The sequence below is a fragment of the Cellulomonas wangsupingiae genome, from assembly GCF_024508275.1.
Classification (GTDB): Bacteria; Actinomycetota; Actinomycetes; order Actinomycetales; family Cellulomonadaceae; genus Cellulomonas; species Cellulomonas wangsupingiae.
The window spans coordinates 2065641-2122676 of the sequence record NZ_CP101989.1 but is presented as its reverse complement, the minus strand read 5'-3'; the positions used below and the strand labels follow the sequence as shown (position 1 = coordinate 2122676).

Here is a 57036-nt window from a genome sequence, read left to right as displayed (position 1 = left end):
AGGACCTCCGGTCGCCGGAGCCCGCCGAGGTGCTGCAGGGTGCCCCGGTGCCCGAGGCCGCCGACACGCCGGAAGGTCCGGCGGCCACGGTGGTGCGCCCCCCGCGTTCAGGCTGGGCGCGCCTGGGCCACGCGATGCGACCCCGGAGCACGCAGGGTCAGCTGATCACCGCCGGGCTGTGCGCGCTGCTCGGCTTCGCGCTCGTCGTGCAGGTCCGCCAGACCACCGAGACGCAGCTCGGTGCGCTGCGCCAGAACGACCTCGTCCGGCTCCTGGACGAGACGACGACGCGCACCGACGAGCTCGAGCAGGAGGCGCTCGACCTGCAGCGCGAGCGCGACGAGCTGCTGTCGGGCTCGGACCGGCAGCAGGCCGCGCTCGACGCGGCACGCCGCACGGCCGCGATGCAGGGCATCCTCACGGGCCGGCTGCCGGCCACGGGCCCCGGCGTCCGCATCACCCTGACCGAACCGGACGGCGAGATCCGCCCGGCGACCCTGCTCCACGTGCTCGAGGAGCTGCGGAACGCGGGGGCGGAGGCCATGGAGCTGAACGGCCGGCGCATCACCGCCAGCAGCTCGTTCACCGGCACCCGCGGCGCCGTCGTGCTCGACGGCGCCCCCGTCGTCTCGCCCTTCCGCTGGACGGTCATCGGCGACCCCGACACCATCGCGCCCGCGCTCGAGATCCCTGGCGGCGCGCTGGTGCGGGTGCGTGCCGACGGCGGCCGCGGCACCGTCGAGAAGTCGGACCGGGTCGACGTGACGGCGGTCCGGTCGCCGCAGGAGCCGGTGCACGCGACGCCCGTCGCCGACGAGGAGAAGTGACCTCGCGTGGCGCCCGACCGCGCTCCGCGGGTGGGTGTCACCCGACCAGCCGCCCGCGCGTGCTGCGCAGGCGCGCCGACACCGCATAGGGTGAGTCCCGCAATGCTGGGTCGACGGCGAGCACGCTCGCGCACGTGCCCGCGACCGACACGGAGGTGCGTATGAGCGACGACCGACGACCCGCCAGCGGTGGGTCGCCCGCCTACCGCGGTGACGGTCCGGACACGACGGTCAGCTTCGGGTCGCTGGACCCGGCCGAGCTCGAGGTCGCGCCCGTCGGGCTCACGGCGGACGAGGCCGCAGCCGTGCACGCGCTGCCGCCGACGTCCGCGCTGCTGATCATGCAGCGCGGGCCGAGCGCCGGCGCGCGGTTCCTGCTCGACGCGGAGCGGACCACGGCCGGCCGCAGCACGAGCGCCGACATCTTCCTCGACGACGTGACCGTCTCGCGCAAGCACGCGGAGTTCGTGCGCGACGGGCAGCAGGTCGTCGTGCGTGACATCGGGTCCCTGAACGGCACGTACGTGAACCGCGCGCGCATCGACGCGGCCGTGCTGCGCCCCGGGGACGAGGTGCAGATCGGCAAGTACCGGATGACGTTCCACCCCAGCCCCCACCGTGTCGCCTCCTGAGCGCGCGGTGACGGGTGCGGTCGAGCAGACCGCCGAGCCTCTCGCACCCGAGCCGTGGCCTCGCGGCATCTCGCGGCGCGCGTCCATGCGGATCTCGGACGTGCTGGCGGCGCTGCGCCTGGAGTTCCCTGCGGTGACGACGTCGAAGCTGCGCTTCCTGGAGGAGCAGGGCCTCGTCGCGCCGGTCCGGACGCCGGCGGGGTACCGCCAGTACTCGCCGGCCGACGTCGAGCGCCTGCGCTTCGTGCTGCGCCAGCAGCGCGACAAGTACATGCCCCTGAAGGTCATCGGTGAACGCCTCGCGGCGCTGGACGCGGGGGAGGACGAGCAGACCCCGGTCCGCGCGCGTCTCGCCACGAGCAACGGCGTGACGCCCGCTCCGGACCGGCTGACCGCCGAGCGGCTCGCGCAGGAGGTGGGCACCACGGTGGAGCTCGTGGCGGAGCTGGTCGCGCAAGGCGTCCTGCGGCCCGGTCCGCGCGGGGTCTTCGACCCGTGGGCGCGGGAGGTCGTCGCGGTCGCGGCGTCCCTCGCGGACCACGGCATCGACCCCCGGCACCTGCGCACGTTCCGCGCGGCGGCGGACCGTCAGGCGGACCTCGTGGACCAGGTCGTGGCGCCGTGGCGCGGGCAGCGCAGCGTGTCCGCCCGGGCGCGTGCGGGCACCCTGGCGGCCGAGGTGGGGGAGCTGTGCGCCCGCATGCACACCGCGCTCGTCCGTTCCGCGGTCCACGACCTGGCGCCCTGACCCACCCGTGCGGGTGCCCGGGCGTCTCCCGGCAGACGGCGCGCGCTTCGCGACGTAGCGTGGGTGCGTGGGCGGCGTCGAACCCGAGATGGTTCCGGTGGAGGTCGTCGGCGTGCGTACGCACCTGGCCGACGACGAGATCGTCGTGCTGCTGCTCGACCCGGACGCGGCCCTGCTCGTGCCCATCCTCATCGGACCGTCCGAGGCCTCGGCGATCGCGTCGGCCCAGGCGGGGATCGTGCCGCCACGGCCGATGACGCACGACCTGCTGCGCGACGCGCTGCTCGCCGCGGGTGCGTCGGTCCACCACGTCGAGATCAACCGGCTGGAGGACGGCGTGTTCCACGCCGCGCTCGTGCTGGCCACGGGGCGGCACGTGGACGCGCGGGCGTCCGACGCGATCGCCGTGGCCCTGCGGTTCGGGTGCCAGGTGCTGTGCTCGGCGGAGGTCGTCGCCCTCGCCGGGGTCGAGGTGCGGCCGGCCGCCAGCGAGGAGGACATGGCGCAGTTCCGCGAGTTCCTCGACCAGGTGTCGGCCGAGGACTTCGAGACGGGGACCGACCCGGGAGCAGGCGGTGGCGGGCGCGACGGCTGAGCCGTCCGGGTGAAGACTCTCGACATCCACCTGAAGGTGAGACGTGTCCCTCACGACACGCCGGGCACGGTTCGTTGCACCCCCGACCGTGCGGGCCTAGCGTGACGGACGTACCAGTACAGCGCGGCCGCCTCGCGGCGCCGCCGAGGGAGGGCCCCGTGATCAGCAACGAGAGTGCCGACGACTCCGGCACGATCCCGCAGCACGCGCAGGGCCTGCTGTTCGACGACGACCTGCCGGACCGCGACATGACGACCGGCTACCGCGGCCCGACCGCCTGCCGCGCCGCCGGCATCACGTACCGGCAGCTCGACTACTGGGCGCGCACCGGACTGGTGGAGCCGTCGGTGCGTCCCGCCACCGGCTCCGGGACGCAGCGGCTCTACTCGTTCCGCGACATCCTCGTCCTCAAGGTCGTCAAGCGACTCCTCGACACCGGCGTCTCGCTGCAGCAGATCCGCGCGGCGGTCGGCCACCTGCGCGAGCGCGGCGTGGACGACCTCGCCCAGATCACCCTGATGTCCGATGGTGCGAGCGTCTACGAGTGCACGTCCGCGGACGAGGTCATCGACCTGGTCCAGGGCGGGCAGGGCGTGTTCGGGATCGCCGTCGGCCGCGTCTGGCGCGAGGTGGAGGGCACGCTCGCGGAGCTGCCCACCGAGCGTGCGGACGACGACGCGTCGCCCGCCGGGCCGCCTGCGCACGACGAGCTCGCCCTACGTCGCCAGGCACGTACAGCCGGCTGACCCGCGCACCTGACGTCAGGCCCGTCCCGTGGGGGGCGGGCCTGACGTCGTCCTCGACGTGGGTGGCGCCGGCAGCGGGGGAGGAACGCCCGCTCAGCGACGAGCGGTGCGCGGCGCGCGCAGGGCGCGCTCGAGCAGCTGGTCGAACACGTCGGCCAGCTCGGCCGCGGCCGCACCCGGCCAGACGTGCACGGGCTGCGCGGCGCCCTGCGCCTGCTGGAGCGCGGCGCGCTCGGGGACGTGCGGGGTGAGGACCAGCGGTCCGTAGAGCGTCTGCAGCTCCTGCAGACGGTAGGCCTGCTCCACCGAGCGGGCCCGGACCCGGTTGACGGCGATCCCGAGCGGCTGCAGCGCCGGTGCGGGCCCGCGGCGCAGCTCGTCGATGGTCCGCATCGCCCGGCCGACCGCCATGACGGCGAACAGGCCCGGCTCGGTGACGACGATGGCGCGGTCGCACGCCGTCAGGCCGGTGCGCGTCAGCCCGCCGAGCGACGGCGGGCAGTCGACCAGCACGAGGTCGTAGCCGGTGACCCACGACAGCGCGTACCGCAGACGGTCGGCGTCGGAGTCGTCGACGCGGTCGTGCAGCACGGACCGCTCGGAGCCCGTAAGCACGTCCAGGCCGTCGTCGGCCCAGGGCGAGCGGGCGGTGGCTGCGGCCACGGACTGCGCGGACGGGTCGTCGAGGACGGCGGCGACGTCGCCCTGTCCGGCGACCGTCCCGAGGGCCATGGTGGAGTCGCCCTGGGGGTCGAGGTCGACGACGAGGGTGCGCAGACCGCGCTCGAGGGCCGCCGAGGCGAGCCCGAGCGTCACGGAGGTCTTGCCCACGCCGCCCTTGAGGCTGCACACACCGAGGACCAGCACGCGGCCACCGTAGCCGGGAGAGGCGCTGGTCACGAAACCCCGCAGCGACACGCGCGCCGCGCCGTGCCGACACGGCGCCCGGAAGCGGTGCCGACGTCCTGATCTGCGCCAGGATGGGCGTTATGGCGCTCACCCTCACCCGCCTCGGCCACTCGTGCGTCCGCGTCACGACCACCGACGGATCCTTCAGCATCGACCCCGGTGGCTTCAGCGACGTCGCCGCGGCCCTCGACGGCGTCGCGGTGGTCCTCGTGACCCACGTGCACCCCGACCACGTCGACCTGGCGGCCCTCGCGGCGGCCGACGGCGTCGACGTGCACGCGCCGGCGGAGGTCGTGGACGCGCTCGTCGACGCCGGTGCGCGGCGCGACCGGCTGCACCCGGTGCGCGCGGGTGACGTCCTCGACGTCGCGGGCGCGCGCGTCGAGGTGCTCGGGGAGCTGCACGAGGTCATCCACGCCGACCTCCCGCGGCCGGCGAACGTCGCCTACCTCGTCGACGGTGCGCTGCTGCACCCGGGGGACTCCTACACGCAGCCCCCGCCGGGCACGCAGGTCGACGTGCTCCTGGAGCCCGTCGGAGCCCCGTGGCTGCGGCTGGGTGACGTCGTGGACCACGTCCGGGCCGTGCGGCCCCGTCGCGTGGTGCCCGTGCACGACGCCCTGCTCAGCGACGCGGGCCGCGCGAGCGCCCAGCGGCTGCTCGGCCAGCTCACGACGGGGCGGATCGTCCCGCTGGCGACGGGGGAGGAGCTCGCCGTCGAGTGACGGCACACTGCGTCGCCGCAGGTCGCGGGCCCACGACGGCGCGGCTACCGTGGACGCCGGCGGAGAGGAGCCGGACATGACGGAGTCGTTCGAGGACGCGCAGGTGCCCGAGCTGGAGTACGACGAGACGATCCCCCCGAGGCCGGAGGAGGAGATCGCCGACGCGGCCCGCACCGCCCCGGACCCCGCCGGGCACGGGGGAGACGACGTGACCGCGCGCGTCGATGCGCGGCAGGCGGACCCGCAGGCGCGCGAGACGCCCTGACGCGCGCCTCGACCGCCTCGCGGCACCGGTACGGCATGCTGAGCGGGTGCTGATCCGACGCGTCGACGAGGACGACTGGCAGACCGTGCGGGACGTCCGGCTGCGCGCCCTGCGCGAGTCGCCGGACGTGTTCGGCTCCTCGCTGACCCGCGAGGAGCGCTTCGCCGAGTCCCACTGGCGGATGCGGCTGCGGACCAGCGTGACGTGGGTCGCGCTGGACGACGCGCAGGTGCCGCGTGGGCTCGTCTCCCTCATCCAGGAGCCGGGGTCGCCGGAGGACGACCGGCACGTCGTGTCCCTGTGGGTGGCACCCGAGGTACGGCGCACCGGCACCGGGTGGGAGCTGCTCGACTCGGTGGTCCGCGGTGCGGCGACGCAGGGCGCGGCGACGGTGTCGCTGTGGGTCGTCGAGGACAACGCCTCGGCCGTGGACCTGTACGTCCGCGCCGGCTTCACGCGCACCGGTGAGCGCCAGGCGCTGCCTCGCGACCCGGACCGTACCGAGGAGCGCTACGTGCGGCACACCGATCAACGAGGGCTCGCGGCCGGCTGACCCGGGCGGGGGAGAGCCCTGTCCGTTCTCCAGCAAGTTGTCCTGGTGGCGGGGCTTTGACCTGCGGTGGGGCAGTGCGGACAGGCCCGTTGCTGGTGGCGGGAGCGCCGCGTCAGAGTGCGGTCTTGACGCTGCTGCGAGGGTCGTCCACCAGGTACCTCCGGTAGAAGCTGCCGTCGTGAGCACTGCCTCGCCAGGGGCGAGCCAGGTCCAAGGCGATGTGGAACTGCGGGTCGTCGCGGTTCAGGTCGGCGAGGACGATCGCCTCGTCGCCGGCAGCCGCAGTCAGGGACGTGCCGTCGGGGCCGAACACCTCCGCGGGGACGAGCTGGCGCCTCTGTGCGACGGAGGAGACGGCGACCCAGTAGGTGTTGATGGCGGCCATTGCCTGCGCCTTGGTCCGGAAGATCGCATCGATCGGGTAGGCGGGGAGGAGCAGGCAGTCCACCCCGAGCGCGGCGTACTCGGTGAACACGTTCAGGAAGTTGATCTCCACGCACACCGCGATGCCGAAGCGGTACCCGTCCACCTCGAACATCGTCGGATCGGTGCCGGGGGTGTAGTGGTGCAGGGTTTCGGCGGCGGAGCAGAAGCGCTTGTCGTAGCGGTCGACCACCCGACCGGTGTCGGAGATGACGTACATGCTGTTGTGGGGTCGGTGCGGTGGCGTCAGCGGGTGGCTCGAGCCGAGGACCACCCACAGGCCGAGCTCGCCGGCGAGCTCGGCCACGGCCTCTGTCTCCTCGTGAACCACCGACCAGTCCACGTCGGCGAGGTCGCCGACCTGCTCCTTGGCGTAGCCGGAGAGGTGTCCTTCGGGGAAGAGCACCAGGCGCGCTCCCTGGGCGGCCGCGGTGCGCATCAGCTGGCAGGTCACCGCGCCGTTGCGGCGCGGGTCGGGGCTGGCGGTCGGCTGGGTGACAGCGACGCGGACGGTGCTCATGGCGGTCACTCTGTCGCGCGGGTCCGACATCGCCGGGGACCGCACCGGAGCCGCGTGGTGGCGCCAGGTCGCGCCAGCCCGACCGGCACCTCTGCCATCCGGAGAGGAACCGTGACTGCTGCGTTGATGCGGCGGGCTTTGGCGACACGAAGAACGTCCGGGCGCGCGGAACTGCTCCGGCGGTCGCACAGGACGGGGCCCATCTCGGCCGATGTACCGGGAGGGGGTGGTCGGCCCGGTGGTGACATCAGGGGCCACGCAGGGCGATGTTTTGACATAATGCACATTATCGGCGAACGCTGGGCAACTGCGGAGCGGGGTACGTCGTCCGTGATGCCGGCGGTTCGCGCGGCGAGCAGCCATGCTGCGCGAACCGACCACACGTCGGCCCGGTGACGTCGCGTTCCACAGATGCGCCACCCGCGCACCGGTGCGCGGTCGCTGCGCGGAACGCTCGTCCGCATGGACATCCACGACTCCGCAGGCTGGGCCGCACCGGGGCCCGACGACGACCTGCCGGTGCTGCCGGACCACCCGCTGCGTGACGAGGACGACATCCTGGCGGTGATGCTCTCGCTCGTCGGCCCGGAACGTGCCGGACCGCCGGCGCTGTGGCTCGTGCTGCTGGACGCGGAGGGCATGATGCTGCCCGTCGTGCTGCCGCTCGTCGGGATCCCGTTGCAGCCGGACCTCGGTCAGGTGCGCCAGGTGGTCGTCGCGATGGCCGACATCCTGGCGCACGACGCCCCGGGCGGCTCGCTCGCGGCGGCGCTCGTGCGGGCCGCGGGCGGCGACCGCGGCTCGTTCGAGCGCACGTGGGAGCACGTGCTGCGCACCGCCGCCGCCGACCGCGGGGTCCGCGTCAGTGCCGTCGTCGCGGTCGGCGAGCACCGTGCTCGCGTGCTCGGCACCTGACAGGCTGCGGCCGTCAGGCGACGTCCACCGGCCCAGGTGGAGAGACGCGCAGGCGTCAGGCGGGCCCGGGTGCGGCCTCGTCGATCGCCGCCAGCTGCTCGAGCGTCGGCTCCCACAGCGCCGCCGCGACGTTCGCGTGGACCTGCTCAGGGGTCCGGGCGCCGGAGATGACGGACGCCACGGCGGGCTGCGCGGCCAGCCCTCCGAGCGCGACGGTCGGCAGGTCGACCCCCCAGGCCTCGGCGAGCGTCGAGAGCGCCTCGATGCGGTCGAAGTCCGCCGCGGCCAGCCGCTGCGGCATGCGCGACAGCCGGCTGCCGGCCGGCGCCTCCTGCCCGCGCCGGTACTTGCCGGTCAGCAGCCCCGAGGCGAGCGGGACGTACGGCAGGATGCCGACGCCGACGTGCTCGGCGGCGGGCACGAGGTCGGCCTCGGCACCCCGGTCCAGCAGGTTGTACCGGTTCTGCGCGGACACGAACGGCGTGGTCCCCGCCGTGCGAGCCACCCAGTCGGCGTCGACGACCTGCCACGCGCTGAGGTTCGACGAGCCCAGGTACCGGACCTTGCCCTCCAGCACCAGCTCATGGAGCGCCGCGAGCGTCTCCTCGACGGGGGTCGCGGGGTCCGGCGCGTGCAGCTGGTAGAGGTCGACGTAGTCGGTGCCCAGGCGGCGCAGCGAGCCCTCGACGGCGCGTCGCACGTACCGGCGGGACCCCCGGGCGCCCCAGTCCGCGCCGTGGAGACCACGCACGTCCATGCCGAACTTCGTCGCCACGACCACGTCGTCACGCCGGCCGCGCAGCGCAGCGCCCAGGAGCTCCTCGCTCTGGCCCGGCACTCCCCCGTACACGTCCGCGGTGTCGAAGAACGTGACCCCGGCGTCGATCGCGGCGTCCACGACCTCCGCGACGCCGTCGGGCGCCAGGGTCGCCCCGAAGGTGTTGCACCCGAGGCCCGCCGTCGAGACGGTCAGGCCGCTGTCGCCGAGCCGGCGGTAGGTCATGGTCATGGGCACCACCCTAGGCACCGCCGGCGCGCACCCGAGGCGGCACTCCCCCACCCGGGACGGCGAAACGGGACCATTCGGGTGACACGTTGCTGCCGACACCTCCCGGCGCGCGACGCCACCCGGATCCTGACAGGGTGTGTTCACCAGACCTTCACGGCGGGCCGGAACACCGGGGGCACCGGCCACGTTGACAGTCAGGTAGCAGAACGATTCGACTCACGATTCGGCGGGGCTCGGCACGCCCGGGCGGCCGGAACGACACGGCACGGAGGTCCACCATGGCCAACAGGTCCCTGCGCGGCATGCGCATCGGGTCCCACAGCATGGAGACCGAGGAGGGCGTCGACTTCGCCCCGCGGCTCCAGGCTCACTACGACTGCCCCAACGGGCACACCATCATCCTGCCGTTCTCCGTCGAGGCGGACGTGCCGGTCGTCTGGGAGTGCCGCTGCGGCACCGAGGCCCTGCTGCGTGACGCGTCGCAGCCCGAGGCGAAGGCGGGCAAGCCGCCGCGCACGCACTGGGACATGCTGCTCGAGCGCCGCACGGTGAACGAGCTGCAGGAGCTGCTCGACGAGCGCCTCGACCTCCTGCGCGCGGGCAAGCTGCGCCGCAGCGCCTGAGCGCACGCCCGCGAGACCTCCACGACGCCCCGGTGAGCTGATCACCGGGGCGTCGTGCTGTGCGCACCGGTCCCGGAGCCGCGCCTGGGCGCACCGCCCGGCACGTCGTCGTCAGGCAGGCCCGTCCGGGCGCTCTGCGCGGGGCAGTCGAGCGGCGCCGACCATGCCCGCCAGGACGATCCAGACCGCCAGCACGTCGACCACCAGCGCCGGCCGGTCCCCCGCGCGCGTGGCGGGTGTCAGCGACTGCCGCAGCGGCAGGGAGGCGACCATCTCGTCGGCCGTGAACAGCTCGGTGCGCTGGGTGACGGCACCGTTCGGCTCGATGACCGCGCTGACGCCCACCGTCGAGATCTGGACCGTGGCCCGGCCGTGCTCGATGGCACGCAGCCGTGACATCGCCAGCTGCTGCGTCGACTCGTCCGTCCACCCGAAGGACGCGTTGTTGGTCTGGACGACGAGGATCTCGCCGCCCTCGGCGACCGCGTCGCGCACGATCGCGTCGTACGCCACCTCGAAGCAGATGACGTCGCCGATCACGACCGTCCGACCCAGGCGCGGGACCTCCACCGGGATGATCCCCGGCTCGGTCCCGGGCAGCATGTCGCGCGTCACCAGGTCGACGGCGTCGGAGAAGTGCCGCACGAACGACCGCATCGGGATGTACTCGGCGAACGGCGCGGGGCGCTGCTTGGAGTACGTGGCGACGGGGCCCTCCCCCGGCTGCCACAGCACGGCGGTGTTGTAGCGGCCGCCGGACTCGGGGTACTGCACGGTGCCGACGAGCATCGGGGCGCCGACCTCGCGGGCGACCCCGTCGATGAGGCCGGCGGCCTCGTCGTCGACCTGCGGGTCGATGTCCGTCCCGTTCTCCGGCCACAGCACGACGTCGAGATCGCCCGGGGCGACCTGCTCCAGCAGCGCCCGGGTGCCGGCGACGTGGTTGTCGAGCACCTGCCGGCGCTCCCCGAAGGCGTCGAGCCGGCCCGGCTCGGGCACGTTGCCCTGCACGGCACCCACCAGGAGGCGGCCGGACTCGGCGACGGTGTCCAGCGGGATCAGCAGGGACGCGGCGACGACCGCCCCACCGGCGGCGAGGGCGCCGAGCGTCCGGCCGAGGGCCACCTGCTGCGCGGCCAGGACCGCGCGCGCCAGCAGGACGCCCAGGGCGGCCACCACACCGCTGAGCAGCGGCGTCCCCCCGAGCCACATGTACGCGGCGAGCGGTGAGTCCGCCTGGGAGAACGCGAGGCGTCCCCAGGGGAAGCCGCCGAACGGCCACGCCGAGCGCAGCTCCTCCGCGGCCACCCAGAGCAGCACGAACGCGAGGAGCTGCCACGCCCCGCTGCGCCACACGGCGTGGCCGCGCCGCGCCCACGCCCACGCGGCCCCGAACAGCGCGACGTAGCCCGCCTCGAGCACGGTGAGCGCCGCCCACGGCACGGGGCCGACGGCTTCGTCCGCCCAGGTGATCATCGGCCCGAAGCAGGTCAGGCCCCACACGAGACCCACGAGGGCGTTCCAGCGCGCGGAGTCGCGGCGCAGTGCCAGGTAGAGCAGCGCCATCCCGACCGGGGCGAGCGGAACGAGGCCGGGGTCGGGGAACGCGAGCCGGGTGAACCAGCCGCCGGCCGCGGCGAGCAGGAGCGTCAGCCAGCGGGCGGACGGCGGGACGGGCACCGCAGCAGGGTACGTCAGCGCCCTGGGACCGCCGGACCACCGGCCATCCGGAGCGCACGGCGGGCCCGACCAACCGGCCCGCGCGCCCTTCGTACCGGCGAGGACGAGTCCTGCCGTTTTCTGTTGAGCGCGCGGGCCAGGTCGGAGCTCGGACCGTGCGACACCGGTCAGTGGTCTGTGGTTCCCCCCGGTGCCCGCAACGACGGGCCACTGCGAAACTACCCGCCTCGCCTCGCCTGTCAAGGGGACGTCGGTCCAGGTCAGCGGGATCGGCGCAGGCCAGCGGACCGCCCCCGGCGGGCACCCCGTCGCGGGCCCCGGCGTGTCGCCCGCGTGTCGCGGCGGCGCGTGTGCCGGACGCCACTCGACCGTCGCCGCGTGCCCGAACTTTTCACCCGCCGGACGTGGACGCCGGGCCGGTCAGCCCAGCGCGTCGTGCAGGACGACGCCGGCGCGCACGGTCCGCAGGCACTGCGGCGAGGGCTGATCGGGCCCCAGGTCGGGCAGCAGCGGGCTGCCGGCGCGCGCGTCGGCGCTCCACGACGAGGTGCGCGACGCCTGGACCACCAGGTGCTCGGCACGCCACACCGCGAGGTGCGCCGGTGCCCCGACGCGCAGCTCACCGATGCCGGCGTGGTCGAGGCCCGCGAGGCGCCAGCCACCGCGGGTGGCCGCACGGAACGCGGCGCGCACGGAGATCCGCTGGTCCGGCTCGTGGTGGCCGGCGGCGGCGCGCACACCGGCCCACGGGTCCAGAGGCGTGACCGGAGCGTCCGAGCCCAGGGCGAGCGGGACACCGGCAGCAGCGAGGTCGGCCAGGGGGTTCAGCGCCGCGGCGCGCCCCGGGCCCAGGCGTGCGGCGTACATGCCGTCCGGCCCGCCCCAGGCAGCGTCGAACGCCGGTTGGACGGACAGCCGCAGACCGAGCAGCACGATCTGCGCCAGCGAGTGGGCGTCGACCATCTCGGCGTGCTCGAGCCGGTGGCCCGCCGCGGCGATCGCTGCCGTGCCCTCGACGTCGGCGGCGGTCCGCAGGCCCAGCAGCAGCTCGTCGAGCGCGCGGTCCCCGATGACGTGGAACGCGGCGTGCGAGCCGGCACGGGTCACGGCGGTCACGTGGTTGGCGATCTGCTCGGCCGTGAGCTGCAGGGCGCCCGACGTCGGGGCGTCGGCGTACGGGTGGCGCAGCGCCGCGGTGCGCGATCCCAGCGACCCGTCGACGTTCAGGTCGCCGCCGATGCCCGTCAGGCCGGGCAGGTCGGCCAGCAGCGCCCGTGCGTCGTCGACCGTCACGCAGGGCTCGGCCCGGTAGCCCACGACCAGGGGCAGCCCGGACACGGGGTCGGCCGTCATGGCCATCAGCTCACGCAGTCCGTCGCGGGTGTCGACGTGCGGAGCGGACTGCTCGTGCACGGCGACGATCCCGGCGGCCGCCGCCCGGGCGAGGACGTCCCGGTACAGCGTCGTGCGCTCGCCGGCGTCCACGGCACGGGCGACCGCCCGCGCCGCGTGGTGGGCGGCACCGGTGACGCGGCCGTCCTCCGACCACCCCGGCAGGCCCCGCAGGCCGGCCAGGTCGGCCAGCGCGCTCGAGACGATAGCGGAGTGCACGTCGACGCGTGCCAGGTACACCGGCAGCCCCTGGCCGGCCACGTCGAGCTCGTCGCGCGTCGGCGGGCGCCGCTCCGGCCACGCGCCGTCGTCCCACCCCGTGCCCAGCACGACGCGGCGGTCGCCTGCTGCCCGTTCGGCCGCGACCCGCGCCACGGCGTCGAGCGCGGCAGGCAGGCTCCGCACTCCCCCGGCCGCGCTCAGGTCGAGACCGGCGGCGGCCAGGCCCGTCTCCAGGAGGTGCACGTGCGCATCGACGAACGCCGGGGCGACGAGCGCCCCGTCGAGCTCGACGACCTCGTCGACGCCGGCGACGAGGCCGTCGGCGGTGTCGTCCGACCCCATCCAGGCGATGACGCCGTCCTCGACGAGCACCGCCTCGGCGAAGGGGTCCGCGGGAGAGTGCACGACACCGTGCCGGTAGAGGGTCGCGCTCACATCAGCCCACGATAGGCCCACCCGGGGCGGACGCGGAACGCGGAGGAGGACGGGCGTCCTGCTCGCCGTCGGCTCAGACGGCCGAGTACGCCACGACGCCGCGCCGCAGCGCGGTCACCGCGCGGTCGGCCGTGGTGCGCAGCCGGGCGGTCGGTGCGGCGCCGGCGATCTGGTCGAGCACGTCGACGACCTGCTTGCACCACCGCACGAAGTCCCCGGCGGCGAGGTCCGACCCGCGCAGCACCGCGTCCAGGCTGCGCCCGGCCGCCCACCGGTGGATCGGCTCCACCAGCCCCAGGTCGAGCGGCTGGATGGTGTCGAGCCGCGCCTCGTGCTCGAGGTCCTCGAGCTGGGACCACGCCCGCACGGCCGCGTCGAGCGCGCGGCCCAGCCGGCTGTCCGGCCCCCCGGGGACGCGCGCCTCCGCGTCGTCGTCGCGCCTCGAGCGGTACACGATGGTCGAGACGGCCGCCGCCAGGCCCGGCGGGTCGAGCTCGTCCCACACGCCCCGTCGCAGGCACTCCGCGAGCACGAGGTCGTTCTCGGCGTACAGCCGGCGCAGCCAGCGGCCGTCGTCGGTGACCCGCAGCGCTCCGTCCTCGTCGGTCGTCAGGTACCCGAGCGTGCCGAGCACGTCGCACGTCCGGTCGAAGACCGCCGCGATCGACCCGGTCCGCCCGGAGATCCGGCGCACCAGCGCCGCGTGCTCGTCACGCAGCCGCTCCCACCGCTCCGCCCAGCGCGCGTGGTCCTCCCGCTCCGGGCACCGGTGGCACGGATGAGCGCGCAGGGTGCGCCGCAGGGCCTCGAGCTCGGCGTCCTCGGCCGCAGCCGACCGCTGCTGGTCCCGGCGCCCGCCGGCACGCGTCGGCGACGGCACGACGTCCAGCTCGTCGAGCCGTGCCCGCAGACGCGCGGCCAGGTCGCGCCGGGCGGCGGGAACCCGCACCTCGAACCGCCCGGGCACCTTGAGCCGCCCGACGGTCCGGAGCCCCGGCCCGGCGTCGGCCACCGTCAGCCTGCGCACCTGCCGGTCGGTCGTCAGGACGGTGGGACGAGGGCCGTCGAACCCGCCGCCACCGCCGGGGTCCACCACGACCGCGTGCTGCGGACGCCTCCCGGCGGGGATCTCCACGACGTCGCCGACGCGCAGCCCTTCGAGCGTGCGCGCGACGTCCGCGCGCCGCGCCGCGGCGGCGGCCTTGGCCAGACCCCGCTCGCGGTCCGTGAGGGCGCGACGCAGCGCCATGTACTCACCGAAGTCGCCCAGATGGCACGACATCGCCTCGGCGTAGCCCTCGAGCGCCTCGGCGTGCGTCTGGGCCTGACGGGCGAGGCCGACCACACCGCGATCGGCCTGGAACTGCGCGAACGACGTCTCGAGGACCTCGCGGGCACGCTCGCGGCCCACCTGCGCGACCAGGTTGACCGCCATGTTGTACGTCGGCCGGAACGACGAGCGCAGCGGGTACAGCCGCCGGGATGCCAGACCGGCGAGCTGCACGGGGTCCAGACCCCCGTGCGCGACCACCACGGCGTGCCCCTCGGTGTCGATGCCGCGCCGGCCGGCGCGTCCCGTGAGCTGGGTGTACTCCCCCGGTGTCACGTCGACGTGCGCGCTGCCGTCCCACTTGACGAGCTTCTCCAGGACGACCGACCGGGCCGGCATGTTGATGCCGAGCGCGAGCGTCTCGGTGGCGAAGACGACCTTGACCCAGCCGCGGGAGAACAGGTCCTCGACGGTCTCCTTGAACAGCGGCAGCATGCCCGCGTGGTGGGCGGCGACGCCGCGGACGAGGGCCTCGACGAACGTGTCGAACCCCAGCACGCCGAGGTCCTCCGGCGGGATGGCCGCGCAGCGCTCCTCCGCGACCCGGCGGATCTCCGCCTGCTCGCGGGGGGTGGTCAGGCCCACGCCCGCCGTCAGGCACTGCTGCACGGCCGCCTCGCACCCGGCACGCGAGAAGATGAACACGATCGCGGGCAGCAGTCCCGCGTCGGCGAGCTCCCCGACGACGACGAACCGCGGAGCCGGCCGCACGCCGACGCCCGGGCGCTGGCCGCCGCGGCCCCGGTACCCGCGGTCCCGCGGCCCGCGGCGCTCGCGACCGTCGGGCTCGTGGCGACGCAGCAGGCGCGTGAGGTCCGGGTTGATGGGCGGGTCCGCGCCCGGTGCCGTCGGGTCGACGTGCCCGGCGTACAGGTCGAGCAGCTGGTCCCCGACGAGCACGTGCTGGCCCAGCGGGACGGGACGGTGCTCGCTCACCACCACGGTCGTGTCGCCACGCACGGTGGCCAGCCAGTCCCCGAACTCCTCGGCGTTCGACACCGTCGCGGACAGCGACACCAGCTGCACGTCGTCGGGCAGGTGGATGATCACCTCCTCCCACACCGGGCCGCGGAACCGGTCGGCCAGGTAGTGGACCTCGTCCATGACGACGTACCCCAGCCCGTCCAGCGCCGCGGAGCCCGCGTACAGCATGTTGCGCAGCACCTCGGTGGTCATGACGACGACGTCGGCGTCCCCGTTGACCGTCGTGTCACCCGTGAGCAGCCCGACGCGCTCGGCGCCGTGCACGCGGGCCAGGTCGGCGTACTTCTGGTTGGACAGCGCCTTGATGGGCGTCGTGTAGAACGCCTTGCGCCCCGAGGCGAGCGCGAGGTGCACGGCGAACTCCCCCACCACCGTCTTGCCCGCGCCGGTCGGCGCCGCGACGAGCACGCCGCTGCCGCGCTCGAGCGCCGCGCACGCCTCGACCTGGAACTCGTCGAGGGGGAAGTCCAGGCCGGCGCGGAAGGTGGCGAGCTCGCCGCGGTCGGCCGCTGCACGGCGGCGCGACGCGGCGTAGCGCTCCGCGGGCGACGGCTCGGCCGGTCCGGGGGCGGTGGAGCCCGGGACGGTGCGGGGGGTGCGGGGACGCGATGGCACGGGCCCACCCTAGGCACGCCGCGGCGGTGCGCTACCCGAGGAGACCGAGCGCCGCGGGCACGACCTCGACCAGCAGGGGCAGCGGCCCGACGCGCTCGCCGTCCGCGAAGACCGTGGGCGGGTGCCCCCCGAGCCCGGGCGCGTGCTCGACGAGGACACGCCGTCCCCGCATCGCCCGCACCCGCGGGTCGCCCAGGTGCCGGCCCCCGTAGATGCGCGGGAAGATCCCGACGGCCCCCCGGCGGGTGAACGGGCCGGCCACGACGACGTCGAGCAGGCCGTCGTCCGGCACGGCGTCCGGGGCGATCGGCAGGCCGCCACCGAACCACGGCGTGTTCGCGACCGCGACGAGCGTCCCGGCCGACTCCCACGTGTCGTCGTCGACGCGCACGCGATACCCGTAGGGCCGGAACGCCGCCAGCTCCGGCACCAGCGCTCGCAGGTAGCGCGCATGACCGTTCGGCCAGGTCAGGGCATTCGCGCGGGCGTTGACCGCCGCGTCGAGGCCGCACGACAGCACTCCGGCGTACCACGTGGCGCCGGTGCCGTCGGGCGGCCCGGCACGCACCGCGTCGACGCGACGCGGGCCCGTCCGCAGCGCGCGGTCGACGACCGCCACGGCCTTGTCGACGTCGCCGCGGGGCAGCCCGTAGGCGCGGGCGATGTCGTTGCCGGTGCCGACGGCGACGATGCCCAGCGGCAGGTCGGTGCCCGCCACCACGTCGACGCCGAGGTGCACCATGCCGTCGCCGCCGACGACGACCAGCGCGTCGAGCCCGGCGGTCGCGGCCTGCCGCGCCCGGTCGGTGGCCTGGACGAGGGTCGGCGCTGACAGGTCGTGCACGTCGTGCCCCGCACGTTCGAGGAGCCGGTGCGCGCGTCTGCCGACGCTGCTGCTCCCCCTGCCCGCGACCGGGTTGACGATCAGCCCGAGGGTGCTCACGCGGTGCCCGTGGCGGTGTCGCCGCCACGTGCGGCGCGGGGCGCGTCGTCGTCGTCGGGCGTGGTCCCGTCGAGACGGGGCAGGCCCTGGGCGACCAGTCGACGGTCGAGTCGACGGTCGTGCAGCACGCACATGCCGAGCGCTGCGAAGAAGAGCAGGCAGATCGGTATCGCCACGGCGAGCATGGTCACGGCGTCCGGGGTCGGGGTCGCGATCGCGGCGAACACGAACGCGACCAGCACTGCCCAGCGCCAGCCGGCGGCCCACGTCCGGGCGCGGACCAGACCCGTGAGGTTCAGGGCGACCATCACCACGGGCAGCAGGAACCCGAGGCCGAAGGCCAGGACGACGCGCATGAAGAAGCCCAGGTAGAGCTGTGCGTCCACCCAGTTCGTCGTGCCGGCGGGTGCGAACTCGGTGAACAGGTGGACCGCGTTCGGCACGGCCCACCAGGCGAGCCCCGCACCGGCGAGGAACAGCGGGACACCGACGGCGAGGAAGCCGACGGCGTAGCGACGTTCCTTGGACGTGAGGCCAGGGGTGACGAACGCCCAGAGCTGGTAGATCCACCACGGGGCGGTGAACAGCACGCCCAGGAAGAGCGAGACCTTGACCCGGACGTCGAACGCCGTCGCGACGCCCTGGAAGTTGAGGGCGACGCGGTCGTCACGGGCGTCGGCGGCGTCGAGGATGGGCGCCTGCAGCAGGTCGAAGACCGGTTCGTAGACCATCCAGCCGACGACTCCGCCGACGACCAGTCCGAGCGCGATGAGCACGACCCTGCGGCGCAGCTCGCGCAGGTGCTCGCGCAGCGGCATGCGACCGGCGTCGTCGGGGTCGCGCCGGGGCTTCCGGCTCACGGGCGGCTCAGGGTCGCGGCGCGGCGGGCGGCGTCGCCGCCGGGGGCGGGGGCGGCACATCGGTGCCGTGGTCGGCCGTGGTGCCCGTCACCGGGTCCGGCACGACGTGGCTGTCGTTGCGCCTGCCGTCGTCGGCGAGGTCCTTGACCTCGTTCTTGAAGATCTTCATCGACTGGCCGATGCTCTTGGCCAGGCCCGGCAGACGGTTCGCCCCGAACAGGAGCAGGATCACCACCAGGACGATGAGCACGTGCCAGGCACTGACGTTCCTGAGCATGACGACCCCTCTGTGTCCGTTGTTCCCGCGCCGCTGAGTCTACGTGGCCGCCGTGGTGTGCCGGAGCCGGTGAGCCGGCCCGGGGCGCCGGGTGGGTCAGCCGAGCCAGCGGCCCGCTGCGTCGGCCACCGTCCGGCGGTGCTGGTCGCGACGGCGCAGCCGGTGCTCCCTGCGCACGGCGCGCAGCTGCTCCACGCGGTCCCGCAGCGCCTGCGCGTCACCGCCCAGCGCGGGACGGACGGCTTCCTGCTCGGCGCGCGCGGCGTCCTCGAGCAAGGCCGCCCGCGTGGCGAGCTGGTCGGCGACCTCACCGGCGCGCGCCAGCTCCTCACCGAGGGCGACGGCCGCGCTCCACAGCCGCCGCACCAGCAGGAACGCACCCGCGAGGGTCGCCAGGACCAGCACGGTCCAGACCGAGAACCACAGCATGTCAGGTCTCCTCCGCGGTGGTCGCGAGCAGCGGACCGTACGCCTCGAGCGCGGCGCGTGCGGCCGCTGCCGTGTCCTGCGCGACGTGCGGCGGCCGCACGTCCAGGACGTCCTCGGCGACCTGCAGGAGCAGGTGCCGCAGCCACGCCGGCTGCACGACGCGCACGTCCACCTCGAAGGCGCCGCCCGCGAGCTCGCGCGTGTGCTCGACCGGCACGGTCTCGGCGACCCAGCGGGCGCGCCCGCTCAGCCGGACGGTCACCAGGTCGCCCGACGACGGGTCGGGCTGGAACACGTCGGAGTCCGCCGCGAGCGGGTGCTCGCCGGCCGCCTCGTCCAGCACCGTGGCCTCGACGACGCGGTCCAGCCGGAACCTGCGCTCGGCGTCCGCGGCCAGCGACCAGGCGATGAGGTACGAGCTCTCGTCCTGGCTGACGAGCCGGATCGGGTCGACGTCGCGCTCGGTGACCGTGTCGGACGCGTCGGCGTACCGCAGGCGCAGCCGGCGACGCCCCGCCAGGGCCTTGCCGACGGCGGCGGCGACGGCGGGCACGGCACCGACCTTCAGCTCGACGTCCAGCGGCACGCCGGCGGCGGCGTCGCCCGTGGCGGCCTGGACCTTGGCGATGACGGAGTCGAGGACCGCGGCCCGCTCGGCGTCGAGCGCCGGCCGCAGCGCGGCGAGCGAGCGCAGCGCGGCGAGCAGCGCGACGCCCTCGCGCGGCCCCAGACGCAGCGGACGGGTCATCCCCCGGCCCTCGGTGAGCCGCACGACGCCCTGCTCGTAGGACGAGGCGTCGAAGTCGATGAGGTCGTCGGGCAGGTACCCGGGCGTGCCGGTGACCCACAGCGTGTCGATGTCCGCCATGACCTGGGCCGGTGTGACGCCGAACTGCGCCGCCACCTGGTCCACGGGGACGTCCTCGTGGCGCTCCAGGTAGGCGATCATCCCCAGCATCCGTACCAGGCGGTCGCTCGCGCGCTCAGGCACCGCGCGCCTCCTCGACGTCGGCCCGTCGGTCACCGGCAGGCGGCCGCCGCCGGTCGAGGGTGGCCGCGACCCGCAGCAGCCCCAGGACCGCGTCGCGCACCTGCGGCGGGTCGAGCACGAGCACTGCGTCCCCGTACCCGACGACCTCCTCGGCGAGCTCCCAGTCGATCCGGTAGGGCACGGCGACCAGGTCACGTCCTCGCAGCACCTGCTCGGCGCCGGCGGGCAGGGCAGCGTCGGGGGGCACCCGGGTCGCGCGGGCACGCAGCGCGCCCGCACGCTCGGGCGTCACCGCGAGGAGCGCCGTGCGCTCGGGACCGTCGCCCATCCACGCGCGTGACGCCTCGGCGAGCTCGGCGGCGGTCGGTGCCGGGAACCCGCCGGGCTCCCCCAGCGGACGGACGGCCCCGCGGATGCGCCGCAGCCGGAACGACCGGCTCGCGCCACGGTCCCGGTCCCGGGCCAGCAGCACCCAGCCGCCACGTCGGGCGAGCAGCTTCCACGGCTCGACGTGCCGCTCGCGGACCTCTCCCGTCGTGGCCGCGTGGTACGTGAACTGCACGGCCTGCCGGTTCTGGACGGCGTCGACCAGCGGGCCGAAGGCGTCACCGCCGGCCCGCACCCGCGGCGCGAGCCCCGCCACCAGGTCGTGCGCCTCGGGGGCGGCGCCCACCGCCCGGAGCTTGGTGAGCGCACGGGTCGAGTCGGCGCGCAGGGACTGGTCCTGCCACACCTGTGCGGCCAGCCCGAGGACCCCGAGCTCGGCTGCCGTCAGCTCGATCGGTGGCAGCGACCAGTGGGCGGTGTCGATGCGGTAGCCGATGTCGTCACCGTGCCCCGCGTGGGTCACGGTCAGCACCGGGACGCCCAGCTCGCGCAGCGTGTCCTTGTCCCGCTCGAACATCCGCTCGAAGGCGTCGTCGGAGGGGGCGTCGCCGTACCCGGCGACGGACGAGCGCACCTGCTCCTTGGTCATCCGGCCCGGGGTGTTCACCAGGGCGATGACGAGGTTGAGCAGGCGCTCGGCGGGCGGGATCGCGGGGGGCATCGGGCTACACGGTAGTCGCCGGAGGCGGGCGCGCGGGCGTCGGAGGCGTCCGGCACGCCGGTAGCGTGGGCGCGTGATCGCATGGCGTGCGGGAGTGGTGACGGAGTGCCGGGCCCGGTGGGACGGTGCGTGCGAGTCGACGGTCGCGCTGGACGGTGAGGACCGCACGGTCCGTGCGCTGTCGTACCCGCACCTCGTGGGTGAGGTCGTGCCGGGCGCCCACGTGCTGCTCAACGCGACGGCCCTGCTGCGCGGCCTGGGCACGGGCGGGTACGCGCTGGTCGTCGCGCGCACCGACGCACTGGTCCCCGACCCGCTGCCGGGCCCGGGGCACCTCGTCAAGGCGCGCTACACCCCGCTCCAGGCGATGGTCCTGGGCGTCGACGACCAGGAGTCGCCCCACCACGACGTGCTGCGCGACGCGGACGACCTGGACGGCCTGCCCGTGGTCGTCGCCGACCTGCACTCGGCCCTCCCGGCGGTCGTGGCCGGTGCGCGTGCCGCCGCCGAGCGGCTCGGGCGGCCCGCCCCGCGCGTGGCCTACGTGATGACCGACGGGGGCGCGCTGCCCGCGTGGTTCTCGCGCGCGGTCGACGGCCTGCGGTCGGCGGGCTGGGTCGAGGCGTGCGTGACGACGGGACAGGCGTTCGGCGGCGACCTCGAGGCCGTCACCGTGCACACGGGCCTGCTCGCCGCGCACCACGTGGTGGGCGCCGACCTCGTCGTGGTGGCGCAGGGACCCGGCAACCTCGGCACCGGCACCCGGTGGGGCTTCTCGGGTGTCGCCGCAGGTGAGGCCCTCAACGCGGCCGGCGTGCTCGGCGGCCGCCCCGTGGCCTCGCTGCGGGTGTCGGGCGCGGACGCGCGCGACCGGCACCTGGGCGTGTCGCACCACTCGTCGACCGCGTACGGCCGGGTCGCCCTGTCCCCCGCCGACGTGGTGGTGCCCCGGTTCGCCGCCGAGCTGCCGGGGACGCCGCAGGACCTGACGGCGGACCCCGACGCCGCCTCGTGGGCAGCCCTGACGGACCGCGTCCGGGACCAGGCGGCCGAGCTGGTGGCGCCGCGCGGCCGGCACACCGCCGTGACGGTCGACGCGGACGACGCCCTGCTCGACGCGCTGCGCACGTCACCGGTGCGGCTGTCGACCATGGGCCGCGGCCTGGACGCCGACCCGGCGGCGTTCCTCGCGGCCGCCGTCGCCGGCGTGCACGCCGTCATGTCGTCCTGAAGGGCCGCCGCCGGACGTCAGTCGTCGGTCGGCGTCGCGCTGCGGCGTGCCACGAGCGTCGCGAGCCGGCGCGCCTCGCGCTCGGCGCGCTCACCGTCGGCGCGCTGCACGCCCATCACGGCGAGGGTGTCGCCGTCGGCGAGGTCGAGCTGCACCCAGGGCCGGCCCTGACCGAACCGCACGGAGACGATCTCGGCCCACGTGACGTGCCGCGTGACGAGGAGGTTGCGCACCCGCAGCCCCGTGGCGTCCGGCACCGCGACGACTGACGCCTGCCGCCAGCAGAACCACACGATCGCGAGGCCGAACAGCGCGAACCCGATCTGGTCGAGCACCGCCAGGCCCGGCATCGTGAGCACGAGCACCACCGTGAGGACCAGCACGGCCACGGCGACCGTCAGCGTCACCGCGCGGGCGAGCCGGGGCCGGAACGGCGCGGCGAGGTCGTCGTGGGCCGGCACGTCAGATCCGGCAGGCGAGGATCGAGGTGACGAGGATCGCGCGGGCGCCGACGTCGTACAGCGCGTCCATGACGCGGTTCGTCTGGCTGCGGGGCACCATCGCGCGCACGGCCGCCCACTGCCCGTTGTGCAACGGCGAGACGGTCGGGGACTCCAGCCCGGGGGTGATCGCGACGGCCTGCTCGACGAGCTCGAGCGGCACGTCGTAGTCCATGAGGACGTACTCGCGCGCCGTCAGGACGCCCTGCAGACGCCGCGTCAGGATGTCCAGGCCCGCGGGCTGGTCGACGTCGGCGCGGCGCACCAGGACGGCCTCGGAGCGCAGGATGGGCTCGCCGAAGACCTCGAGGCCGGCGGCACGCAGCGTGGAGCCGGTCTCGACGACGTCGGCGATGACGTCGGCGACGCCCAGCCGGATCGCGGACTCGACCGCGCCGTCCAGGCGCACGACGGCCTCCGGCTCGATGCCCCGCTCGCGCAGGTAGGCCGAGACGAGCTCGGAGTACGACGTGGCGACGCGCAGCCCCGCGATCTGGCGGGCGTCGGTCAGCCGGCCGGCGGTCCCCGCGAAGCGGAACGTGGAGCGTGCGAAGCCCAGAGGCAGGTGCTCGACCGCCGACGACGCGGAGTCGATGAGCAGGTCGCGACCGGTGATGCCGACGTCGACCGTGCCGGCGCCGACGTAGACCGCGACGTCCCGCGGGCGCAGGAAGAAGAACTCGACGTCGTTGTCCGGGTCGGGCAGGACGAGCTCGCGGGCGTCGCGGCGCTGCCGGTAGCCGGCCTCGCGCAACATGGAGACGGCGGGCTCGGACAGGGAGCCCTTGTTGGGGACGGCGATCCTCAGCACGGTGTCCTCGGTGGTTCGGTGGGGTGTCGGCGGGGGCGGGACGACGGGCGCGGCGGCCCGTGCGTCACAGATGCGTGTACACGTCCTGCAGGGTCAGGCCCTTGGCGAGCATGAGCACCTGCAGGTGGTACAGCAGCTGCGAGATCTCCTCGGCGGCGCGCGCGTCGGACTCGTGCTCGGCCGCCATCCAGACCTCGGCGGCCTCCTCGACGACCTTCTTGCCGATGGCATGCACCCCGGCGTCCAGCTCGGCGACGGTGCCCGACCCCTCGGGGCGCGTGGCGGCCTTCTGCGACAGCTCGGCGAACAGCTCCTCGAACGACTTCACGACACGAGCCTAGACGTCCGTCCGGGTGCCGCCGCACACGTGTCCGTCAGGCGTCGCCGAGCGAGCGCAGGGCCAGGGCGGTGGCGACGGCCGCCTGCGCGGCCTCGGCGCCCTTGTCCTCGTGCGACCCGGGCAGCCCGGCGCGGTCGATCGCCTGCTGCTCGTCGTCGCACGTCAGCACACCGAACCCGACCGGGACGCCGGTGCGCAGACCGACCTCGGTCAGGCCCCACGTGGCGGCCTGGCACACGTAGTCGAAGTGGGGCGTGCCGCCGCGGATCACCACGCCGAGCGCGACGACGGCGTCGGCGCCGCCGGCGGCGCGCTGCGCGGCGACCGGCAGCTCGAACGAGCCCGGGACGCGCACCGTGGTGACGTCCTCGACGCCCGCCTCGGCCAGCGCACGCTGCGCACCGGCGACCAGGCCGTCCATGACGGTCGTGTGCCAGCTCGCCGCGACGACGACGACCCGCAGGCCGCGGCCGTCCAGCTCGAGGGTGGGTGCACCTGCGCCGCTCATGCCAGCTCCTCCAGGGGGTCGAACGTGTGGTCGGTCGTGTCGGTCCCCGCGGGTGCGGGGCCGGCGATGACGGGCGCGACGTGCACGGGGGGCACGAGCGCCGGGGTGCGGGCGTCGCCGTCGACGTCGTCGAGGTGCAGCGCGTGGCCCATGCTCGTGGCCTTGGTGCGCAGGTACGCCTCGTTGTGCGGGGTGCGCCCGACCTCCAGGCCGCGCACCTGCGTGACCTCGATGCCGTGCGCGCGCAGGCCCTCGACCTTCGCGGGGTTGTTGGTCAGGAGCCGCACGCGCCGCACGCCCAGGTCGGCGAGGATCGCCGCGGCGGCGCCGTACTCGCGGCGGTCCGCCGGCCAGCCGAGGTCGACGTTCGCCTCGATGGTGTCGCGGCCCACGTCCTGCAGGGCGTACGCGGCGACCTTCGCCAGCAGCCCGATCCCCCGGCCCTCGTGGCCGCGCATGTACACGACGGCCCCGCCCTCGGCGGCGGCGATCTCGAGGGCCGCGTCGAGCTGCGGGCCGCAGTCGCAGCGGGCGGAGCCGAACGCGTCGCCCGTCAGGCACTCGGAGTGCACCCGCACGGTCGGCTCGTCCGCGAGGCCGGCCGTCGACACCAGGGCGACGTGCTCGTCACCCGTGCGCAGGTCGCGGTACCCGTGGATGCGGAAGTCGCCGTGACGCGTCGGCAGGTACGCGGTGTGCGTCGCGTGGACCCGCGGGGTGGCGTCGGGGTCGACCTGCTCGGTCGGGCCGGTGTCCCCGTGCGCCACGCGCCAGGCCCGCAGGTCCGCGATGGTGAGCAGGACCAGGCCGGCGGCGGCGGCGATCCGCGCCGCCTCGGGCAGCCGGACCATCTGCCCGTCGTCGCGCACGAGCTCGGCGATCGCGCCGACGGGCTCGAGGCCCGCCAGCCGGCACAGGTCGACGGCGGCCTCGGTGTGCCCCGCGCGGTGCAGCACGCCTCCCGGCACCGCCCGCAGGGGCAGGACGTGACCGGGCCGGATCAGGTCGCCGTGCCCCGACGCGGGGTCCGCGAGGACGCGCAGCGTCCGTGCGCGGTCCGCGGCGGAGATGCCCGTGGTCACGCCCGTCGCCGCGTCGACGGTCACGGTGTACGCCGTCCGCCGGGGGTCCTGGCTGTGCGGCACCATCAGCGGCAGGTCGAGCGCGTCGGCACGGGCCGCAGGCATGGGTGCGCACAGGTAGCCCGACGAGTGCCGGATGGTCCAGGCCACCCACTCGGGGGTCGCGGACTGCGCCGCGAGGACCACGTCCGCCTCGTTCTCGCGGTCGAGGGAGTCGGCGACGAGCACCGGGCGTCCCGCGCGCAGCGCCTCGAGCGCCTCCTCGACGGTGCCCAACCGGATGTCGTCGCTCATCGCAGCGCTCCCCCTGTCGCGAGCAGCCGCTCGGTGTACTTCGCCAGGACGTCGACCTCGAGGTTCACGCGCGCGCCGGGCTGCAGCGCCCCCAGCGTGGTGACCTGCAGCGTCGTCGGGATCAGGGAGACCCCGAAGGTGTCGTCGCCCACGTGCGTGACGGTCAGGGACACACCTTGGACCGTGATCGAGCCCTTCTCCGCGACGTACCGCGCGATGGCTGGCTCCAGCCCGATCTCGACGTCGTCCCACCGCGGGCCGGGCCGCCGCGCACGGACGACGCCGACGCCGTCGACGTGCCCCTGCACGACGTGGCCGCCGTACCGGCCACCGACCGCCAGGGCGCGCTCGAGGTTGACCGCGTCGCCCTCGGCCAGGTCGCCCAGCGCCGACCGGCGCAGCGTCTCGGGCATGACGTCGGCGACGAACGTGCCGTCACCGGGCAGCTCGGCCACGGTCAGGCACACGCCGCTGACGGCGATCGAGTCACCCGGCCGCGCGTCGGACGTGACCAGGGGGCCGCGCACGCGCAGCCGCGCGTCCACCCCGTCCCCGTCGCCCGGCGTGAGCGCGACCACGGTGCCCATCTCCTCGACGATGCCGGTGAACATCAGTGCTCCTCCTCGGTGGACGTACGAACGTTCTCGGTGGGGGCGCCGGGCGGTGGCGCGGGCGACGCGACGACGAGCACGTCGGGACCCAGCGGGAGGACCTCGGTCGGCACCAGCCGGATCGCGTCGCGGATCGTGGTGATGCCGAGGTCACCGACCGCCGTGGGGCCCGCACCCAGCAGGACGGGTGCCAGGTACGCGTGCACCTCGTCGACCAGGCCCGCGGCGAGGAACGCCGCCGCGAGCGTGGGTCCGCCCTCGACGAGCACGTGCCGCACCTCGCGGGCCTGCATCACCTGCAGGACGTGCGCCGGGTCGTGCGTGCGGACGTGCACGAGGTCGCCGCCCGGCCCTCGCAGCCGGGAGCCGGCGGGCACGTCACGGTCCCCCACGACGACACGCAGCGGCTGGTGCTCCACCAACGACCCGTCCAGGGTCCGCGCCGTCAGCGACGGGTCGTCCGCCAGGACCGTCCCGGTCCCGACCACGATCGCCCCGACCTCCGCCCGCAGCGTGTGGGCGTGCCGGCGCGCCACGTCCGACGTGATCCACCGGCTCGAGCCGTCGGCCGCCGCGACCCGGCCGTCCAGGGTCGAGGCGATCTTGAGCGTCACGAAGGGCCGGCCGCGCCGCACGGCGGACAGCCAGGGCGCCAGCAGCCGGCTGCCCTCGTCCTGCAGCGCGCCGGTCACGACGTCCACCCCGGCGTCCCGCAGGCGCCGCGCTCCCCCGGCTGCCACCGGGTTCGGGTCCTCCACCGCGACGACCACACGCGCGACGCCCGCGTCGACCAGCGCCACCGAGCACGGACCCGTCCGGCCGGTGTGGTCGCACGGCTCGAGCGTCACGACCGCGGTCGCGCCGCGCACGTCGGCGCCGCGCTCGCGGGCGTCCGCCAGGGCGGCGACCTCGGCGTGCGGGGTGCCGGCGCCGCGGTGCCAGCCCTCGCCCAGCACCGTCCCGGTCGCGGCACGACCGGTCGCGGTCTCCGGGGCCAGCAGGACGCACCCGACGCGCGGGTTGGGGCCCGCGGGGCCCCTCGCGGCGAGCTCGAGCGCGCGGCGCATGGCGGCGACCTCGTGCGGGTGCACGCGGGCCGCGACGTCGGTGACGTCCGCGGGGGTGGGCGCCGTGGCGCCCGTGGTCGTGCTCATCGCCCTGCACCTCCGTCGCCTCGCAGGCTCCGGGGTCGCACGGGCGGCAGGCCGCACCGTCACGGCACGCACAGGGGCGCACCGTGCACGCGTCTCCTCCCATCCGGACTTTCACCGTCGGTCCCGGAGTTCCACCAGGTCAACCGCTCACCCCTCGCGGGGCTCACGGGTCGCGGACTGTCACCGCCGGCTCGGACTTTCACCGACCCCGGAGCACGTGTGTGTTCAGTGAACGATGATGCCACACGCCGCATCGCCTACCGCGCGCCGTCCGGCGGACGACCCGCCGCCTCAGGCGTCGACCGTCGGGTGCTCCGCGAGCGACCGCAGCGCGGCGATCTCCGCGGCGACGTCGGGCGCGCCGTACACCGCCGAGCCCGCGACGAACACGTTGGCGCCGGCCCGCGCGATGCGGCCGATGGTCGCGCGCGACACACCGCCGTCCACCTGCACCCACGTGTCGGCGCCGACCGCGTCCACCGCGGCCCGCGTACGGCGGACCTTCGCCAGCGTGCCCTCGATGAACGACTGCCCGCCGAAGCCGGGCTCGACCGTCATCACCAGCACCATGTCAACCTCCCCCAGGAGGTCGAGGAACGGCTCGACGGGCGTCGCCGGCCGCAGCGCGACCGCCGCGCGGACGCCGCCCGCCCGCAGCTCGCGCGCCAGCCGCACGGGCGCCTGCGCCGCCTCGGCGTGGAACGTCACGGACGCCGCACCCGCCTCCGCGTACTGCAGGGCCCAGCGGTCCGCGTCCTCGACCATCAGGTGGACGTCGAGCGGGACGGGGCTCACCTCGGCGAGGCGACGCACGACCGGCAGCCCGATCGTCAGGTTGGGCACGAAGTGCTGGTCCATCACGTCGACGTGCGCGTGGTCCGCCGACGCGATGGCCTGCAGGTCGCGCTCGAGGTTCGCGAAGTCGGCGGACAGGATGCTCGGGTTGATCAGCACGGGAGCCACACGCCCACGCTACCCACGCCGCGACCGCCGCCGTGCGACCCCGGCCGTCAGAGACGTCGCAGCAGCGTGAGGTGCATCGCGTCGGTGCCGTGCACGTGCGGCCACAGCTGCACGTCGGTCCGTCCCGCCACCGGCTGCCAGGCGGGTGCCACCTGCGCCATGACGGGCGCCGCGTCGACGACCTCCACCGGCGTCCCGGCGCGTCCCGCCGCCCGGACCGCGTCGAGCACGACGAGCTGGGTCTCCGCCAGGTGCGGCGAGCACGTCACGTACCCGACGACACCACCCGGACGCACCGCCGCGACCGCCGACGCGAGCAGCTCGCGCTGCAGGGCGCTGAGCGTCGCCAGGTCCGCCGGCGTCCGGCGCCACCGGGACTCCGGGCGCCGCCGCAGCGCACCCAGCCCCGTGCAGGGCGCGTCGAGCAGCACCCGGTCGTACGACGCGGGCTCCAGCGCGCCGACCGTCCGCCCGTCGCTCGTGCGCACCTCCTCGACCGCGTCGCCCGGCACCGCCCGCAGCGCCTGCTCGACGAGGCGGGTGCGGTGCGGCTGCACCTCGTTCGCGACGATCCGCGCCCCCCGCTGAGCCGCCAGCGCACCCAGCAGCGCGGCCTTGCCCCCCGGTCCCGCGCACAGGTCCAGCCACCGGGCGTCGGGCCCTTCGACGGGCGCCGCGACGAACGCCAGCGTCACGAGCTGCGACCCCTCGTCCTGCACGCCCGCGGCCCCGTCCCGCACCGCCGGCAACGCACCGGGGTCGCCCCCGGACAGGACCAGCGCGGTGGGCGCCAGCCCTGCCGGCGTCACGTCCGCCTCCTGCGCTACCTGCGCCGGGTCGGCCAGCCCCGGGCGCACGACGAGCGTCACCCGAGGCGGCGCGTTGTCCGCGGCCAGCAGGGCGCCCAGCTCGTCGGCGGAACGGCCCGCGCCCACCAGGGACTCGCGCATCGCCCGCACGACCCACGCGGGATGGCTCTCCACCGCGGCGAGCCGGGCGACCGGGTCGTCCCCTCGCGGGTCGGCCGCGTCACCGATCCGCTCCAGCCACGCCTCGAGCGGGTGCTCCGAGACCCTGCGCAGGACCGCGTTGACGAACTGCGCGGCACCGGCACCCACCCGCTCCCGCGCCAGGCCGACGGTCTCGGACACCGCGGCGTGCGGGGCGACGCGCATGCCCAGGAGCTGGTGCGCACCCAGGCGCAGCACGTCGAGGACGTTCGGGTCGACCTGGTGGAGCGGACGCGACGACGCCAGGGCGAGCACCGCGTCGTACCTGCCCCGCAGGCGCAGCGTGCCGTAGGCAAGCTCGGTCGCGAACCCCGCGTCACGGCCCGCGATGCGGCGGTCGCGCAGCAGGGGCGGCAGGACCAGGTTCGCGTACGCGTCGGACTCCGCGACGGCGCGCAGCGTGTCGTACGCCGCGTTCCGCGCGGGGTCGGCCTGTCGCGAGCGCTGCGACGGCGCCGCCGTCGTCCGGGCCGCGCGCCCCTGGACGCGCGCCTCGCCCCGCTGCCGACCGCGCGCGTCGCGCCGTGCGTCGGCCGACCGGTCGTCACGACCGCGCCGCTCCTGGCCGCTCATCGTGCCGCCCCCGTCGGCCCGGCGGTGCCGGGCGCTCCGGCGCCGAGCACGGTCCCGGCGGCGAGTCGCGCGCCGCGCGCCCAGTCGGCCGCCGGCATCGGGCGCTTGCCCGGCGCGGTGACGTCACCGAGGCGCACAGCTCCGGCCGCCGTGCCCACGAGCACCTCGTGCTTCTCGGCGCGCACCTCCCCCGGCCGCAGGTCCGTGACCTCCGGCACCGGACGCACCGGGCCCAGGCCGAGACGCTGCGCGTCCGGCAGCGTGGTCCACGCCCCGGGGGCGGGCGTGCAGCCGCGCACCCGGCGGTCGACCGCGTGCGCCGGGTGCTCCCAGCGGACCCGGGCGTCCTCGACCGTGAGCTTCGGGGCGTGGCTCACGCCGTCACCCGGCTGCGGGACGGGCTCCAGCACGCCGTCCTCGAGGGCGTCGAGGGTCCGCACGAGCAGCTCGGCCCCCGCGACGGACAGCCGGCCCAGCAGGTCGCCGGACGTGTCCGTCGGCCGGATCGTCTCGGTCAGGGTCCCGTACACCGGACCGGTGTCGAGCCCTTCCTCCAGCCGGAACGTCGACGCACCGGTCACCTCGTCGCCCGCCATCACGGCGTGCTGCACGGGCGCCGCACCGCGCCAGGCGGGCAGCAGGGAGAAGTGCAGGTTCACCCACCCGTGGCGCGGGACGTCCAGCAGGTCCGCCGGCACGAGGACCCCGTAGGCCACCACCGGGGCCGCGTCGACCGCGAGGTCGGCGATCTGTGCCACCACCTGCGGGTCCCGCAGCGACCGGGGCGTCAGGACCTGCAGCCCGCGCTCGCGGGCGACGGCCGCGACCGCCGACGGCTGCAGCGCGCGCCCCCGTCCGACGCGTGCGTCGGGACGCGTCAGCACGGCGACCACCTCGTGACGGGACGCCAGCAGGGCCTGCAGGGAGGGGACGGCGGCCGCGGGACTTCCCGCGAAGAGCAGACGCATGGGTTCGATCCTAGGTCGCGCGCGACGCCCGCCGGTGCGTCACAGGAGGTCGGCCGGGTCGACCTGGACGCGCACGGTGCCCCCTTCGCGGCGGGCGCTGCGGATCGCGACCGACGCGCCGACGGCCCGCGCGAGGGCGGCACCGTCGGTCGGGGGGACGCGCAGCAGCGTGCGGACCTCGGGTTCCAGCGCCTGGCGGTCGTCCGCGGGCTGCGGGACGGGTCCGAGCACCTCGAGCGCGGGCACGTCGACCCGGGCGACGACGGCCGCGACGGCGTCGCGCGTGCCCGTCAGGGCGGCGACCCGCACGGCGGGCGGCAGCCGCAGCTCCGCGCGTTCGTCGAGCTCACGCTCCGCGAGGCCCGCGGGGTCCCAGCGCACCAGCGCCTGCGTGGGGCGCGCGGCGCCGTCGCCGACGAGCAGCACCTGGCCGCCCTCACCCGTGGGACGGACCAGCGCCGCTGCCGCCAGCCACCGTCGCAGCGCGTCGACCTCCGCACCCAGCCGCTCCCCGGCGCTGGCCACGGCGGCGTCGAGGAGCACGGCCGCCGCGTAGCCGGACGGTGCGTGCGGCTCGGCGCCGGGCGTCGCGACGACGAGCGCGGGACGGTCGGGGACGTCGGCGAGCACGCCGCCGGCGGCGCGTGCGCCCGAGACCCGCACCGTGACGCCGGGGAAGGCGCGTCCGAGCTCCTCCGCGGTGCGCTCGGAGCCGACCCGCACCGACCGCACGCCCGAGGCGCCGCACTCGGTGCACCGCCACCCCGTGGCCAGGCGCGCGCACCAGCCGCAGGACGGCGGCCCGTCGCCGTGGGTGAGCCCGAGCGGACCGTGGCAGGTGGCGCAGCGCGCAGGTGTCCGGCAGCGCACGCAGGCGACGACCGGCACGTACCCGGCGCGCGGCACCTGGACGAGCACGGGACCGGCCGCGAGGGCGTCGCGCATCGCACGCCAGGCGGGCCCGGGGAGCCGTGCGGCGGCAGCCGGTCCCTCGCGCGCCAGCTCGACGCTCGTCAGCGCGCGGACCCGGGGCGCGCGTGCCCGCACGCCCGCACGGTCCGCCGCTACCTCGCGCGCCCAGCCCGTCGCGACCAGGTGCTGCGCCTCCACGGTGCGGGCGTGGCCCCCGACGAGCAGCGCGGCGCCCTCGAGCTCCGAACGCAGCGCGAGCACCTCGCGCACGTGCGGGTACGGCGCGCGCGGCTCCGCGTGCTGCAGGTCACCGTCGTCCCAGCAGACGGCCAGACCCAGGTCCGCGACCGGTGCGAATGCGGACGCCCGCGTGCCGACGACCACCCGTGCGCGTCCGCGCAGGGCGGCGAGGAACGCGCGGTAGCGCGCCGCCGGCCCGTCGTCGGCGACCAGCCGGGCGACGGGCCCGCCGCGCGTGACGTCGTCGAGGCCGACGGCGCGCAGCGCGGCGCACACGCGGTCGACGTCGCGGCCGTCGGGGACGACCACGAGGGCGCCCCGCCCGCCCAGCAGGCACGTCGACACCGCCTGGGCCACCGCCGCCGCCCAGGTGTGCTCCCCCGTGCCCGGCAGCGCCGTCCACACGGCACGCGGTGCGCCGCCCGCCAGGACGTGCCGCAGGAACGCCGGGCCGCCCCGGTACGCGGACCAGGCGGGTGCGCCCGCCTCCCCAGTGGCCGGGACCTCGGTGGCGACCGTGGGGGCGTCGTCGCCCGCCCCGTCGTCGCGGTCGGGCTGCTCACCCTCGACGCGTGCGTGCCGGGGCGGGACGGCGAGCCGCAGGACGTCCGCGAGGGTCCCGGCCCAGCGGTCGGCGACGGCGCGCGCGAGGCGGGCCACGGCCGGCGTGACGACGGGCTCCAGCGAGACGACCCGCCGCAGCGGCAGCAGCCGTCCCTCGTGCTCGGCGTGGTCGACCCGCTCGAGGAGCCACCCGTCGACGTCCTGACCGGCGAACCGCACCTTCACGCGGACGCCGGGCTGCGCGGCCGCGTCGAGATTCTCGGGGACGACGTACTCGAAAGGACGGTCGAGGTGCGCGGGCGCCAGGTCCACGCAGACCCGAGCCACCGGCAGCTGCGCCGCCGGGCCCGGCGGCGCCGTCGTCCGACGGCGGCGGGTGGTCGGCGCCACCACCTCGAGCCCCGCCAGCGCGGGCTGCTCGGGTGCGTGGTCGCCGGTCACGCCGCCCATCCCACCACGGCCGGGCCCGATCCCCACGACGCAGCAGGATGCGCGTCGTGACGTGCCCGACGGCGTGCCTCCGGGGTCAGCCGACGGCCGACAGCAGGTCGGCCGTGCGATCCGTGCGCTCCCACGTGAACTCGGGGAGGTCGCGCCCGAAGTGCCCGTACGCGGCCGTGCGGCGGTACACCGGGCGCAGCAGGTCGAGGTCGCGGATGATCGCCGCGGGCCGCAGGTCGAACACCTCGCGGATCGCCGCCGTCAGCCGCTCGTCCGGCACGGTGCCGGTGCCGAACGTCTCGACGTACAGCCCGACCGGGTGCGCCTTGCCGATCGCGTACGCGACCTGCACCTCGCAGCGGCGCGCCAGACCGGCCGCCACGACGTTCTTGGCCACCCACCTCATCGCGTACGCCGCGGAGCGGTCGACCTTGGACGGGTCCTTGCCGGAGAAGGCGCCGCCGCCGTGGCGCGCCATGCCGCCGTAGGTGTCGACGATGATCTTGCGTCCCGTGAGCCCGGCGTCACCCTGGGGTCCACCGATGACGAACTGGCCCGTCGGGTTCACGAGCAGACGGTGCTGCGAGGTGTCGATGCCGACCTCCGCCAGCACGGGTGCCACGACGAGCTCGGCGACCTGCGTGGCGAGGCGGGACTCCAGCAGGTCCGGCTCGTGCTGGGTCGAGACGACGACGGTGTCGAGGGAGACGGGGCGGTCACCGTCGTACCCGATGGTCACCTGCGTCTTGCCGTCGGGCCGCAGACCGGCGAGCGTGCCCTCCTTGCGGACCTGCGCGAGCCGCTCGGCGAGACGGTGCGCGAGCCAGATCGGCAGGGGCAGGAGCGACGGGGTCTCGTCGCTCGCGTACCCGAACATCAGGCCCTGGTCGCCGGCGCCCTGCAGGTCCAGGGGGTCGAGGTCGCTGTCGTCCGAGCGGACCTCGATCGCCTTGTCGACGCCCGCGGCGATGTCCGGCGACTGCTGCCCGATCGAGACGGACACGCCGCACGAGTCACCGTCGAACCCGATGTGCGAGGACGTGTAGCCGATCCCCCGCACCACCTCCCGCACGATCTGCGGGATCTCGACGTACGCGCTCGTGGTCACCTCACCGGCGACGTGCACGAGGCCGGTCGTGACCATCGTCTCGACCGCGACCCGGGCCGTCGTGTCCTGCTCGAGGATCGCGTCGAGGATGGCGTCGGAGATCTGGTCGCAGATCTTGTCGGGGTGCCCCTCGGTCACGGACTCCGAGGTGAACAGGCGGAGCGACGCTGAAGTCATGCCGGAAGCGTAGCGGCGCCGCCCGACGCGCCCGTACCGCCGTCCACGAACGTGGCCACCGCGTCCCAGACGGCGTGGGCGACCTCGGCCTTGGTGCCCGCAGCCGTCGCGACCACCTCGCCCGCGCGGTCGAGGACCGTGACGTCGTTGGTCGTCGTGCCGAAGCCACGACCGTCGCTGACCGGGTTCACGACGAGCAGGTCGGCACCCTTGCGGCGTGCCTTGGCACGCGCGTGGTCGAGCACGGAGCCGTCGGCGTCGCCGGTCTCGGCCGCGAACCCGACGACGACCTGGGGCTGCCGCGGCGGGTGGGTGACCAGCTCGCGCAGGATGTCGGTGGTCTCGACCAGCTCGATCCGCGGCGGCTCGCCGGACTTCTTCAGCTTGGCGTCCGCGACCTCGGCCGGCCGGTAGTCGGCGACCGCGGCGGCCATCACGACGACGTCGGCCTGCAGGGCGGCGGACCTGACGGCGTCCCGGAGCTGCTCACCCGTCTCGACGGGGACCACGTCGACGTCACGTCCGACGTCCGCGAGCACCTCGGCGCCGACGTTCGCCACGACGAGCGTCACCGACCCGCCGCGCTCGGCCGCGGCACGCGCCAGCGCGACGCCCTGCCGTCCGGACGACCTGTTGCCGAGGAACCGCACCGGGTCGAGCGGCTCCCGCGTGCCGCCTGCGGAGACCACGACGCGTCGGCCGGCGAGGTCCGTGCGGCGCGGCGCGGCGAGGCCCAGTGCCGCCGCGGCGATCACCTCGGGCTCGGGCAGGCGACCCGCACCCGAGTCGGTGCCGGTCAGGCGACCCACGTCGGGGTCCAGCACGTGCACGCCGCGGTCACGCAGCGTCGCGACGTTCGCCACCGTCGCGGGGTGCTCCCACATCTCGGTGTGCATCGCGGGCGCCAGCAGCACCGGGCAGCGGGCGACCAGGAGCGTCGCCGTCAGCAGGTCGTCGGCCCGGCCGGCGGCGGCCCGCGCGAGCAGGTCCGCGGTGGCCGGCGCGACGACGACCAGCTCGGCGCCCTTGCCGACGGCGACGTGCGCCACCTGGTCGACGTCCTCGAACACCTCGGTCGTCACCGGCTGCCCGGACAGCGCCTCCCACGTCGCGCGGCCCACGAACTGCAGGGACGAGCGCGTCGGGACGACGCGGACCGTGTGGCCCTGCTCGCGCAGCAGGCGCAGCAGCAGGACGGCCTTGTACGCGGCGATGCCGCCCGCGACACCGAGGACGATGCGCATGGCCGGGGGCTCAGGCCTCCGCGATGGGCTCGGACGTGAGCAGGCCGGCGTCGATCTCGCGCATGGCGATCGACAGCGGCTTCTCCTGCGGGCGGGTGTCGACGAGCGGGCCCACGTACTCCAGGAGGCCCTCGTTGAGCTGCGCGTAGTACGCGTTGATCTGGCGCGCGCGCTTGGCGGAGAACAGCACGAGCGCGTACTTGGAGTCGGCGCGCTCGAGCAGACGGTCGATCGGCGGGTCGGTGATGCCCGTGGGGGCGGCAACGGTTCCGGACACGGAGAACTCCCTGGGGATGGCGGTGCGGGTCTGAGGCGCAGCCGCGCGCGGTGCCCGGGTCGTGCGACGGGCGGCGAGCGGCGCAGTCACCTCACATGGTACCCGCTCGAGCGTGCGGCCCTCCGCTGTCAGGCGGTGATGCCCATGAGGCGCACGAGCTCGTCCGTCGCTCGGTGCACGTCGTCGTTGACGACGACGTGGTCGAACTCGGGTTCGGCCGCCAGCTCGACGCGCGCCGTCGCCAGCCGCCGTTCACGCTCCTCCTCGCCCTCCGTGCCGCGTCCCACGAGGCGCCGCACGAGCTCGTCCCAGGAGGGCGGCGCGAGGAAGACGAACCGCGCCTCGGGCATCGACGCCCGGACCTGGCGAGCACCCTGCAGGTCGATCTCCAGCAGCGCGGGCTCGCCGGCGGCCAGTCGCTCGGTGACCGGGCCCCGCGGCGTGCCGTACCGGTTGCGGCCGTGGACGACCGCCCACTCGAGGAGCTCGCCGCCCGCGACCATCTCGTCGAACCGCTCGTTCGAGACGAAGTGGTAGTGCAGGCCGTCGACCTCACCGGGGCGCGGCTCACGGGTCGTCATGGAGACCGACAACCAGACCTGGGGGTAACGGGCACGGATGTCGGCCGAGACCGTCCCCTTGCCGACCGCCGTCGGTCCGGCGAGAACGGTCAGTCGTGCCGGCTGCGTCGTCATGGGTGGTGCACGTCTCCAGGGAAGTCGGGGTGGGATGGCGCAAACGCCCGGACGTGCGGCGGCGCCCCGCCCGAGGACCGGGCGGGGCGCCGTGTGCCGGGACGCTCAGCCGAAGCGGTCGACGAGCGCCTTGACCTGGTGCGGGCCGAGGCCACGCACCCGTCGCGTCTCGGAGATGCCGATCTCGGACATGATCGCGCGGGCCTTGACCTTCCCCACGCCGGGGAGGGACTCCAGCAGCGCGGCGACCTTGAGCTTGCCGATCGTCTCGTCCTGCTGCCCCTGCTCGATCACCTCGGACAGGGAGCCCTGCGAGTACTTGAGGCGGTTCTTCACCTCGGCACGGGCCTGCCGCGCCGCGGCAGCCTTCTCGAGCGCGGCGGCTCGTTGTTCGGGAGTCAGCGGAGGAAGAGCCACGCGCTTCACCTTCTCGTCACTGGGCCGGAGATCCTGGTCGCCGATGCGCGGGACCTGAGACGAAACTAGCGAGGCGGACCCCGCTCGGCAACGCGGACGTGTCGCGTGTCGCGGTGCGACCTGCGCCGACGCCGTGTCGCGCGTCACGTGGCGGCGTCGTGCGCGGGTCCGACCGGGCGCGGACCTGCGGGTTCCCCCGCGCCCGCCGGCCGTCCGGCGAGCTGCCGGACGTGCGCGACCGTGCAGTCGGCGAGGCGGGGATCCTCTCCGGCGAGCCCGGCCACGACGTCGGCGAACGCCTTGCGCAGCCCGCGGGCGGTGATGGGCATCCCGACCGCGGCGACGGCGCCGGTGCGCGGGTGGACGGACGGGTGCGCCCGGACCCACAGCTGCGGTGGCGGGCTGCCCTGCAGGCTCGCGACCAGCTCGGACCGCACCGGGAGCCAGGCCTGGACCGCCAGCCGCGCCGCGTCCCCCAGCGGGTGCCGCACCCCTCCCAGCCGCACGTCCACGGCGCCCGCGCCCAGGTCGGCGACGTGCGCCCTGCCCAGGTCACGCTCGGTCGCCCCGCTCGCCGCCAGCACCGACACGTGCGCGCGGAACCGCACCCAGACGTGCCACGAGACGCCGTGGGGACGCCCCCCGGAGAGCCGGTCGAGCAGCAGCGCCGCGGGCGTCGCGGCCCGCACGACGGGCGGCGTCGCGGGCCGCCGCAGCAGCGCCTGCGCGGCGTCGGCCGTCGCGGCGTCCAGGTGACCGCGTTCGACACCGAAGCGCAGCAGGGCCCGGACCGCGCCGGCCCGCTGCCGTACCGTCGCCGCGGCGGGTTCCCGGCCGTCGGCCGTGGGGGCGGTGATCCAGCGGACGACGTCACCGGTCGTGAGCACCGCGACGACCGGCTCGTCGCCCAGGACGTCCCGGAGCCCGCCGAGGGCCCAGCGGTGCGCCCGCGCGGTGCTCGCAGCGTGCACGGGAGGGTCGGCGAGGTACTGCCCGACGATCCGGGCCACGGTCAGGTCGGCAGGCACGTCCGCACCCTAGTCACGAGGTCCGACGGTCGACGCGTGTGCGCCCCGGGTGCACAGCGCGACCTCCTCCCCCAGCAGGCTCACGGGTCGCCCTTCCCCACGGGCCGCCGGCCGTGAGGTGCACACGTCGTGGCCTCGTCCGTCGTGGCTTTCTGGGCTGGTCTGTGGGGTGCGTGTTCGAGCTGGTCCGGACCCGTCGAGTCGTGTGGGCGCCAGGTTCCGTTATCGTCTTGACCTGCTCCACGTCGAGGGGTCGGCCCTCATGTGGGCGACAGCCCTGGCCGGGGCGCGCGCAGCGCCGTCAGCGGAGGGCGGCAGCCGCCTCCGAGGCCGCGGCACCCGCAGCGGCCCGCAGCGCCGACACGTCCGGGCCCGCGCGCAGCACTCCCCTGCTCGACGACGCCAGCACCTGGCGCCGTGCGCTGCCGAACACCCGAGCGAGCTCGGGCGCACCGGCCCCCTGCGCACCGACACCGGGCGCCAGGAGCGGGCCGTTGACGTGCGCCAGGTCCACCCCGGCGAGCCGCGCGTCGTCGCCGACGGTCGCACCGACGACGAGCCCGACGGAGCCGAGCGGGTCGGCGCCCGCGTTGAGCGCGGCGGCCCGTGCGGCCACCGCGGCGGCGACGCTCACGCCGTCGGAGGTGCGGGCGTGCTGCACCTCGCGGCCCTCCGTGTTGGAGGTGAGGCACAGCACGAAGAGCCCTCGCCCGCTCTCCCGCGCGAGGTCGACCGCCGGGCCCAGCGCTCCGAAGCCGAGGTACGGCGAGACCGTCAGGGCGTCCCCGGCCAGCGGTGAGCCGTCGCGCAGGTACGCCTCCGCGTACGCCCCCATCGTCGACCCGATGTCGCCGCGCTTCGCGTCGACCACCACGAGGGTGCCGGTCTGCAGGCCGACGGCCACGACCTCCTCGAGCGCGGCGACCCCGGCCGAGCCGTGCCGCTCGAAGAACGCCGCCTGCGGCTTCACCGCGGCGACGCGGCCTGCGAGGGCCTCCATCACACGCAGCGCGAACCGGCGCACGCCCTCGGCGTCGTCCGGCAGGCCCCAGTCCGCCAGCAGCGACGCGTGCGGGTCGATGCCGACGCACAGCGGCCCGTGCGCGTCCATGGCCTCGGCCAGCCGCGCACCGAACGGGCGCCGGGCCGTGGCCGTCACGCCCCGGCCCCGGCCCGGGCCGCCCGGCGCAGCGCCGCGGCGGCGTCGTGCTCCTGCAGGCTCGTGACGCTGAACGGACCCGCCTGCCGCGCCTCGATCGCCTGCACGGCCGCACCGAGCTGCTGCACGGTCGTGACGATCGCCTTGTCCGCCGCCGTGGTCGCGGCACGGATCTCGTAGCCGTCCGCACGCGCTCCCTGGCCGGACGGCGTGTTCACGACCATGTCGATCTCGCCGGCCGTGATGAGGTCGACGATCGTCGGCTCCCCACCGGGTCCGCGGCCGGCCGAGTGCTTGCGCACGACCTGCGCGACGATGCCGCTGCGCCGCAGCACCGCCGACGTGCCCTGCGTCGCGAGGATCTCGAAGCCCAGCTCCACGAGCCGCTTCACCGGGAAGACGATCGACCGCTTGTCGCGGTCCGCCACCGAGATGAACACGCGGCCGGAGGTGGGCAGCCCGCCGAAGGCCGCCTCCTGCGACTTGGCGAACGCCGTCGGGAAGTCGACGTCGAACCCCATGACCTCGCCCGTGGACCGCATCTCCGGCCCGAGGACCGTGTCGACCACCGTGCCGTCGGCGGTCCGGAACCGCTTGAACGGCAGCACGGCCTCCTTGACCGCGATCGGCGCGTCGAGGTCGAGCTCGCTCGCGTCGGTCGCGGGCAGCACGCCGTCGGCACGCAGCTGCGCGATCGAGTGGCCCGTCATGACGAGGGCCGCTGCCTTCGCGAGCGACACGCCCGTGGCCTTCGACACGAACGGCGCGGTGCGCGACGCGCGCGGGTTCGCCTCGAGCACGTAGAGCACGTCGGAGACGAGCGCGAACTGGATGTTGAGCAGCCCGCGCACCCCCACGCCCCGCGCGATGGCCTCGGTGGACTCCCGGATGCGCGCGAGCTCGGCGACCGACAGGGTCACGGGCGGAAGCACGCAGGCCGAGTCGCCCGAGTGCACGCCGGCCTCCTCGATGTGCTCCATGACGCCACCGAGGTACAGCTCGGTCCCGTCGTACAGCGCGTCGACGTCGATCTCGATCGCGTCGTCGAGGAAGCGGTCGATGAGCAGCGGCGGCAGGCTGCCCCCGCGGTCGCCGCCCAGCTGCTCGGAGATCGCGCGCTCGACGTACTCCGTCAGCTGTGCCTCGTCGTAGACGATCTCCATGCCGCGTCCACCCAGGACGTACGACGGGCGCACGAGCACGGGGAACCCGATGCGACGCGCCGTCTCGCGCGCCGCCTCGAGGTTGGTCGCGGTGCCGAACGCGGGGGCCGGCAGGCCGGCGGCCGCCAGCACCTCGCCGAACTCCGCGCGGTCCTCGGCGGCGTCGATCGCCTGCGGCTGGGTACCCAGGATCGGCAGGCCCGCGTCCGACAGCCGCTGCGCCAGCGACAGCGGGGTCTGCCCGCCGAGCGTGACGACGAGACCGGCGACCGGGCCCACGGCCAGCTCCGCCTCGTACACCTCGAGGACGTCCTCGAAGGTCAGCGGCTCGAAGTACAGGCGGTCGGCCGTGTCGTAGTCGGTCGACACGGTCTCGGGGTTGCAGTTGACCATGACGGTCTCGTACTCCCCCTTGAGCGCCAGTGCCGCGTGCACGCAGGAGTAGTCGAACTCGATGCCCTGACCGATCCGGTTGGGCCCCGACCCCAGGATGAGCACGGCCGGGCGCTCGCGCGGGGCCACCTCCGTCTCCTCGTCGTACGACGAGTAGTGGTACGGCGTGCGGGCCGCGAACTCCGCCGCGCAGGTGTCGACCGTCTTGTAGACGGGCCGCACGCCCAGGGCCCAGCGGGTGCGCCGCACGGCGTCCTCGCTGGTCCGACGCAGGGACGCGACCTGCACGTCCGACAGCCCGTGCCGCTTGGCGTGCCGGAGCACGTCGTCCGTGAGCGCCGGGGCGTCGGCCGTAGCCTGCGCGACCTCGTTGACCAGCTGCACCTGGTCGAGGAACCACGGGTCGATGCCCGTGCGGGCGTACACGTCGTCGACGGACACCCCCGCGCGCAGGACCTGCTGCACGTCGACGAGGCGACCCTCGGTGGGCCGGGAGATCGACGCGACGAGCGCGTCCAGCGCCTCGCCCGTCGCCGGCTCGCCGTCCCAGTGGAAGGTCGAGCCCGACTTGTCGAGCGAGCGCATGGCCTTGCCGAGCGCCTCGGTGAAGTTGCGTCCCATCGCCATGGCCTCGCCCACCGACTTCATGGTCGTGGTGAGCGTGTCGTCGGCGGCCGGGAACTTCTCGAACGCGAACCGCGGGACCTTCACCACGACGTAGTCGAGGGTCGGCTCGAACGACGCCGGCGTCGAGCCCGTGATGTCGTTGGGGATCTCGTCCAGCGTGTAGCCGACGGCGAGCTTCGCGGCGATCTTCGCGATCGGGAAGCCCGTCGCCTTCGACGCCAGCGCCGACGACCGCGACACGCGCGGGTTCATCTCGATGACGATGATCCGGCCGGTGTCCGGGTGCACCGCGAACTGGATGTTGCAGCCGCCGGTGTCGACGCCGACCTCGCGGATCACCGCGATGCCGATGTCACGCATCCGCTGGTACTCGCGGTCCGTGAGCGTGAGCGCCGGCGCGACGGTCACCGAGTCACCCGTGTGCACGCCGACCGGGTCGACGTTCTCGATCGAGCAGACGACCACGACGTTGTCGTGCTTGTCACGCATGAGCTCGAGCTCGTACTCCTTCCACCCGAGGATCGACTCCTCCAGGAGCACCTCGGTGGTCGGCGAGTAGTGCAGGCCCTGCCCGACGATGCGGCGCAGGTCCGCCTCGTCGTACGCGATGCCCGAGCCCAGCCCGCCCATGGTGAACGACGGCCGCACGACCATCGGGTACCCGAGGTCCTCGGCGGCGACGAGCGCCTCGTCGATCGTGTGGATGATCGCCGAGCGCGCGGACTCCCCGCCGCACACCTCCACGACCTCCTTGAACCGCTCGCGGTCCTCGCCCTTCTGGATCGCGGGGATGTTCGCGCCGATGAGCTCGACGTCGTACTTCTCCAGGACGCCGGCCTCGTCGAGCGCGATGGCCGCGTTGAGGGCGGTCTGCCCGCCGAGCGTCGGCAGGATCGCGTCGGGACGCTCCTTGGCGATGATCGTGGTGAGGACCTCGGTGGTGATCGGCTCGACGTACGTGGCGTCGGCGAACTCCGGGTCGGTCATGATCGTGGCCGGGTTGGAGTTGACGAGGACGACCCGCAGGCCCTCCTCCTTGAGCACGCGGCACGCCTGCGTGCCGGAGTAGTCGAACTCGCAGGCCTGGCCGATGACGATCGGGCCGGAGCCGATGACGAGGACGGACTTCAGGTCGTCGCGACGAGGCATCAGGCGGCGCCCTTCTGGGTGCTGGCGGCGTCCGGCGTCGAGCCGTCGCGGTGCGTGGTCATGAGGTCGAGGAAGCGGTCGAAGAGGTACGCGGCGTCGTGCGGGCCGGCCGCGGCCTCGGGGTGGTACTGCACGGAGAACGCCGGCAGGTCGAGCGCCTCGAGGCCCTCGACGACGTCGTCGTTGAGGTCGACGTGCGACACCCGCACCCGCCCGTAGCGGCCGCCGTCGAACGGGGCGACCGTCTCGGCGTCCAGCGGCGCGTCGACCGCGAAGCCGTGGTTGTGCGCCGTGATCTCCACCTTGCCCGTGGTCCGGTCCATGACCGGCTGGTTGACGCCCCGGTGCCCGTACCGCAGCTTGTACGTGCCGAAGCCGAGGGCCCGGCCGAAGAGCTGGTTGCCGTAGCAGATGCCGAAGAACGGGATCCGCCGGTCCAGCACGCCGCGCAGCACGTCGATCTCGTGGCGCGCGGCCGACGGGTCCCCGGGGCCGTTGGAGAAGAACACCCCGTCCGGCTGCACGGCCAGGACCTCGTCGATCGCGGACGTCGCCGGCAGCACGTGCACCTCGACGCCCCGCTCGGCCAGACGCTGCGGCGTCATCGACTTGATGCCCAGGTCGACCGCGGCGACGCGCGCGACCGGCGCGTCGAGCGGCGTGCCGTCCGGCCCCAGGGCCGGCACGACGTACGCGGTGTCCACGCTGACCTCGCCCGCGAGATCGGCGCCGGCCATGAGCGGCGCCGCCAGCACCTCGTCCACGAGCTCGTCGACAGGGCGGCGCTCCCCCTCGGGGCGCGCGAGCGCCGCACCGGAGAAGATGCCGGCCCGCATCACGCCGCGCTCGCGCAGGTGCCGCGTGAGCGCGCGCGTGTCGACGTCGCTGATCCCGACGACGCCCTGCGCACCGAGCTCGTCGTCGAGCGAACGGCGCGACCGCCAGCTGGACGGGCGACGCGCGGGGTCCCGCACGACGTAGCCGGCCACCCAGATGCGACGGGACTCGGCGTCCTCGTCGTTCACCCCGGTGTTGCCGATGTGCGGCGCCGTCATCACGACGATCTGCCGGTGGTACGACGGGTCCGTCAGGGTCTCCTGGTAGCCCGTCATGCCGGTGTTGAAGACGATCTCGCCGACCGTGCGCCCGGTGGCCCCGTAGGCCCGTCCGGCGAACGTGCGGCCGTCCTCGAGGACGAGGATCGCGTCGCTCATGCCTGCTCCTCCTGCGCCGCGGGCGGCGCCGTGTCGGTGTCGGTGGGCGCCGTCAGGGTGCGCGCGGCGGCGAGGAGCGCGGCGCGCTCGTCGTCGTGGCGCACCTGCAGCGCGGTGTCGAGGGCGGTGCCGGTGGTCGGGTCCGGCACCCAGGTGAGGACGACGAGCTCGGCCCGGCCGACGAACTTGCCGGCCTGCCCGCTGCTCGTCGTCACGGCCGTCAGAGCGGCGGACGGGACCCACACGTCGCGGGCACCGGTGCGGGCGACGTGCACGCCGTCCTCGTGCACCCGCACCCGCGCCGGGGAGCGGACGCCGAGGTCGTGCGCCACGACCCGGTCGAGCCAGTCGCCGGAGCGCGTCGAGGAGACGTAGACCGCCTCGACCGCGTCACCGAGGGGAGCACCGGGGACCGCCGGCGCAGCGGGCAGCGTCGGCACGAGGGCCGCGGTGCGCCGGCCCCGAGCCTGCCAGCCGTGCCACATGCCCCACAGCCCGAGCACCGCGAGCGCGGCGAGGATCGTCACGGAGAGCCAGAGGGGCATCAGACGCGCGCCCCCTGCTCGACGAGGGCGCCGTCGAGCACGGTGGCGCGTCCGCGCAGGAACGTCGCGACGACGCTCCCGGGCAGCTCCTGACCGGCGAACGGGGAGTTGACGCTCGCGGTCGCCTGCTGCTCGGGGACGACGACGCGGCGGGCTGCCGGGTCCACGAGCGTGAGGTTGGCGGGCTCGCCGGGGGCGATCGGCCGGCCCTGGCCGGTCAGCCGCCCGATCCGGGCGGGTGCGCTCGACATGACGCGCGCCACGTCGACCCACGTCATGCGGCCGGTGTCGACCATGACGGCCTGCACGACCGACAGCGCGGTCTCCAGGCCCGTCATGCCGAACGCCGCGGCGGCCCACTCGCAGTCCTTGTCCTCGCGGGCGTGCGGCGCGTGGTCGGTGCCCACGGTGTCGATCGTGCCGTCGGCCAGCCCTTCGCGGACCGCCTCGACGTCCTCGGCCGTCCGCAGGGGCGGGTTGACCTTGAACCGCGGGTCGTAGCCGCGCGCCCGCTCGTCGGTGAGCATGAGGTGGTGCGGCGTGACCTCGGCCGTGACGTCGATGCCGCGTGCCTTGGCCCACCTGACGATCTCGACGGAGCCGGCGGTGGACAGGTGCAGGACGTGCAGGCGCGAGCCGACGTGCTCGGCGAGCAGCACGTCGCGCGCGACGATCGCCTCCTCGGCCACCGACGGCCAGCCGGTCAGTCCCAGCTCGGCGGACACGACGCCCTCGTGCATCTGCGCGCCCTCGGTCAGGCGCGGCTCCTGGGCGTGCTGGGCGACCACGCCGTCGAACGCCTTGACGTACTCCAGCGCGCGGCGCATCACGACGGGGTCGTGCACGCACCTGCCGTCGTCGGAGAAGACCCGGACCGCCGCGGCGGAGCGGGCCATCGCGGACAGCTCCGCGAGCCGCTCCCCCGCCAGGCCGACCGTCACGGCACCGACGGGGTGCACGTCGCACCAGCCGGCGTCGCGCCCGAGGCGCCAGACCTGCTCGACGACGCCCGCGGTGTCCTGCGTGGGGGTGGTGTTCGCCATCGCGTGGACGGCCGTGAAGCCGCCGAGCGCGGCCGCGCGCGTGCCCGACTCCACGGTCTCGGCGTCCTCGCGGCCGGGCTCCCGCAGGTGGGTGTGCAGGTCGACCAGGCCGGGCAGCAGGACCAGGCCGTCGGCCTCGACGACGTGCGCGTCGCCGCCGGCACGCCGTGCCTGCGCGCCCAGCGCCGCGACGACGCCGTCCGCGAGCAGCACGTCGGTCGGGTCGCCGCCCAGCGGGCGGGCCCCGGTCAGCAGATACGTCGTCACGCGTGCGCCCTCGTCTCGTCCGTGCGCACGTGCGTGCGCCCCTGCCCGTCACCGGTCCGTGCGCCCGGCTCGCCCCCCGCGAGGAGCAGGTACAGCACCGCCATGCGCACCGCGACCCCGTTGGCGACCTGCTCCACGATCACCGCCCGCGGCGAGTCCGCCGCGTCGGCCGAGATCTCCAGGCCCCGGTTCATCGGCCCGGGGTGCAGCACGACCGCGTGGTCGGGCAGCACCGCCAGCCGTCGGGCGTCGAGCCCGTAGCCGCGGGTGTACTCGAGCGGGCTCGGGAAGAACCCGCCGCCGGCGCTCGACATCCGCTCGCGCTGCACCCGCAGCATCATGACCGCGTCGGGTCCTGTCGCGAGTACCTCGTCCAGGTCGTAGGACACCTCGGCGGGCCACGAGTGCACACCGACCGGCACGAGCGTGGGGGGTGCGACGAGGGTGACGCGGGCGCCGAGCGTCCGCAGGAGCTGCACGTTGGACCGCGCGACGCGGCTGTGCAGGACGTCCCCGACGATCGCGACGTGCACCCCGGCGAGGTCCCGTCCGGTGGCGTCCGCCCGTCCACCGTCGCCGACCAGGTGCCGGCGCAGGGTGTAGGCGTCGAGCAGCGCCTGGGTGGGGTGCTGGTGCATCCCGTCGCCGGCGTTGACCACGGCCCCGTGCGTCCACCCGGAGTACGCCAGCGTGTGGGGTGCGCCGGACGCCTGGTGGCGGATCACCACGGCATCGGCGCCCATCGCCTGCAGCGTCAGGGCGGTGTCCTTGAGCGACTCGCCCTTGGACACGCTCGATCCCTTGGCGGAGAAGTTGATGACGTCGGCCGACAGCCGCTTGGCGGCCGTCTCGAAGGAGATGCGCGTGCGCGTCGAGTCCTCGAAGAACAGGTTGACGACGGTGCGGCCGCGCAGGGTGGGCAGCTTCTTGATCTCGCGTGCCTGGGTGGCGGCCATCTGGCCGGCGGTGTCGAGGACCAGCACGGCCTCGTCGCGGTCCAGGTCGGCGGCCGAGAGCAGGTGCCTCATCGTCCGGCCCCCTCGATGACGACGCGGTCCTCGCCGTCGATCTCCGCCAGCAGCACGCGCACGCGCTCGGCGGTGGCCGTGGGCAGGTTCTTCCCGACGTAGTCGGCGCGGATCGGCAGCTCGCGGTGCCCGCGGTCCACCAGGACGGCGAGCTGCACCGCCCGCGGCCGGCCGAGGTCGCTGATGGCGTCGAGCGCCGCGCGGATCGTCCGGCCCGAGTACAGGACGTCGTCCACGAGGACGACCACCTTGCCGTCGATGCCGTCGCCGGGCACGTAGGTCTCGCCGATCGTGCGGGTGGGCTGGTGCGCCAGGTCGTCGCGGTGCATCGTCACGTCGAGGCTGCCGACCAGGCCCTCCGCCGGCACGTGCTCGACCTGCGCGAGGCGCTGCGCGAGGCGGCGGGCCAGCGGCAGGCCGCGGGTGGGGATGCCCAGCAGGACGACGTCGTCGACACCCTTGTTGCGCTCCACGACCTCGTGGGCGATGCGGGTCAGCGCCCGCCCGACGTCGTCGGCACCGAGGACCGTGGTCCCCGGGGCGGGGCCCGCCCCCTCGGGAGGCGGTACGTGCGTGGCCGGTCGTCCGGGACCGGACGCGGGCGTGCCTGTGCTCATGCGTGCGACTCCTTCCCCGCCTCACAGGACGGGCTTAAAGGGAGGTTGCTCGACGCACCACCCTACCCTCGACCCGTGCTCGCCGGACGCGTGGCACGGCGTGACGCGGCGCACGTCGGTGCCGTCGCGCGGCCGTCACCCGGTTGCCGTTCATGGCGTCGGCGCCACGCGCCGATGTACCCCACATGCTCGGCGACGTCCCCCTGTGGACCACCGTCCTGCAGTTCCTGGCTGCCGGGCTGGTCGGCGGCTTCTGCGTGCTGCAGTGGGTCTGGTGGCGCGGTGCGCTGCGCTCCGACGGCTCCACGTGGGCGCTCGCGCTCTCGGTCGCGATGGCCGCCCTCGTGCTCGTCGCCGGCCTGCACGGCGTCGTCACGCGCCCGGACCTGCACGACGCCCTGGCGTTCCTCCACGGGCAGCTGGTGGGCGCCGTCGCGGTCCTGTGCCTGCCGGCCGTCCGGGCGCTCGGCGGCGCGGGCCCGCGCCTGCGCCCGTGGGTGGCGGTGGCGGTCGCGGCCCTGCTGCTGCGCGCCGCGCTGTGGCCGGTGACCGTCGGTGACGCCCGGGTGCTCGGGCTCCCGGTCGGCCGAGGGCTGGCCGTCGGCCTGCTCCTCGCCGTCGTGGCGCTCGCCGTGACGTACCTGGCGGTCGCGCTCGGCAGGGCGGACCTCACCCCCCTGGGCTGGCTGCTGGTCGGCGCCGGCACCGTGTCCCTGGCCACGCTGGCCGCCGGGATGCTCCTGCCCGGTGAGCCGGTGGGCGCGCTGCTCGCGAGCCTGTGGCCGCTGCCCCTGGCCGTCGGCCTGGAGTCCCTCGCCGCGGTGCGGCTGCGGCGCGCCCAGCTCATGGACCGGCGCCGCGCGGCGATGCGCGACGCGCTGTCCTCCGTCACGAACACGGCCTGGTACCACCGGGACCCCGCCGCGCTGCTCGTCCGGGCGCGTGACGCGGCACGCGAGGTGCTGGGCGACCCGAGCATCGACGGGACGCTGCGCCCCCTGCAGCGTGACCGGTTCGTCGTCGACCTGTTCCCCGAGGAGCCGGACCGGCTCGCACCGCACGAGCGCACGTTCCTCATCGACCTGGGTCTCGTCGTGTCGACCGCCGCCGAGCGCTACGCCCTGACGGACCGCCTGTCACGTGCCGCGGTCACGGACCCCCTGACGGCGCTGCCCAACCGGCGGGCGGTCGACACGCACCTCCTCGAGGTGCTCGAGCGCGCGGCCGTCGAGCGCACCCGGGTCTCGGTCGTCTACTGCGACATCGACGGGTTCAAGGACGTCAACGACCGCGAGGGCCACGGCGCGGGCGACGACCTGCTGCGCGCCACCGCGCAGTACCTGCGCACGTGGGTCGACGCCGACACGTTCGTCGCCCGCCTCGCCGGCGACGAGTTCGCCGTCGTCGTCTCGCGGGCCGGCAGCGACGACACGCTCGCCGACCTGGCGCGTCGGCTGCGCACCGGCTTCGGCACCGCCGTCGGCAGGGCGTCGGGTCCGCGCCTCACGTGCGGGGTCGCGACGTGGACCCCGAGCGAGGTCGTCGACGCGGACGCGCTGCTGCGGCACGCGGACGCCGCGATGCTCGAGGCGAAGCGGACCGCGTCGGGGCACCGCGTCTTCGACCCCGAGATGCGGGCGCGCGCGGAGGACTCCCGACGCGTGCGCGCGGCGCTCGAGCGCGCCGTCGCGGAGGACCGCATCACCGCGTACTTCCAGCCGATCGTCGACACGCGCACGCTCGAGGTCGTCGGGCTGGAGGCGCTGGCGCGCTGGCACGAGGGCGACAGCTTCGTCCTGCCGGAGCACTGGCTGGGTCTCGCCGAGCAGACCGGCCTCATCGTGCCCGTCGGCCGGTCCATGATCCGCCAGGCCCGCCGCGCGCTGGACCGCCACCACATGCCCGTCGCGGTGAACCTCTCGGCGCGCGAGCTCCACGAGCCGGACGTGCTCGAACGCATCGACGAGGCGTGGTCGGGCGGGCCGTGGGAGCACCTGACCATCGAGATCACCGAGACCACGATGCTGCGCACGTCGTCGGCCGTGCCGGTGCTCTCGGAGCTGCGCGCCCGGGGGGTGCGGATCGCGCTCGACGACTTCGGCACGGGGTTCAGCTCGCTGTCCCGCCTCGCACGGCTCCCCGTCGACGTGCTGAAGATCGACCGGTCCTTCGTGCGGGAGATCCGCACGCCGCGGGGTGCGGGCCCGGTGCGGGCGATCGTCGCGCTCGCCGAGCACCACGGCCTGGACATCGTGGCCGAGGGTGTCGAGTCCGCGGGCGACCTGCAGGTGCTGGTGGAGCTGGGGGTGCCGCAGGCGCAGGGCAACTTCGTGGGCCGGCCGGCACCGGGGCTGCCCGTGCGGGGGGCACGTCCGCGGCCGTCGGGCGCCGTCCCCGTGAGCGAGGAGCTGCGCCGCGCCGAGCCGCGGCTGCCCGAGCGTCGGTCGCGGATCGTGCCGCGTCCGCTCCGCGTGGTGCACGGCACCCTGGACGACGCGACGCCCGAGCACCTGTGAGGGCGCCCGGGCGTCGGGTGCGTGCGGCGGTCGGGGTCAGGCCAGCAGCGTCGGCTTGAGGACGACGATCCGGCCGAGCAGGCCGTTGACGAACGCCGGCGACTCGTCGGTGGACAGCTCGCGGGCCAGGGACACCGCCTCGTCGACGGCCACGGCGTCCGGCACGTCGTCGTTCCAGAGGATCTCCCACGTGCCGATGCGCAGCAGCGCACGGTCGACCGCGGGCATCCGCGCGACCGTCCAGCCGTGGGCGTGGGTCGCGAGCAGCTCGTCGATGCGCTCGGCGTGCGCCAGCACCCCCTCGACGACGTCCACCGCGTACTGCGGCAGCGACGCCTCGGTCCCCGGCTCCACGACACGCTTGGCGAGGAGCTCGGCGACGTCGAGGTCGCGCTGCTCGGCCTCGAACAGCACGTCGAGCGCGCGCTTGCGCGCCTTGGTCCGGGCGCCCACGTCAGTCGTTCACGCGGCCGAGGTACGACCCGTCGCGCGTGTCGACCTTGACGCGGGTGTTCGCCTCGAGGAACAGCGGCACCTGGATCTCGTAGCCGGTCTCGAGGGTCGCGGGCTTGGTGCCGGCGGACGAGCGGTCGCCCTGCAGGCCCGGCTCCGTGTAGGTCACCTCGAGGACGACCGACGGGGGCAGCTCGACGTACAGCGGGACGCCCTCGTTGGTCGCGACGAGCGCCGTCTGCGACTCGAGCATGAAGTTCGCGGCGTCGCCCACGGTCGCGGCCGGCACGTTGATCTGGTCGTACGTGTCCGTGTCCATGAACACGAAGTCGTCGCCGTCCTTGTACAGGTACTGCATGTCGCGCTTGTCGACGGTCGCGGTCTCGACCTTCAGACCCGCGTTGAACGTGCGGTCGACGATCTTGCCGGAGAGCACGTTCTTCAGCTTGGTGCGGACGAACGCCCCACCCTTGCCGGGCTTGACGTGCTGGAACTCCACGACGGTCCACAGCTGGCCGTCGATCTTCAGCACGATGCCGTTCTTCAGGTCGTTGGTGGTCGCCACGAGCGTCGTTCTCCCGGTCGGTGGTGGTGGGCGCCGTTCGGCGCGTCCGGAGCGCAGGCGCCCTGCGGGGCGGCTGGGGCCACGGAGGTGTACGCAAGCGGTGCACGGACCGGCCGCAGGCCGTCGACCATCCTAGCGCCCGTGCCGCGTGCGGCCCGCACGGGGTCCCCGCGGCCCGGCCACCGGGGCGTCAGGCGAGCAGTCGCAGCGCCCCGAGGCCGCAGAGCGCGGACCACAGCAGGGACGCCAGCGTCCCGATGACGAAGCGCTCGGAGGCGCCCGGGTTCTCGCGCAGCTCGGGGTAGCGGCCCAGCCCCTTGACGGCCACGACGACGGCCACGCCCTCGGGCACGCCGGCCAGCAGGCTGCCCGTCACGGCGATCCGCTCGAGCACGCCGATCCACGTCCCGCCGCGCAGCACGATCTGGGCGCCCTCACCGTTCGGTCCGTCGCTCACGCGCAGCGGCTCGAGCAGGACCGGGCCGTGCTGGGCACGCCGCCGGCCGGCGTCGCGGGAACGGGACGCGAGACGCAGCACGAGACGGGTGACGAGCCAGCCGCCGACGGAGGAGAGGAGCAGCGCGCCGGCCCAGATGCCGGCCACGAGGGCGGGGTGCACGGTCCTGACCTTGGCGTCAGGCGCCCGCGCGCGTCAACAGGCGCGCCGCGGCGGGGCGCGCCGCGACCTCCTCGGCCCACATCGCGGTCCGCAGCCGCTGGCTGACGGCCTGCTGCGACACGCCGAGGGCGTGCGCCACGACGTCCTGCCCCGCGTCGGCCGTCCGCACGGCGTCCACGGCGGCCCACCCGGCGGCCGTGCGCCGCGCCGCCAGCGCCCCGAGCAGCACGAGGACCGCGTCGGCGTCGGCGGCAGCCGTCGCGTCGACGCCCCGCACGGCGAGCGGGACGGGTCGTTGCCGGTTCTTGGCCGCCTCCACGGCGTCGCGCGCGAGCAGGAAGGCCGGGCCGGAGCCCTCGCGCGGCGAGGACGGCAGCGGCTCGTCGACGGGGCCGGCTCCGATGCCGACGCTCCAGCCGCCGTCGCGCAGCGCCAGCAGCGCGGTGTCGACGACGACGTCGGGGTCGTCCAGCACGCCCTGGACCTCGTCACCGACCGTGCGCTCGAAGCCGCGGACGACGGGTACGTCCGCGAGCGCGACCAGCAGCTCGGGCACCCGGTCGGTCCCCCGCCGGCTGCCGCGCTGGTCGATCGTCATGACGAACACCCGACAAGCCTGCCACCTTGTGACAGCCGCCACAACCCTCAGCCCTTGTCGCACCCGGGGGTGAGAGCGAGGGATCCGGGCACCCGGTGCCCGGGAACCTCGACCTCACGCCACCTGGCGGAGGAGGTGGCGGGTGTGCACGATCTGGGCGGTGACCTCGGTGGGGCGGCGGGTCAGGTCGTGCCACGTGTAGCGCAGCACCGTGCAGCCCGCACCGACGAGCAGGTTCTGCCGGGTGCGGTCGCCCTGGAACCGGTCGGCGCCGTGGGCGACGCGTCCGTCCACCTCGACGACCAGCCGCACGTCCTCGAACCACACGTCGACGACCGCGGGGACACCGAGCCCCTCGAGGAGCGAGGCGTTCGCGACCCACCCGGTCACCCGCGCGCCGCGCAGGAGGGCGTGCAGCCGTTCCTCCGCCTCGCTCAGCGCACCGCGCCGCAGCCGGTCCGCGCACCAGGCACGTTGCGCGTTGCCCCGGCGCCCCGGGTGGGCGTGCACCCAGAAGTCCAGGTCGTCGGCGTCGACGACGCGGCGCGTCCCCGCCCACGCGAGCAGACGCAGCGCGTCGCTGCGGGCGAGCCACCCGAGGCAGTCGACCACCGTGCGGGCCCGTGCCGTGACGGGCACGCCCTCCAGCACCTGCCGATCGACCGCCCCCAGCCGGTGCCGGTGCGGGGTCAGCCGGCCGCGACGTGCGCGCGGACCGGTGACGACCACGTGCACGCGGCCGTCGTCGGGGACGGGCATCCCGTGCAGGAGGGCCGCACTGGTGAGGGCGAGCGTGGCGTCGGCCCAGGTCACGGCCGCGGCGTGGGCGTCCAGCCACGGGTGGGGTGGTGTCCGGGCGAGCGCGAGCCCGTCACCGCAGACGCGTCGCCACGCCCCGGACTCCATGCGGTGCCGCACCTGGTCCTCGGTGAGACCCGCCGCGAGCGCCTCGGCACGGGTGAACACGCCGCGCCGCGCCGCCGCCGGGGGCGGCGTCCAGGACCTGTCGACCGCACGAGCCATGCCCCGACCCTGGGCCAGAGCGCAGAGCCGGACCCCGTCCGCCCCGCATCTGTGGGCCGGCCTGCCCCGCAGCTCACCTGTGGACGGCTCGCTGCCGCACGGTCAGAGCGAGAGATCCGGGCACCTGATGCCCGGATCCTTCTCGCTCGGCGTCAGAGGAGGATGCTGCTGGACGGGTCCGGGGTCGTCGAGATCTCGGCGTAGGCCGCTGCCAGGAGGGTCGGGTCGGGGCCCTCGAGGCGTGACGGGCGCGCCAGACCGTCGAGGACGACGAAGCGCAGCAGGTCGCCGCGCGTCTTCTTGTCGCGGCGCATCGCCGTGAGCAGCTGGTCCCAGCGGTCCCCCCGGTACGTCGTCGGGAGCCCGAGGGCGCTCAGGACCGTGCGGTGCCGCTCGACGACGTCGTCGTCGAGCCGTCCGGCCAGCCGGGCGAGCTCGGCGACGAACACCATCCCGACCGACACCGCGGCGCCGTGGCGCCAGCGATACCGCTCGACCTGCTCGACCGCGTGGCCGAACGTGTGGCCGTAGTTGAGGATCTCGCGCAGACCGGCCTCCCGCAGGTCCTCCCCGACGACGCGCGCCTTGGTCCGCACGGCCCGCTCGACGAGCTCGGCGAGCACGGGTGAGCTCGCGGCGGCCACGGGGTCCTGCAGCAGCGCGGTGTCCTCCTCGACGAGCTCGAGGATCCGGGGGTCGTCGATGAAGCCGCACTTGACGATCTCCGCGAGCCCGGCGACGAAGTCGTAGGGGGCCATGGACTCCACCGACGCGAGGTCGCACAGCACGCCCGCGGGCGGGTGGAACGCGCCGACGAGGTTCTTGCCCTCGGCGGTGTTGATGCCGGTCTTGCCGCCGACGGCGGCGTCGACCATGCCGAGCACGGTGGTGGGCACCTGGACGACGCGCACACCGCGCAGCCACGTCGCCGCGACGAACCCCGCGAGGTCGGTGGTCGCTCCCCCGCCGAGCCCGACGACCGCGTCGGAGCGCGTGAAGTCCGCCTGCCCGAGCACGCCCCAGCAGAAGGCGGCGACCTGGGCCGTCTTCTGCTCCTCGGCGTCCGGCACCTGGGCGAGGTAGACCTGGTAGCCGTGCGACGCGAGATCCTCGCGGACCGTCTCGGCGGACGTGGCCAGGGCGGCCGGGTGAACGACGAGCACCCGGCGCACGGTGTCGCCGAGCATCGCCGGCAGGTGGCCGAGCAGGTGACGCCCGATGACCACGTCGTACGGCTGCTCCCCCGCGACGGTGACGACGGCGTCGCCGCTCATGCGCCCGGCTCCGCGAGGCGCTGCGCGCGCAGCGTCGTCTCGATGACCTCGGCGACCTCGGCGGGGCGCAGCCCGTCCGTCGACACCCGCACCGTCGCGACCTCCTCGTAGACCGGACGCCGGGCGTCCATGAGCGACTGCCACTGCGCGCGCGGGCTGCCGACCAGCAGCGGCCGCGACTGGTTGAGCCCGACACGTCCGGCGGCGTGCGCCAGGCTGACGTCGAGGAAGACGACCACGCCGCCGCCGTCGCGGTAGGCCCGCAGCAGGGCGCGCGTCCCGGGGTCGAGCACGGCTCCCCCGCCGAGGGCCAGGACGCCCTCGTGCTCGCCGAGCGCGGTCGCGACGGCGGTGCGCTCGAGCGCCCGGAAGTGCGGCTCGCCGTCCTCGACGAAGACGTCGGCGACGGACTTGCCGGCGGTGGTCTCCACGTCGGTGTCGGTGTCGCGGGACTCCAGCTGCCAGCGCTGCGCGAGCGCCGCGGCGACGGTGGACTTGCCCGCGCCGGGCGGGCCGACGAGAACGACACGAGGTCCGGGACCGGGGGTTGCACGGGGCACGGCCGCAGCCTAGCCCCGCCGTGGGAGGCGTCCCGTGCCGTCCACGGGACGGGCGGACGGCACGGGACGCGACGGGTCACCCCGGGGTGGGTCCCAGCCCGTGGCCTGCGACGCGCAGCAGGTCGGGCATGGCGAAGTCGTCACCGGCGCCCAGGAACGGACGCCACGTCGGCTCGTTGCGCAGGTACGACGACTGGTCGGCCTGCAGCAGCCCGAGGAAGACCTCCCCGACGACCCGGCCGCCGAGCTGCCCCAGGTGCTCGCCGTCGGCCTGCACCTCGGCCTCCCGCAGCACGTAGTACCACAGGGGCGCGGGCGCACCGTCCAGGCCGATCTCCTGCTCGGAGAGCCGTTCGACGCCCGTGCGGGCCGCCATGGCCTGGCCCGACGGCAGGAGCAGGCGTGCTCCGCGGGTCAGGTTGCGCGCGATGAGGGACGGCATGGCGCCGCCGATCTCGGGCGGCAGCGTCGCGAGCGGGTTGGCCAGGTGCGTGTCGATCTTCCGGCTGTGCTGCAGCCCGTCGGAGCCGGCGCCGTCGAGCTCGAAGAAGCGCGCCCACTCGATCGTCCAGAGCTGCGGCAGCGGACGGAAGCCCCCGAAGTGGCCGAGCGGCTCCTTGTCGACGGGGTCCGGCGTGAACGTGGGCAGCCCCGGGCGCGCCTGCGGGTCCGCCGGGTCGGGCGCGCCGACCACGGTGTTGAGCCGGTAGCGCCCGCGCACCTGGGAGTGCCCGAACCGGTACGCCGCGACGGAGAACTCCACGGGGATGTACGGCGCCCGGTGCCAGGTGAAGTGGCGCAGCTGCGGCTCGGGCCGACCGTCGGGCGACGTGACGAGCAGCTCCGCGAGCGCGGCGTCGCCGATCGTGCGGCGCAGGAAGTCGTGCACGACGACCCACTGGTAGTGCCAGCGCACGATCCGCTGGGCGGTCTCGAACGGGGTCTCGCTGCCACGAGTCAGGTGCGGGTCGCCCAGGACCCGGTCCATGACGGCGTTGTGGAACTTCAGCATCGTCAGGTGCAGCTGCCCGACGAACGTGTTCTCGTCGTTGCGCGGGTCGCCGAGCAGCGCGACGCCCTGGCTGTTGCGCGGCAGGTCGTCGTCGCGTCCGTTCGACCCGATCAGGAGCTTCGCGGCGCCGTCGACCTGGCTCGCACGGTCGTAGAGGAACGGGTCGTCGGCGGGGCCGCGGCCGTAGACGGAGTCGAGGTCGAAGCGCGGGCTGCGGAAGCTCGTCAGGGCGTCCGGGTCGTTCTGGCGCTCGAGGCTCGAGGCGGGGTCGAACGTGAGGTCGTGGTCGATGAACTGGCCGAGGTAGGTGTACCCGGCCGGGATGGAGGGGTTGTCGAGCGTGCGGTCGCCGCCGGTGCTGCCCTCGGTCATGAGGGCCGCGACGCGCGCGATCTCGGTGTCGGACGGCACGTAGGGCGGCAGCCGGAACAGGCGTCCGAACCGTCCCTCGTGCAGCGCCGACAGCGGGAGGTACTGCAGGCCGCGCGCCTCGTGGCCGTGGCCGCGCGCGGGTCGCTGCCCGCGTCCCAGTCCGTGCGCGGAGGTGCCGGCAGCGGTGAGCTCCTCGGCGGTGCGCGGGGCGTGGCTCCCCGTGCTCTGCGGTGCGGTGATGGTCATGGTCCCCCCTCGAGCGGCCGCTGCGGGCGCAGCGGCGTCACACGGGAGGAGCACACGCGTCGGCGGTCAGATACGCCGACGGGCGGCCCGGATGCCCCGGACCGCCCGTGGTCGGTACGTCGGGCTGTCAGGCCAGCAGCTCGGGGACGGACGCGAGGTAGGCCTCGAGGTTGCGCCGGACCTCGGCGACGCTGTCGCCGCCGGTCTTCTCCAGGAGCGTCTGCGCGACGACGAGCGCGACCATCGCCTCGGCGACGACGGCTGCCGGCGGCACGGCGCACACGTCCGAGCGCTGGTGGTGCGCCGTGACCGGCTCCCCCGTGGCCGTGTCGACCGTGGCGAGCGCCCGCGGGACCGTCGAGATCGGCTTCATCGCGGCGCGCACGCGCACGACCTCGCCGTTCGACATGCCGCCCTCGATGCCGCCGGCGCGGTTGGTGCGCCGCACGATGCGACCCGACGCGTCGCGCTCGATCTCGTCGTGCGCCTGCGACCCGCGGCGGGCGGCGGTCCGGAACCCGTCGCCGACCTCGACCCCCTTGATCGCCTGGATCCCCATGAGGGCGCCCGCGAGCCGCGCGTCGAGGCGGCCGTCCGCCTGCACGTAGGTGCCGATGCCCGACGGCAGACCGTGCACGAGGACCTCGACGACACCACCGAGGGTGTCGCCGTCCTTGTGGCACTGGTCGATCTCGGCGACCATCGCCGCGCTCGTGGCGGGGTCGAAGCAGCGCACGGGGTCGGCGTCC

The 57036-nt window shown here is 75.1% G+C and carries 57 protein-coding genes and 1 riboswitch (2 of these 58 running past the window's edge); of the genes, 12 read left to right on the top strand and 45 right to left on the bottom strand.

The window, feature by feature from the left end:
* From NP075_RS09845 to NP075_RS09825, 5 genes are all read left to right on the top strand, one after another.
* A protein-coding gene (locus tag NP075_RS09845) for a DUF881 domain-containing protein (protein WP_227563016.1) crosses the window boundary here: on the top strand, positions 1-827 show its 3' portion. The gene continues 250 nt to the left of window position 1, outside the view; 827 of the gene's 1077 nt are visible here — the last part of the coding sequence; its start codon lies beyond the left edge, outside the window; its stop codon occupies positions 825-827.
* Positions 828-988: 161 nt separating this feature from the next.
* Positions 989-1459 carry an FHA domain-containing protein gene (locus NP075_RS09840; RefSeq protein ID WP_227563015.1) on the top strand — a complete coding sequence of 157 codons (471 nt, stop codon included), beginning with the start codon at positions 989-991 and terminating at the stop codon, positions 1457-1459.
* Positions 1446-2207, top strand: a complete 762-nt coding sequence (gene ftsR / locus NP075_RS09835) for a transcriptional regulator FtsR (protein WP_372456671.1) — start codon at positions 1446-1448, stop codon at positions 2205-2207. Before NP075_RS09840 ends, ftsR begins: the two co-directional genes overlap by 14 nt.
* Positions 2208-2295: 88 nt before the next feature.
* Positions 2296-2802 (top strand): bifunctional nuclease family protein, encoded by a 507-nt coding sequence (locus NP075_RS09830; protein ID WP_227563223.1) that lies wholly within the window; start codon positions 2296-2298, stop codon positions 2800-2802.
* A gap of 158 nt (positions 2803-2960) precedes the next feature.
* A complete protein-coding gene (locus NP075_RS09825) occupies positions 2961-3548 on the top strand; it encodes a MerR family transcriptional regulator (protein ID WP_284439888.1) in 588 nt (195 codons plus the stop codon).
* A gap of 93 nt (positions 3549-3641) precedes the next feature.
* Here NP075_RS09825 and NP075_RS09820 read toward each other — a convergent pair whose 3' ends face one another.
* Positions 3642-4415 carry a ParA family protein gene (locus tag NP075_RS09820; RefSeq protein WP_227563014.1) on the bottom strand — a complete coding sequence of 258 codons (774 nt, stop codon included), beginning with the start codon at positions 4413-4415 and terminating at the stop codon, positions 3642-3644.
* 122 nt (positions 4416-4537) lie between these two features.
* Here NP075_RS09820 and NP075_RS09815 point away from each other — a divergent pair, with 122 nt between their 5' ends.
* The 3 genes from NP075_RS09815 to NP075_RS09805 all read left to right on the top strand — a co-directional run bounded on the left by NP075_RS09815 (position 4538) and on the right by NP075_RS09805 (position 6000).
* On the top strand, positions 4538-5182 hold the full coding sequence (locus tag NP075_RS09815; protein ID WP_227563013.1) for an MBL fold metallo-hydrolase: 645 nt from the start codon (positions 4538-4540) through the stop codon (positions 5180-5182).
* Positions 5183-5258: 76 nt separating this feature from the next.
* Complete coding sequence (locus NP075_RS09810; RefSeq protein WP_227563012.1) at positions 5259-5447, top strand: hypothetical protein; 189 nt, start codon at positions 5259-5261, stop codon at positions 5445-5447.
* Positions 5448-5493: 46 nt separating this feature from the next.
* A complete protein-coding gene (locus NP075_RS09805; protein ID WP_227563011.1) occupies positions 5494-6000 on the top strand; it encodes a GNAT family N-acetyltransferase in 507 nt (168 codons plus the stop codon).
* A gap of 112 nt (positions 6001-6112) precedes the next feature.
* On the opposite strand, the gene NP075_RS09800 is transcribed toward NP075_RS09805, so the two are convergent.
* Positions 6113-6943: a carbon-nitrogen hydrolase family protein gene (locus NP075_RS09800; RefSeq protein WP_227563010.1), complete on the bottom strand. Its 831-nt coding sequence runs from the start codon at positions 6941-6943 to the stop codon at positions 6113-6115.
* Positions 6944-7405: 462 nt separating this feature from the next.
* Between NP075_RS09800 and NP075_RS09795 the strand changes: the two genes are divergently transcribed.
* Complete coding sequence (locus tag NP075_RS09795; protein WP_227563009.1) at positions 7406-7858, top strand: hypothetical protein; 453 nt, start codon at positions 7406-7408, stop codon at positions 7856-7858.
* A gap of 55 nt (positions 7859-7913) precedes the next feature.
* Here the strand turns inward: NP075_RS09795 and NP075_RS09790 are convergent, their stop codons facing one another.
* Complete coding sequence (locus tag NP075_RS09790; protein ID WP_227563221.1) at positions 7914-8861, bottom strand: aldo/keto reductase; 948 nt, start codon at positions 8859-8861, stop codon at positions 7914-7916.
* A gap of 284 nt (positions 8862-9145) precedes the next feature.
* On the opposite strand from NP075_RS09790, the gene NP075_RS09785 reads away from it, so the two are divergent.
* Entirely contained in the window at positions 9146-9490 is a 345-nt protein-coding gene (locus NP075_RS09785; RefSeq protein WP_227563008.1) for an RNA polymerase-binding protein RbpA, read from the top strand.
* A gap of 111 nt (positions 9491-9601) precedes the next feature.
* Here NP075_RS09785 and lnt read toward each other — a convergent pair whose 3' ends face one another.
* The 9 genes from lnt to NP075_RS09740 form a co-directional block, all read right to left on the bottom strand.
* Positions 9602-11170 (bottom strand): apolipoprotein N-acyltransferase, encoded by a 1569-nt coding sequence (lnt, locus tag NP075_RS09780; protein WP_227563007.1) that lies wholly within the window; start codon positions 11168-11170, stop codon positions 9602-9604.
* Positions 11171-11590: 420 nt separating this feature from the next.
* The gene (locus tag NP075_RS09775; RefSeq protein ID WP_227563006.1) at positions 11591-13219 is read right to left on the bottom strand and encodes an amidohydrolase; all 1629 of its coding nucleotides are present in this window, start codon (positions 13217-13219) and stop codon (positions 11591-11593) included.
* Positions 13220-13292: 73 nt separating this feature from the next.
* A complete protein-coding gene (locus NP075_RS09770) occupies positions 13293-16148 on the bottom strand; it encodes a DEAD/DEAH box helicase (protein WP_227563005.1) in 2856 nt (951 codons plus the stop codon).
* A gap of 31 nt (positions 16149-16179) precedes the next feature.
* A complete protein-coding gene (locus NP075_RS09765; protein WP_227563004.1) occupies positions 16180-17091 on the bottom strand; it encodes a diacylglycerol/lipid kinase family protein in 912 nt (303 codons plus the stop codon).
* The gene (gene tatC, locus NP075_RS09760) at positions 17088-17909 is read right to left on the bottom strand and encodes a twin-arginine translocase subunit TatC (RefSeq protein ID WP_227563220.1); all 822 of its coding nucleotides are present in this window, start codon (positions 17907-17909) and stop codon (positions 17088-17090) included. The genes NP075_RS09765 and tatC overlap by 4 nt, the downstream gene beginning before the upstream one ends.
* Before the next feature lie 49 nt (positions 17910-17958).
* Positions 17959-18228 carry a twin-arginine translocase TatA/TatE family subunit gene (tatA, locus tag NP075_RS09755; protein WP_227563003.1) on the bottom strand — a complete coding sequence of 90 codons (270 nt, stop codon included), beginning with the start codon at positions 18226-18228 and terminating at the stop codon, positions 17959-17961.
* 96 nt (positions 18229-18324) lie between these two features.
* The gene (locus NP075_RS09750) at positions 18325-18657 is read right to left on the bottom strand and encodes a hypothetical protein (RefSeq protein ID WP_227563002.1); all 333 of its coding nucleotides are present in this window, start codon (positions 18655-18657) and stop codon (positions 18325-18327) included.
* Position 18658: 1 nt separating this feature from the next.
* Positions 18659-19648, bottom strand: a complete 990-nt coding sequence (locus tag NP075_RS09745) for a helix-turn-helix transcriptional regulator (protein ID WP_227563001.1) — start codon at positions 19646-19648, stop codon at positions 18659-18661.
* Complete coding sequence (locus NP075_RS09740; RefSeq protein ID WP_227563000.1) at positions 19641-20696, bottom strand: helix-turn-helix transcriptional regulator; 1056 nt, start codon at positions 20694-20696, stop codon at positions 19641-19643. Before NP075_RS09740 ends, NP075_RS09745 begins: the two co-directional genes overlap by 8 nt.
* A 73-nt stretch (positions 20697-20769) precedes the next feature.
* Here NP075_RS09740 and NP075_RS09735 point away from each other — a divergent pair, with 73 nt between their 5' ends.
* Positions 20770-21927: a DUF3866 family protein gene (locus tag NP075_RS09735; protein WP_227562999.1), complete on the top strand. Its 1158-nt coding sequence runs from the start codon at positions 20770-20772 to the stop codon at positions 21925-21927.
* Between the two features lie 17 nt (positions 21928-21944).
* Here the strand turns inward: NP075_RS09735 and NP075_RS09730 are convergent, their stop codons facing one another.
* From NP075_RS09730 to pyrR, 24 genes are all read right to left on the bottom strand, one after another.
* Positions 21945-22388, bottom strand: coding sequence for a PH domain-containing protein (locus NP075_RS09730; protein ID WP_227562998.1), 444 nt, complete (start codon positions 22386-22388; stop codon positions 21945-21947).
* Position 22389: 1 nt separating this feature from the next.
* Positions 22390-23238: an ATP phosphoribosyltransferase gene (gene hisG / locus NP075_RS09725; protein WP_227562997.1), complete on the bottom strand. Its 849-nt coding sequence runs from the start codon at positions 23236-23238 to the stop codon at positions 22390-22392.
* A 64-nt stretch (positions 23239-23302) separates the two neighbouring features.
* Positions 23303-23566, bottom strand: a complete 264-nt coding sequence (locus NP075_RS09720) for a phosphoribosyl-ATP diphosphatase (RefSeq protein ID WP_227562996.1) — start codon at positions 23564-23566, stop codon at positions 23303-23305.
* A 46-nt stretch (positions 23567-23612) separates the two neighbouring features.
* A complete protein-coding gene (gene ribH / locus NP075_RS09715; protein ID WP_227562995.1) occupies positions 23613-24086 on the bottom strand; it encodes a 6,7-dimethyl-8-ribityllumazine synthase in 474 nt (157 codons plus the stop codon).
* Positions 24083-25462 carry a GTP cyclohydrolase II gene (gene ribA / locus NP075_RS09710; RefSeq protein WP_227562994.1) on the bottom strand — a complete coding sequence of 460 codons (1380 nt, stop codon included), beginning with the start codon at positions 25460-25462 and terminating at the stop codon, positions 24083-24085. Before ribA ends, ribH begins: the two co-directional genes overlap by 4 nt.
* Positions 25459-26073, bottom strand: coding sequence for a riboflavin synthase (locus NP075_RS09705; RefSeq protein WP_227562993.1), 615 nt, complete (start codon positions 26071-26073; stop codon positions 25459-25461). The genes ribA and NP075_RS09705 overlap by 4 nt, the downstream gene beginning before the upstream one ends.
* Positions 26073-27227: a bifunctional diaminohydroxyphosphoribosylaminopyrimidine deaminase/5-amino-6-(5-phosphoribosylamino)uracil reductase RibD gene (gene ribD, locus NP075_RS09700; RefSeq protein ID WP_372456670.1), complete on the bottom strand. Its 1155-nt coding sequence runs from the start codon at positions 27225-27227 to the stop codon at positions 26073-26075. The genes NP075_RS09705 and ribD overlap by 1 nt, the downstream gene beginning before the upstream one ends.
* A gap of 87 nt (positions 27228-27314) precedes the next feature.
* A riboswitch (FMN riboswitch) is annotated at positions 27315-27448 on the bottom strand.
* Between the two features lie 70 nt (positions 27449-27518).
* Entirely contained in the window at positions 27519-28190 is a 672-nt protein-coding gene (gene rpe, locus NP075_RS09695) for a ribulose-phosphate 3-epimerase (RefSeq protein ID WP_227562992.1), read from the bottom strand.
* Between the two features lie 47 nt (positions 28191-28237).
* On the bottom strand, positions 28238-29773 hold the full coding sequence (locus NP075_RS09690; protein WP_227562991.1) for an RsmB/NOP family class I SAM-dependent RNA methyltransferase: 1536 nt from the start codon (positions 29771-29773) through the stop codon (positions 28238-28240).
* Complete coding sequence (fmt, locus tag NP075_RS09685; RefSeq protein ID WP_227562990.1) at positions 29770-30741, bottom strand: methionyl-tRNA formyltransferase; 972 nt, start codon at positions 30739-30741, stop codon at positions 29770-29772. Before fmt ends, NP075_RS09690 begins: the two co-directional genes overlap by 4 nt.
* A gap of 39 nt (positions 30742-30780) precedes the next feature.
* Positions 30781-32907: a primosomal protein N' gene (locus tag NP075_RS09680; protein WP_227562989.1), complete on the bottom strand. Its 2127-nt coding sequence runs from the start codon at positions 32905-32907 to the stop codon at positions 30781-30783.
* 76 nt (positions 32908-32983) lie between these two features.
* Positions 32984-34183 carry a methionine adenosyltransferase gene (gene metK, locus NP075_RS09675; protein WP_227562988.1) on the bottom strand — a complete coding sequence of 400 codons (1200 nt, stop codon included), beginning with the start codon at positions 34181-34183 and terminating at the stop codon, positions 32984-32986.
* Entirely contained in the window at positions 34180-35427 is a 1248-nt protein-coding gene (coaBC, locus tag NP075_RS09670) for a bifunctional phosphopantothenoylcysteine decarboxylase/phosphopantothenate--cysteine ligase CoaBC (protein ID WP_227562987.1), read from the bottom strand. Before coaBC ends, metK begins: the two co-directional genes overlap by 4 nt.
* A 10-nt stretch (positions 35428-35437) precedes the next feature.
* Positions 35438-35704 (bottom strand): DNA-directed RNA polymerase subunit omega, encoded by a 267-nt coding sequence (gene rpoZ / locus NP075_RS09665; protein ID WP_227562986.1) that lies wholly within the window; start codon positions 35702-35704, stop codon positions 35438-35440.
* A gap of 128 nt (positions 35705-35832) precedes the next feature.
* Positions 35833-36399 (bottom strand): guanylate kinase, encoded by a 567-nt coding sequence (gmk, locus tag NP075_RS09660; RefSeq protein WP_227562985.1) that lies wholly within the window; start codon positions 36397-36399, stop codon positions 35833-35835.
* 105 nt (positions 36400-36504) lie between these two features.
* Positions 36505-36816, bottom strand: a complete 312-nt coding sequence (mihF, locus tag NP075_RS09655; protein WP_013117080.1) for an integration host factor, actinobacterial type — start codon at positions 36814-36816, stop codon at positions 36505-36507.
* A 143-nt stretch (positions 36817-36959) separates the two neighbouring features.
* Entirely contained in the window at positions 36960-37844 is an 885-nt protein-coding gene (locus NP075_RS09650; RefSeq protein ID WP_227562984.1) for a hypothetical protein, read from the bottom strand.
* 301 nt (positions 37845-38145) lie between these two features.
* On the bottom strand, positions 38146-39003 hold the full coding sequence (gene pyrF, locus NP075_RS09645) for an orotidine-5'-phosphate decarboxylase (protein ID WP_227562983.1): 858 nt from the start codon (positions 39001-39003) through the stop codon (positions 38146-38148).
* Positions 39000-42335 (bottom strand): carbamoyl-phosphate synthase large subunit, encoded by a 3336-nt coding sequence (gene carB, locus NP075_RS09640; protein ID WP_227562982.1) that lies wholly within the window; start codon positions 42333-42335, stop codon positions 39000-39002. The genes pyrF and carB overlap by 4 nt, the downstream gene beginning before the upstream one ends.
* On the bottom strand, positions 42335-43549 hold the full coding sequence (gene carA, locus NP075_RS09635) for a glutamine-hydrolyzing carbamoyl-phosphate synthase small subunit (RefSeq protein WP_227562981.1): 1215 nt from the start codon (positions 43547-43549) through the stop codon (positions 42335-42337). Before carA ends, carB begins: the two co-directional genes overlap by 1 nt.
* On the bottom strand, positions 43546-44094 hold the full coding sequence (locus NP075_RS09630) for a PH-like domain-containing protein (protein WP_227562980.1): 549 nt from the start codon (positions 44092-44094) through the stop codon (positions 43546-43548). The genes carA and NP075_RS09630 overlap by 4 nt, the downstream gene beginning before the upstream one ends.
* On the bottom strand, positions 44094-45404 hold the full coding sequence (locus tag NP075_RS09625) for a dihydroorotase (protein ID WP_227562979.1): 1311 nt from the start codon (positions 45402-45404) through the stop codon (positions 44094-44096). Before NP075_RS09625 ends, NP075_RS09630 begins: the two co-directional genes overlap by 1 nt.
* A complete protein-coding gene (locus tag NP075_RS09620) occupies positions 45401-46432 on the bottom strand; it encodes an aspartate carbamoyltransferase catalytic subunit (protein WP_227562978.1) in 1032 nt (343 codons plus the stop codon). Before NP075_RS09620 ends, NP075_RS09625 begins: the two co-directional genes overlap by 4 nt.
* Positions 46429-47049: a bifunctional pyr operon transcriptional regulator/uracil phosphoribosyltransferase PyrR gene (gene pyrR, locus NP075_RS09615; RefSeq protein ID WP_227562977.1), complete on the bottom strand. Its 621-nt coding sequence runs from the start codon at positions 47047-47049 to the stop codon at positions 46429-46431. The genes NP075_RS09620 and pyrR overlap by 4 nt, the downstream gene beginning before the upstream one ends.
* 185 nt (positions 47050-47234) lie before the next feature.
* Between pyrR and NP075_RS09610 the strand changes: the two genes are divergently transcribed.
* Positions 47235-49565, top strand: a complete 2331-nt coding sequence (locus tag NP075_RS09610) for a putative bifunctional diguanylate cyclase/phosphodiesterase (RefSeq protein WP_227562976.1) — start codon at positions 47235-47237, stop codon at positions 49563-49565.
* 36 nt (positions 49566-49601) lie between these two features.
* On the opposite strand, the gene nusB is transcribed toward NP075_RS09610, so the two are convergent.
* The 9 genes from nusB to aroC form a co-directional block, all read right to left on the bottom strand.
* Entirely contained in the window at positions 49602-50018 is a 417-nt protein-coding gene (nusB, locus tag NP075_RS09605) for a transcription antitermination factor NusB (RefSeq protein ID WP_227562975.1), read from the bottom strand.
* A 1-nt stretch (position 50019) separates the two neighbouring features.
* A complete protein-coding gene (gene efp, locus NP075_RS09600) occupies positions 50020-50583 on the bottom strand; it encodes an elongation factor P (protein ID WP_227562974.1) in 564 nt (187 codons plus the stop codon).
* Between the two features lie 190 nt (positions 50584-50773).
* A complete protein-coding gene (locus NP075_RS09595) occupies positions 50774-51202 on the bottom strand; it encodes a hypothetical protein (RefSeq protein WP_227562973.1) in 429 nt (142 codons plus the stop codon).
* A gap of 16 nt (positions 51203-51218) precedes the next feature.
* The gene (locus NP075_RS09590; RefSeq protein WP_255628612.1) at positions 51219-51800 is read right to left on the bottom strand and encodes a hypothetical protein; all 582 of its coding nucleotides are present in this window, start codon (positions 51798-51800) and stop codon (positions 51219-51221) included.
* 114 nt (positions 51801-51914) lie between these two features.
* Positions 51915-52823: a DUF559 domain-containing protein gene (locus tag NP075_RS09585; RefSeq protein ID WP_227562971.1), complete on the bottom strand. Its 909-nt coding sequence runs from the start codon at positions 52821-52823 to the stop codon at positions 51915-51917.
* 152 nt (positions 52824-52975) lie between these two features.
* A complete protein-coding gene (gene aroB / locus NP075_RS09580) occupies positions 52976-54097 on the bottom strand; it encodes a 3-dehydroquinate synthase (protein ID WP_227562970.1) in 1122 nt (373 codons plus the stop codon).
* Complete coding sequence (locus NP075_RS09575) at positions 54094-54657, bottom strand: shikimate kinase (RefSeq protein ID WP_227562969.1); 564 nt, start codon at positions 54655-54657, stop codon at positions 54094-54096. Before NP075_RS09575 ends, aroB begins: the two co-directional genes overlap by 4 nt.
* Positions 54658-54733: 76 nt before the next feature.
* The gene (locus NP075_RS09570; protein WP_227562968.1) at positions 54734-56287 is read right to left on the bottom strand and encodes a peroxidase family protein; all 1554 of its coding nucleotides are present in this window, start codon (positions 56285-56287) and stop codon (positions 54734-54736) included.
* Between the two features lie 127 nt (positions 56288-56414).
* On the bottom strand, positions 56415-57036 hold the 3' portion of the coding sequence (aroC, locus tag NP075_RS09565; protein ID WP_227562967.1) for a chorismate synthase. The gene runs 596 nt beyond the window's last position; only the last 622 of its 1218 coding nucleotides appear in the window; its start codon lies off the right edge, out of view; the stop codon is at positions 56415-56417.

Coding starts and splice junctions, on each gene's coding strand:
- NP075_RS09830 (WP_227563223.1), top strand. CDS start 2,296: ATGGTTCCGGTGGAGGTCGTCGGCGTGCGTACGCACCTGGCCGACGAC.
- fmt (WP_227562990.1), bottom strand. CDS start 30,741: ATGCGTCTGCTCTTCGCGGGAAGTCCCGCGGCCGCCGTCCCCTCCCTG.
- pyrR (WP_227562977.1), bottom strand. CDS start 47,049: ATGAGCACAGGCACGCCCGCGTCCGGTCCCGGACGACCGGCCACGCAC.
- NP075_RS09795 (WP_227563009.1), top strand. CDS start 7,406: ATGGACATCCACGACTCCGCAGGCTGGGCCGCACCGGGGCCCGACGAC.
- metK (WP_227562988.1), bottom strand. CDS start 34,183: ATGACTTCAGCGTCGCTCCGCCTGTTCACCTCGGAGTCCGTGACCGAG.
- NP075_RS09620 (WP_227562978.1), bottom strand. CDS start 46,432: ATGAGGCACCTGCTCTCGGCCGCCGACCTGGACCGCGACGAGGCCGTG.
- carB (WP_227562982.1), bottom strand. CDS start 42,335: ATGCCTCGTCGCGACGACCTGAAGTCCGTCCTCGTCATCGGCTCCGGC.
- NP075_RS09680 (WP_227562989.1), bottom strand. CDS start 32,907: ATGGGCGGCGTGACCGGCGACCACGCACCCGAGCAGCCCGCGCTGGCG.
- ribA (WP_227562994.1), bottom strand. CDS start 25,462: ATGAGCGACGACATCCGGTTGGGCACCGTCGAGGAGGCGCTCGAGGCG.
- tatC (WP_227563220.1), bottom strand. CDS start 17,909: ATGCCGCTGCGCGAGCACCTGCGCGAGCTGCGCCGCAGGGTCGTGCTC.
- NP075_RS09815 (WP_227563013.1), top strand. CDS start 4,538: ATGGCGCTCACCCTCACCCGCCTCGGCCACTCGTGCGTCCGCGTCACG.
- NP075_RS09790 (WP_227563221.1), bottom strand. CDS start 8,861: ATGACCTACCGCCGGCTCGGCGACAGCGGCCTGACCGTCTCGACGGCG.
- NP075_RS09840 (WP_227563015.1), top strand. CDS start 989: ATGAGCGACGACCGACGACCCGCCAGCGGTGGGTCGCCCGCCTACCGC.
- tatA (WP_227563003.1), bottom strand. CDS start 18,228: ATGCTCAGGAACGTCAGTGCCTGGCACGTGCTCATCGTCCTGGTGGTG.
- coaBC (WP_227562987.1), bottom strand. CDS start 35,427: ATGCGCATCGTCCTCGGTGTCGCGGGCGGCATCGCCGCGTACAAGGCC.
- carA (WP_227562981.1), bottom strand. CDS start 43,549: ATGAGCGACGCGATCCTCGTCCTCGAGGACGGCCGCACGTTCGCCGGA.
- aroB (WP_227562970.1), bottom strand. CDS start 54,097: ATGAGCGGCGACGCCGTCGTCACCGTCGCGGGGGAGCAGCCGTACGAC.
- NP075_RS09740 (WP_227563000.1), bottom strand. CDS start 20,696: ATGCCCCCCGCGATCCCGCCCGCCGAGCGCCTGCTCAACCTCGTCATC.
- ribH (WP_227562995.1), bottom strand. CDS start 24,086: ATGAGCGGCGCAGGTGCACCCACCCTCGAGCTGGACGGCCGCGGCCTG.
- NP075_RS09610 (WP_227562976.1), top strand. CDS start 47,235: ATGCTCGGCGACGTCCCCCTGTGGACCACCGTCCTGCAGTTCCTGGCT.
- NP075_RS09785 (WP_227563008.1), top strand. CDS start 9,146: ATGGCCAACAGGTCCCTGCGCGGCATGCGCATCGGGTCCCACAGCATG.
- NP075_RS09800 (WP_227563010.1), bottom strand. CDS start 6,943: ATGAGCACCGTCCGCGTCGCTGTCACCCAGCCGACCGCCAGCCCCGAC.
- NP075_RS09705 (WP_227562993.1), bottom strand. CDS start 26,073: ATGTTCACCGGCATCGTCGAGGAGATGGGCACCGTGGTCGCGCTCACG.
- NP075_RS09570 (WP_227562968.1), bottom strand. CDS start 56,287: ATGACCATCACCGCACCGCAGAGCACGGGGAGCCACGCCCCGCGCACC.
- NP075_RS09585 (WP_227562971.1), bottom strand. CDS start 52,823: ATGGCTCGTGCGGTCGACAGGTCCTGGACGCCGCCCCCGGCGGCGGCG.
- gmk (WP_227562985.1), bottom strand. CDS start 36,399: ATGACGACGCAGCCGGCACGACTGACCGTTCTCGCCGGACCGACGGCG.
- NP075_RS09810 (WP_227563012.1), top strand. CDS start 5,259: ATGACGGAGTCGTTCGAGGACGCGCAGGTGCCCGAGCTGGAGTACGAC.
- NP075_RS09690 (WP_227562991.1), bottom strand. CDS start 29,773: ATGAGCGGCCAGGAGCGGCGCGGTCGTGACGACCGGTCGGCCGACGCA.
- NP075_RS09630 (WP_227562980.1), bottom strand. CDS start 44,094: ATGCCCCTCTGGCTCTCCGTGACGATCCTCGCCGCGCTCGCGGTGCTC.
- NP075_RS09590 (WP_255628612.1), bottom strand. CDS start 51,800: ATGACGATCGACCAGCGCGGCAGCCGGCGGGGGACCGACCGGGTGCCC.
- NP075_RS09750 (WP_227563002.1), bottom strand. CDS start 18,657: ATGCTGTGGTTCTCGGTCTGGACCGTGCTGGTCCTGGCGACCCTCGCG.
- ribD (WP_372456670.1), bottom strand. CDS start 27,227: ATGAGCACGACCACGGGCGCCACGGCGCCCACCCCCGCGGACGTCACC.